The organism is Fibrobacter sp. UWH5, from assembly GCF_900142505.1.
In the GTDB taxonomy this organism is placed as follows: Bacteria; Fibrobacterota; Fibrobacteria; order Fibrobacterales; family Fibrobacteraceae; genus Fibrobacter.
On the sequence record NZ_FRBB01000013.1, the window covers coordinates 57,672 to 103,076 of the forward strand.

Below are 45,405 nucleotides of genomic sequence, written 5' to 3' on the forward strand. Positions count from 1 at the left end.
AGGCCGCTAAGGAATCTAAGGCTGCACCCAAGGCCGCCAAGGGCAAGAAATCCAAGAAGTAATCTCTCTCTGTCTTGGACGACGACGTGCCTGCGCGCCGGTGCCATGCCTGCTAAAAGTTTAAAAAGCGAGGTTCAGCCTCGCTTTTTTCGTCTGCAAAATTCGTCTGCAAAATTCGTCTGCAAAAAAATGCGAGGATTTTTTCCTCGCGTTTTACAAGTCTTGAAAAGACCTAGTCGTGAATGGAATTTTTCAGATTCTCGATCATTCTTGCAAAGCTGGGATCTGTTTCCATTTCCTTCTTGATGCTCTTGATGGCATGAACCACGGTAGAGTGGTCCTTGCCGCCGAAGCGGGAACCGATGCTCTGGAGGCTGATGGGGGAGCATTCGCGCATCAGGAACATGGCGACCTGACGAGCCTTGGAAATTTCCTTGGTTCCGCGGCCGGATTCGATAAGCTTGGATTCGGGAACTTCGTACTGGTTAGAAACGGCACGGAGAACGGCGTCCAGGCTGACGCGACGGCGGGGGTTAGGTGCGAATTCGGTAGCCACCTTCTGAGCGATATTCATGTCGATGTCGTGGCTCATGAGGCTAGACTGCAAAGTCAGCTTGATAATGGCACTTTCCAATGCACGGACGTTGCTGGCGATATGTTCTGCCAGGTAATGCAGAACTTCGTCGCTGATTTCCAGGTGGCGTTCTTCGGCCTTCTTGTGGAGAATGGCTTCGCGAGTGTCGACGTCAGGGGGCTGGATGTCCACGGTAAGGCCCCAGGCGAAACGGCTGACCAGACGGTCGGACAGGTTCTTGACTTCGGTTGCGGGAGCGTCAGAAGAAAGAACGATCTGCTTGCCGCCCTGATGCAGGGCATTGAAAATGGAGAAAAATTCGTTCTGAAGTTCGTATTTGCCGGACCAGTTCTGGATATCGTCGATCAGGAGGATATCCACTTCGTTGCGGTAGAAGTCGCTCATTTCGGTGATGCGCTGGTCGCGGAGGCACTTCATGTACTGCTGGGAGAAGTCTTCGGAAGTCAGGTAGCGGACTCGCTTTGTGGGGTCTTCTTCCAGGATGTAGTTACCGATAGACTGGAGCAGATGGGTCTTGCCCAGGCCGGAGGGGCCGTAAATGAAAAGCGGATTGTACTGGGAGCCGTCGGGGTTGCGGGCTACAGACAGGGCGGCGTTGAATGCCAGCTGGGCCTTGTCGCCAGGCACGAAGTTTTCAAAACGGAAACTGCTAGATAGGGGGATGCTAGACTTGAAAATGCTGTTGCTTTCGTCACGGACGGCGGTTACGGTAGGCTGGGGAGCCGCTTCCTGATTCTGGAATTCAAATTCCATGGGAGTTTCGTCGTGGCTGACTTCCTTCCAGGCGACGCCGATCAGTGCCTTGTAGGCGGCATAGACTGCAACATCAAGACCGTGGGGAACCGAAATGACAGCGTGACCGATGGTCTGGTTGACCAACTTGGTCTGAGCAAAATATGTCTTGAAGACTGTGTCCGAAAGCATCCCATGGAGATAGCTCAAACATCTTTCCCATTCGACTGTCATGATCTTCCTCTTCCTCGATAAGCAGCAACGCTTAATACAAATCTATCAACAATTGGCTTATAAATGTAGTAAAAATTGGATGGACTGTTGATAAGTTTGCTAAAAAATGGGAAAATTTTTATAAAAAATTGGGCTATAACTGTTTGATATTCAATAAGTTAGGCTATCGGGCCGGTGGGGGAGCCGGCTTTTTGGGGCGCTTGGCGCCGGCTTCAAGGGGTGCCCCTATGCGGAATTTTTTAAATTTGCCGTGTTATGGACATTCTTTCTAGTTTGGATTACTGGTTCTGGACCCCGATTTTTGCCTGGGTAGGCCTCTATCGTTGGTTTAATCGAATTTCTTACCCCACTTATTTTAAAAGTCAGATGCGCAAGGGCCAAAAATGGGCCTACATCCCGGCCTGGAAGGGCTATTGGGCTCTTTGCGACAAGGTTTTTACCCTGGCTGCGGCCCTGTTGTCGGCGCTTCCCGCCATTTGGATCGTAAATAGGTGGACTGATTCCCCATGGTACATGGGTTTTGCTTCTTCGCCCCTGTTTTTGGCGGTTGGCTTTGTTCTTTGCAGGGCCGCCAAGAACAAAACGGCCAAACTTTACCAGAGTGCTTACTTCCTTGAGTACCGCAAGGTGCGTTACAAGTACGAAGTCAAGGGAAACTTCAGGAACGAGGCTGACGTACAGAATCAGACTGTCTGGAGCTACACCAAGAAATTGAAGAATGCCGAGGCCCATGGTCGTCTGTGGAAGTATGTGAACGCCATGGCCAAGACTAAGAAGATTCCCCCCGACATTTACGCGGAGACCATGTATGTCTAACATTCTCGACCAGGCTGGTATGGGCGAGGCTGTGCTGACCGGTAAGGAGGCATGGGCCTATTCCGAAGACATCCTGCTGAAGGTATCCAGGACGTTCGCCCTGAACATTAATGTCTTGAAGGGTAAGCTGCACAAGAGCATCTTGCTTGCCTACCTGTATCTGCGAATTGCCGATACGGTAGAAGACGATCCTGATATGGTTGCCTCGGAAAAGGAAGTCATACTGGAAAAGTTCGCCAAGATTTTTAGATCCGCTGAACTGCGTGAAGAGGCCGTTTCTGAATTCGAGGGTTCTTTGCCGGCCAGCTGGCGTGCCCGCGCTACGGAACCTTATTTTGATCTGTGCCTGCATACCCATGTGGTGGTTCCCCTGCTCAAGGAACTGCCCGAAGTCTATGCCGCTCCGGTCCGTGATGTGACTGTTGAAATGTGCGGTGGTATGGCCAAGTTTGCCAAGCGTCAGGAAGCCGCCCTCAGCTCCGGCTGGTTCACTCTGGAATCCGTTGGCGATCTGGATGAATACTGCTACTATGTTGCAGGTATCGTCGGCAAGTTGCTGACTCACCTTTTTGCCGCAGACACCTGCCTGATTAGCGACGCCCGCAAGGCCGAAATGCAGAAGCTGGATGTTAGCTTCGGCCTGGCCCTGCAGGTTGCAAATATCGTAAAGGACTGCCGCGAAGATTCTGAACGCCGCGTGTGCTTTGTTCCCGAAGAAATCTGCCGCAGGCACGGTTTTGCCCATAGCTACGACATGTTCGTGGGCGAGGCCGGTTCCGCTCCCGCTGCAGGATCCGCAGGATCTGCCGACTTCGAAAAGCGTCGTGCTGCCGTCATGGGTGAGCTGGTGCAGAAGGCCTGGAGTCATCTGGATGATGCCATCGCCTATACCAAGCTGATTCCCAACATCAAGATGCGTACCCGCCTGTTCTGCCTGTGGCCCCTGTTCATGGCCGCCGAAAACATGAAGTTGATCGGCGACGGCTCCGCCATCTTCGCAAGCGACAAGAAGGTGAAGATTTCCCGCGATACCGTCAAGCAGATTGTGAAGTCCACCATGAAGCATTTCTACAGCGATAAGTGGATCGACCGAAAGTTTAAAGAGGTTCGAACCTAATGAAGTTCTATAACAAGTTGCCGTTCCATATTGCGGTTATCATTTTTAGTATCGTTTCTGACCAGCTTACCAAGCAGTGGGCCTTGGCCCGATTCACCAACGAAACCGGCGCTCCCAATCATGAAGTCATTAACGTGATTGGCGAACTGGCCCGATTCCAGCTGGTGTTCAATAAGGGTGCCGCCTTCAGTAGCCGCCCTCAGGACCTGATGCCCTTCTTGCCGCCCTGGCTGTTCTTCTTGCTGATTTCTGTTGTGGCTGCGGTGGTGCTGTTCTGGTTCTACAGAAGCATCGACAAACGCGACTATCTGAGCCGCCTTGGTGTGGTGATGATCATCGGTGGCGCCATCGGAAACTTTATTGACCGTATGCGCCTGCAGATGGTGGTAGACTTTATCGACTGCGATTTCCCCGACTTCATCATGACAAGATTTCCCACCTTTAACGTGGCGGATTCCTTTGTGACTGTGGGCGTCGCTCTAGTGATTCTTTCTCCGGTAATTTTACGCAAACTGCATAAACAAATTAAGGAAGAAGAAAAGGCCGCCAAGGAAGCTAAGGCTACCAAGGCGGAATAAGCCTAGTCCTTTACATTTTGCATGGACTCGAATTTGACCCAGGCTTCGGCCGGGGTCTTTTCTGTTGCTGTAGACAGTACGTTGTAGTCGACGGCGATCTTGTCGGTGTTGGTCAAGTCAAAGGCCAGGTCGTTCTTGTCTATGGTCTTGACCAGGTGACCGTTTACGAAGGCCTGTAAGTTGCCGGAATCGGTTGTCTGTACCTTGACCTGGTTGAATTCCCCGATCTTGATGAACGAGGAATCGGCCGACAATTTCAAAATGTTCTTGCCGGGGTCGTTGATGGTGAACTTTCCGTCGGCGTGGACGTCAAAGCGGTAGTCATCATAACTGTTTTTCTTGAACAGCTGAATGCCCGCATAGTTCATGTTGTCGCCTATCTTGATTTGAGCCACAAAACCGCAGGCCACAAAGCGTGTGTAGTTGGCACTGAGGATCCAGTTCCTGATACTTTTGTTTGCCTTGCCGTCGCCGCTGGTAACGTGTATCACTCCGCTTTCCATTTCGAAGTTAGGGGAACTGTCGAAAGCGAAATCGACAGAAGACACATCTTCGCTAACGAAGTTGTTTGTGGGTTCACCCTGGGAGGGAATGTCGACGGAGTTTCCGTTGGCCGATGTGGAACTTTCGCCGCTGCAAGCAATAAGGAATGCGGCCAGTAGACTTAGATACTTGCTGTTCATGACGATTCCCTTTGTGAGACTGTTACTTGATTTTGATGGCGCGGACGCTGAACTTGCAATTCTTGTTTGAAGATAGTTCGGCGAAGGTTTCGTTGTAGTAACTCAAATGTCTAAAGTATGCCTTTTCCTGGTCCTTTTCTTCGTCGGTCCAGAAGTAGGCGTAATTGTTCAGATAGTTGAAGACCTTAAGGCTGCTCTGGGATCCTGCGGGCAATGCCTTGAATCCGAATGAGTCCTGGCCGGGAATACGTGTCCCAAGCATGCCGGTTTCGCACCAGTGCTCTGTGTTGGACTTTAGGGCTGTACCTGCCTGCAGGCCCGTGCTCTTCTGACAGAAGTTTTCCAGTTCGACAAAATCTTCGCGGGTGGGGAGGCGGAAGCCTTCGGGTACGGCAAGCTTTGCCTGTTCCCAGGTGTACAGCAGGCCGTAGGTGGTCGCCTTTTCGGAACTGTTGTTGTACGGGTTGGCGCCTTCTACCACGAATGCGAGATTCTCTGCCATCCATTCCTGGTTGCCGATGATGACCGTCTTGTAGGTGCGGCCGTCACGGGGGTCGGTAAATTCACTGGAAACCTTGTTGGCTTCGCTGGCGATACGGTTGAGCTCTTCCAACTTTTCGGGCGGGAGAATGTCCTGGTTGTTGGCTCCACAATGGGGGCAGTAGTTGAAATTGAAGGAAATATCCTTATGGCATTTCTTGCAGCCCTTGATCAAGGGGAGCGCCTTTTTACAATTCATACAGAAATGAGTTGTGGCGTCAGTAATCTCGGCATAACAGTTGGGGCATAAAATCATGATTTTCTCCAGTTCTTGTGCGCTCTTCTTAAAAGCGTCTATAGAAAGGAAAATAATATGTTTTCCCCAAAAAAAATCTAACGGACTAAAATAAATAACCCATATAATTGACTTTTTGTGCCGATCACACCCAAAATGGCACCCCATCGAGACCTGCTCCTGAGCGAATCAAAAACGAAAATTCTCCGCAGGCAATTGAAAAGACGGATGCTGGAATTTATCCGCCAGGCGGACGCTTACGGTATCGACATCGTCATTTCCTTTGATATCGAGAATGCCAATGCCGATCAGCTTGAACGCACGATGAACGATCTGGAGATGATTGATGCGACCGTAGAAAACGAACCTTGCTGATTTGAATATGAAGTGGATAATCGGATCGCTGATCGCCTAGAGAAGGGGTTTGTTTGATAAATATTTTTTCTATCTTTACCCCCGTATGAAGAATGTAGATACTATTGCCGTTCTTGATTTTGGTGGCCAGTATGCCCACCTGATCGCAAATCGTGTCCGCCGCCTCGGCGTTTTCACCGAAATTCATTCCCCCAACTGCGACGTTTCCGAACTGGAAGGCGTCAAGGGAATCATCTATTCCGGTGGCCCCTCCAGCGTTTATGCAGCCGACGCTCCGGAATACAATCCCGAAATCTTGAACCTGCCGGTGCCCAAGCTGGGTATCTGCTACGGTCATCAGCTTATCGCTCAGCAGCTGGGTGGTCACGTTGAACCGGGCAAGGTAAAGGAATATGGCATTGCCGACTTGATCGTTGGCGACGAAAAGTGCCCCATCCTCAAGGACCTGCCCAAGGCTTCTCCCATGTGGATGAGCCATGGCGACCAGGTGACCAAGCTGCCCGAAGGTTACCGCATCGTGGCAAGCACCAAGGACTGCGAAATCGCAGCAGTCGCTTTCGACGAACGCAAGATTTACGGCATCCAGTTCCACCCCGAAGTGACCCACAGTAAGTTCGGCATGAAGCTTCTCGAAAACTTCATCGACATTACCGGCGCACAGAAGACCTGGAACATGCACAGCTATTTGCCCCTGATTACCGCACGTATCCAGGAACAGGTGAAGGACCGCAAGGTGTTCCTCCTGGTGTCTGGCGGTGTGGACTCTACCGTGGCATTCGTTCTCTTGAACCGTGTCCTTGGCCCCGAAAAGGTTCTTGGCCTCCACGTGGATAACGGCATGATGCGTCTGGGTGAATCCCAGAAGATCATGGACTTCCTCAAGGCCGAAGGCATGAACAACCTTCAGATCCGCGACGCCAGCGAGCACTTCCTGGCAAAATTGGCTGGCGTGACTGCGCCGGAAACCAAGCGCGGCATTATCGGTAAGGAATTCCTTGTCGTCAAGGACGAGGAAATGGCCAAGCTGAACCTTGACCCCAACCAGTGGATGATGGCCCAGGGTACCATTTACCCCGATACCATCGAATCCGGTGGCACCAAGAATGCAGACAAGATCAAGACCCACCACAACCGCGTCCAGGAAGTTCTGGACCTGATGGAAAAGGGCCTTGTGCTTGAACCCCTGGCAGACCTTTACAAGGACGAAGTTCGCGCTCTTGGCGAAGAACTGGGCATTCCCCACAATCTCGTCTGGCGTCACCCCTTCCCGGGTCCGGGTCTGGGCGTCCGTCTGCTCTGCAGCGATGGCGTCCTGAAGGATGACATGGTCAAGTTTGAAGACGTGAAGGACACTCAGGGCGGCTCCTTGGCCGACTACCTGAAGGCAAACAACATTTCTGGCCGCATGCTCCCCATCAAGAGCGTTGGCGTTCAGGGCGATGGCCGTACTTACGCACAGCCGTTCCTTCTGACTACCGCCGGCCTCAGCTGGAAGGACTGCGAAAAGTTCTCCACCGAACTGGCTAACCGCTTCAAGGCTATCAACCGCGTGATTTATCAGATCGGTACCGTGGCCGATGAAGACCCGAAGCTTGTGGAACAGTACGCTACCCGCGAGAACTTCGACACATTGCGTAAGTTCGACGACATCTGCACCACCTTCCTGCAGGAAAACAAGCTGTACGAAGAAATCTGGCAGATGCCGGTTGTGAGCGTTCCGCTGCGCACCGCAGGCAAGCCCTGCATCGTGATGCGTCCTGTGAACTCCACCGAAGCCATGACCGCCAACTTCGCAGAAATTGACCAGGGCATGCTTGCAGGTCTCTGGCGCAAGTTCGAAGCCGAAGGCGCCGGCTCCCTCTGGTACGACGTAACTCACAAGCCGCCGGGAACCATTGAGTGGGAGTAGCCCACAAGGCGAATCCAGCGAAAAAATGCTTGCATTTTTTCATTGGTGAGGTGCGCGACCAGCGCTTGAGCAAAGCGAAAGCGCAATGGGAATAATTTTTCCCCTTAAAGAGAAAGCCGCTGGATCTGATTGATCCGCGGCTTTTTTTACGAGTTCAAATTCTCGAATTTATGCCAACAGTTCGTCGGCCAGCTTTTCCATCTGGGCGATGTTATCGTCCTTCATGGCGATCTTGATGCTGACCTTGTTCTGGGCGATGGTGATGTCCTTGGCGGCATCGAACATAGTGGCCATGTTCTTGGCGGCGGCGGGGGCCCAGGAACCGTTTTCCATGAAGGCGATGGTGCGCTTCTGGTAGTTGCGTTCCAGCAGGTGGTCGATGAATTCGCGCATCTTGGGGAACACGCCGGTGTTGTAGGTGGTGGTGGCCAGAACCAGCTTGCCGTAACGGAAGGCGTTCTCGATGCATTCGTAGGTGTCTTCGCGGGCAAGGTCAGAGACGACTACCTTCTTGCAGCCCTTGGCCTTCAGGATTTCTGCCAGCTTTTCTACAGCCTGCTTGGTGTTGCCATAGACAGAGGTGTAGGCGATCATGACGCCTTCAGATTCCACGTCGTAGTTGGTCCAGATCTTGTAGTAGTTCAGGTACTCTTCTACGTTGCCCACGATGGTGGGACCGTGGAGGGCGCAAATCTTTTCTACGGAAATGTCTGAAAGCTTTGCAAGCACAGCCTGGGCGTTGGCGCCGAACTTTCCTACGATGCCGAAGTAGTAGCGGCGGGCTTCGCAGGCCCAGCCTTCCGGGTCTTCAACGTCGTTAGCGCCGAACTTGCCGAAAGCGTCTGCTGAGAACAGGACCTTTTCGCTGGATTCATAGCTCATGATGACTTCGGGCCAGTGGACGTTGGCGGCAGTAACGAAGTTCAGGGTGTGTGCGCCCAGTTCCAGCTTGGTGCCTTCGCCGGCTACAACCTGACGATCGGCAAAGTCGGTTCCAAAGAAGTTCTTCATCATGGTGAAGGCCATCTTGGAAGAGACGATCTTTGCGGCGGGATACTTTTCCATAAACAGTTTGATGTTTGCGGAATGGTCCATTTCCATGTGGTGGACCACCAGGTAAGCGGGTTGCTTGTCGCCAATGGTCTCGGCGATATTCTTAAGCCATTGTTCTCCAAAATTCTGGTCTACCGAATCCATCACGGCGATCTGTTCATCCATGATGACGTAGGAGTTGTAGGCCATGCCCAGGGGCACTTCGAACTGGCCTTCGAAAAGGTCGATTTCGTGGTCGTTGACACCAACGTACTTAACAGAGTCGGTCACTTTCATTTCGTAAGAGAACATGGTTAAACCTCCTTGTATTCTTCGGTTGTTTCAGATGCTGTAGACATGCGGCGGGCAAGTTCGATAAGGGTTTGCACGCCAAAGCCGGTGGCTCCGTATTCGGTGTACTTCCACTTCTTGGTAACGAAGGCGGTGCCTGCAATATCCCAGTGAGACCAGGCGGTGTTTTCGGGTACGAATTCCTGCAGGAAGAGGGCGGCGCTGATGGCACCGGCGTCGCTTCCGGTGTTCTTGAGGTCTGCAAACTTGTCCTTCAGGGCATCGGCGTATTCTTCTTCCAGAGGCATGCTCCAGAACTTTTCGCAGCAGGCTTCGCCGGCGTTGATGACGTTCAGGGCCAGGGCATCGTCGTTGCTGAAGAATCCGGTAACGGCATAACCCAATGCGCGGACCATGGCGCCTGTGAGGGTGGCCAGATCGATAATGTGGGTGGCTCCGATGAGGCCTGCTTCGGCCAGACCGTCAGAAAGTACAAGGCGGCCTTCGGCGTCGGTGTTGTCTACCATGACTGTCTTACCGTTCTTGGCGGTAAAGATATCGCCGGGGAGCACAGACTTGTTGCCGATGGCGTTTTCGGCCAGGCAGCAGATGGCGCTGACCTTCATGGGCAATTTCAAGGTGGCGATGGCCTGGATGGCTGCCAGAGTGGTGGCGGCACCGCTCATGTCGCTGATCATTTCGGGCATGGATTTGGGCGGTTTGAGGCAGAGGCCGCCGGTATCGAAGGTGAGACCCTTGCCAACGATGACCAGGTGGTCGGCGGAGCTGCGGGCTCCGCGCTTGCCTGCTGCAGCCTTGGTGCCGTCGTAGGTCATGGTAATCATGTGGGGTTCGTGGGAGCTACCCTTGCCAACGGTAACGTGGCCCATGAAGCCTTCCTTTTCCAGCTGCTTCATGTCGCGGACCTTGATGGAAAGGCCCGGAGTATACTTGGCGATGGTCTTGGCGCGTTCGACGAACTCGGCGGGGTAAAGGTCGCTGGCGCAAGTGTTGATCAAGTTCTTGGTCAGGGCGATGGCCTTCTGTTCGATGGCAACTTCTTCGGCGATGGCCTTGAATTCGGCAACGTGTTCGCCGGCGACGATTTCGAAGGTGACCTGGAAGTTTTCTTTCTGCTTGCTCTTGTAGGCGTCAAACTTGTAATCGGCGTAGTGGAGGCCGTGGGCGATGGCCTTGAACTGTTCGGGGGCGGCATCGGCAAGCATGATGCTCACTACGGGAATCTGGCGGGCCATGGCCTTCTTGGCCAGGCGATAGGCGGCCATGCGCAAGTGGTCCAGATTAGAGATGCCACGCTCCTTGGCGGCGTTGACGAAAATGGTGGAGGTGCCATCGATTTCCAGAAGTTCCAGGTCTTCGAAGGGGCCTTCCTGCATGCCGGCCAGAACGGATTCTACCTGCTTTTCGGCGGTTTCGGAAAGGACGTTGGAGAACTGGACGGACTGCTTGACAAAAAGAAGGGCGGACACATTGGCCTTGCCCGACGGAGTTTTAACAATATTCAATTTCATATGTCATTAATGTAGTTAAAAAATGCTATTATATTCCATGTAAGAACAGGAGGTTTTATATGAATCTTAAGTATGTTGGAATTGTGTCTGCACTGGCTCTTTCTGCAGCCTTTGCCCAGGAAACTGCTGCTCCTGCAACTGAAGCCGCTCCCGCTGCCGAAGTGGCCGCCCCTGCTGAAGTTGCCGCTCCTGCCGTAGAACCGGCTGTTGCCCCCGCCGAAGCCGCACCCGTTGCAGCCCCGGCTCCCCAGGTAGCTGAACCGGTCGCTGCCCCCGCTCCCCAGGAAGCTGAATCTGCCGATGTGGCTGTTGCCCCCAAGGCCGTCCGTGGCGAAGATGCTGCCCCCGCAGCAGAAGTTGCTGAACCCGTCGCTGCCCCTGCCGCTGAACCCGTTGCAGCTCCCGCTCCCCAGGTAGCCGAACCCGTTGCGGCCCCCGCCCCCAAGGCTGTCCGTGGCGAAGATGATGCTCCCCGTACCGTTTACTACGAAACCGTCTACACCCGCGAAGATGGTACCCCCGTGCGCACTGTCTATGTGGCTCAGCACAGGTCCTCTTCTAAGGATACCGTTTCTATGGATCAGCTGATGGGTCTTGTTCCCATGCAGTTCAAGATCGGTGCTCATGGTTCTATCGGTTCCTATTACCTGACCGGTGACAAGTGGGACGATGATGACTACTATGGCATTTCCTGGCGCGCAGGTTTGATGTCCATCATTCCCCTGAATGATTACACTATGGGTATCAAGCTGGGTGTAATCTTTGAACGCAGCAAGTCTAGCGAAACTTACGACTACTACGACAACAACAACAAGGCTGTTCCGGTAAGCTTCAACTTCGACCAGATGAAGGTGAACATTCCGGTACTCTTTACCTTCAAGGGTGCATCTTCCAACCTTTACTTCGATCTGGGTGCCCAGATTTCTATTCCGGTGAAGGATGAACTGAAGGTGTCTTACAAGAACGGTCAGGAGAAAATCAAGGAAACGACTGACTTGATGGATGAAGATTACCGCACGAACATGGACTGGAGCCTGGTCTTTGGATTCTCTGTCATGGCTCATAAGCGCCTGTCCATCGACGTGAAGGCCGATGTGGGCCTGTCTGACCTGTACGAAGGTTACAGCGAATTCCCCAGCCTGGACCTGAGCTGCTCCTCCTTCGGCATTGGTCTTACCCTCTACCCGTTCTAATAACTCGTAAAAAAGGAACGATCGCTTTATGATCTTGCCTATCCTTGCCCTGGTGGCTGGCATTGCCGTTCTGGTCTGGAGCGCCGACAAGTTTGTGGATGGCGCCGTTGGCGTTGCTGAATTCTGTGGTATGTCTACGCTCCTGATCGGTATGGTGGTGGTTGGCTTTGGTACCAGCGCCCCCGAAATGGTGGTGTCTGCCCTTTCTGCCTTGCAGGGGAATCCTGAGCTGGCCTTGGGTAACGCATATGGCAGCAACATTGCGAACATCGCTCTGATTCTGGGCGTTACCGCCCTGATAACCCCGCTGGTAGTCAAGCGCTCCGTTCTCAAGAAGGACTTGCCGATCCTTATCGGTGTGACGGCCCTGGCCATTATCCTTGTGGCCGACGGAAGCGTGACCCGCATGAACGGCATTGCCTTTTTGGCTGTGTTCTTTGCTGTCATGGGCTATAACATCGTAAGCGAGATGCGCGGCTCCAAGACCTTGAACGCAGACGCTTCTGCAAGTGCCGCGGATGATACCGACAACGGTTCTTCAAAGAGTCTGGGCAAATCCATCTTCTGGTTGCTTCTTGGCCTGGTGCTTTTGGTGGTCAGTTCCAAGATGCTGGTGTGGGGCGCCGTTGAAATCGCCCGCAGCCTTGGCATGAGCGACTTGCTCATTGGCCTTACCATCGTGGCTATTGGAACCTCTTTGCCGGAACTGGCCAGCTCCATTGCCGCCGCCCGCAAAGGCGAAGACGACCTGGCCGTAGGAAACATTATCGGCTCCAACCTGTTCAACACCCTGATGGTGGTGGGCATCGCCGCAACCCTGGACCCCATGGAAGCCGTGGAACGAGACATGGTGACCCGCGACCTTCCCCTGATGGCTGTACTCACCCTGTCGCTGCTGGTGCTGGGCTTCCGCCGCAAGGGCGATGGCCGCATTAACCGCATTGCCGGCGGTGTCTTGCTGGCCATATATGTGGGTTACCTTGGATTGCTTATTGCCCAGGCCTCTGGCGCGATTTAATTTGAAATAGGCTTCGCCTTTTTTGGGGTGAGAGTCAGAATAGAAAAGCATACTTTTAAACAAAGGGCTCCGCAACTGCGGAACCCTTTTAAAGTTTATGGAGCAATAGGAGCGTCTATAACGCTGACGTGAACTGCCTACGGAACCGCTACATCGGCGGGAAGAAGATGTAGGCGATGGCGATGGCTGCCATAACGCCCACGGCATCGGCAATCAGGGCGCAGGTCACGGCGTGGCGGGTCTTCTTGACGCCTACGGAACCGAAGTAGACTGCGATGATGTAGAAGGTGGTGTCGGCGGCTCCCTGGAACATGCAGCTTAGGCGGCCGGCGAAACTGTCGGGGCCCAAGGTCTTCATGGCGTCGATCATCATGCCGCGGGCACCGCTTCCGCTAAGGGGTTTCATGATGGCGGTGGGCAGGGCCGGAACCACATCGCTGCCGACACCGATCATGTTCAGCAGGGCGGCGATGCCGTTCATCAAGAGGTCCATGGCGCCGCTGGCACGGAACACCGCAACGCCTACAAGGATAGCTACCAGGTTGGGAATGATCATGACGGCGGTGTGGAAGCCGTCCTTGGCGCCTTCTACGAAGGCTTCGTAAGCCTGCACTTTCTTGTAGCAGGCCAGACCCAAAAAGGCCACGATAACGCCGAACAGTACGAAACCGCTAATGAACAGGCTGCTGGCGCCAATGGCTTCTGCTGTCAGGTGGCTGAAGTAGACCATGATGGCGATAACGCAGGCCGAAAGACCGCCGAGCCATGCCACCGTTACAGGGTCCTTCAGCTTCACCTTCTGGAAAAAGCTCAAGGCCACAATGCCCGCGATGGTACTGAAGAATGTAGAGAGCAGCAGGGGGAGGAATACGTCACTGGGGTTGGCCGCTCCCATCTGGGCGCGGTACGTCATGATGCTGACAGGGATCAAGGTCAACCCGCTGGCGTTCAGCACCAGGAACATGATCTGGGAGTCGCTTGCCACGGACTTGTCTTCGTTGGGGTTGATTTCCTGCAGTTCCTTCATGGCCTTAAGGCCCATGGGGGTGGCCGCATTGTCAAGGCCCAGCATGTTGGCGCTGATGTTCATGAGCATGGTGCCCACCACAGGGTGGCCCTTGGGAATCTGGGGGAACAGTCGGCTGAACAGCGGCTGCACGATCTTGGCGAGAATCTGCACGGCACCAGCCTTTTCACCAATCTTCAGAATGCCAAGCCAGAGGCTGAGAATGCCGGTGAGGCCGATGGCTATTTCGAAGGCTGTCTTGGACATGTCGAATGCGCCCAAAATGGCTTTGTTGAAAATTCCGGTGTCGCCGAAGGCCAACCATTGAACGATACAGGCGACGAATGCACCAAAAAAGAATACGAGCCAGATAACATTTAAAACCATGGGCCTAATTTTAGAAAAGATTGCACAAAAAAAATGGAACCGGTTTTCACCAGTCCCATTTTTGACGTTTAAACGATTCGATTTAAAGTAAAATACTTATTCCCAATCGTATAGGCCGGAAATTACTGCGTTTACAATCAATTCGAGTTCTGCGCAGGAGGATTCGGCAGCTTCACCACCTACGTATACAGTGGCACCTTTGATTTGGCAGGACTTGCTGCCCTTGCTGGTACACTTACCAGAACCCTTGCTTCCTTCGAATGCTTCGCAGAAGGCACCGTACTGGTTGTAGATTTCTTCAGAGGCTTCGACGCAAATGGAGAAGTCTTCACCGTTTGCACTGCAGTTGACGAAATTTGCGTTGCTTCCGCCGTCAAAATCTTCGTCACCTGCTGCAGGGACGTCTTCGGTAGGACTGCTAGGAATGGTTTCCTGGAAGTTGCCGGAGGCCTTGGACACATCACCATCACCGGAGCAGCCAACGAAGGCGGCCATGGCGGTGGCGACAGCGATTGTTACGAGAACTTTCATGACAACCTCAAATTAGAAGTGGATGAAGGCACCCAGGTTTCCTGCGAAGTTATCCAGGGAACTGGTCTGGCTAACAGAAGCTTCGAGGACGAAGTTCTTGAAGGAGAAACGAGCACCAGCGTTTGCGTATGCAGTGGAAGTTGCAAGACGAATGGTGGAATCGTCTTCGGTATGGAGGTTAGCCTTGTTTTCTTCGCCGAGACGGTCGAAGATGACCCAAGTGAAGCTTGCGCCACCGAAGAACATCCAGTTGTCGTTCAGGGTGATTTCTGCCAGCATGTTGGGGGTAGTGTAGAGACCGAATTCAGAACGGTTGTTCTTGGAGTCATCATCCTTGATTTCATCGTACATCACGATGGGGAGGTAGGTGTTGGTACCGAGGAACAGCTGAGCGTTAGCTACGCTTGCAACGGGGAATGCAAGGTTGAAGTTGGGGGTGATTGTGAATTTGGATTCCGGGTTGGTGACTTCGGTAGACTGGTTTCCGGTAGTGGTTTCTTCGGTGCTTGCATGGCGGACGAGAGAAAGACCTGCAGACCAGGCGAGGCTCTTGGCGGAAGGTGCGTTAGAAACGACGGCAGAAATTCCGATATCCCAATAGTCGCGGTCGACTTCAGTCTGATCGTTTTCGGTGTCGGTTTCATCCTGGAAGGTTTCCCAGAATGCGTGTGCGCCGAATTCCAATGCACCCAGGTTCATAGAGAAGTTCACGCCGATGTTATCGCCTGCGCCGGTGGTAGAGGCGTCAGATTCAGCGGTGCCTGCCTGAGTGGAAACTTCGTGGGAGGTGAAGGTCTTGCTCAGAGCCAAATCAACGGTAACACCGAGGCCACCAGTTGCGATACCGGCGGTGAGCATTGCGGGGCCGCCGTTGTTGGTGTACTGCATCAAGTAGGTCATGCCACCGCTAGCGAGAGAGACAACGCCTTCTCTTGCAGACGGCTGAACGTACAAGAGGGTACGGCCTGCCATCTTGTGAGGCATAGACATATCGCCATTGATGGTAGCTGCAGCAGCTTCGTTGCCTACAGCGTTATAGGCATTGGCATGCAGAACGTTGAAACCGGTTGCAGGAGCTGCGGCTGCCTGTGCGGGAGCTGCTTCTGCAGTCTTGTCCCAGGAATCTTCTACAGCGGGAGCAGCGGGTGCCGGAGCAGGTGCCGGAGCGGCTTCAGCCTGTTCTTCGGCAGCGGCGGGGGCTGCTTCTTCATATTCGTCGTCATAGTCCTGAGCGACGGCTGCGGAAACTGCAAGAGCTGCAGCAACGGAAACGAGTTTGAAATTCATATATACTCCTTAATTAGTTTGAGCTACAATTTAGCATATAATTTGCTTTTTTTCGAGGTTACGGAGAAGAAAAAAAACATTACGGGCTTTTTTGTAGCATTTATCAACAAAAAACGATTTTATTTGTGTTTTTTTACAAAACAAAAGCGGAACTCCCTAGGGAATTTCGCCTTTGTAAATTGGTCTAACGAAGTGATTACTTCTTAGGCTCAATCTTTTCCATGCCGCCCATGTACGGACGCAGCACTTCAGGAATCAACAGGGAGCCGTCCTTCTGCTGGTAGTTGTCGCAGATGCCCACCATCACGCGAGGAGTAGCAAGGCCAGAACCGTTCAAGGTGTGGATGAAGGTGTTCTTGCCGTTGATCTTGGTCTTGATGTTTGCGCGACGTGCCTGGTAGTCTTCGAAGTTGGAGCAGGAAGAAACTTCAAGCCACTTCTTTTCTACAGGGGCGTAGACTTCCAGGTCGTAGCACTTTGCTGCACCAAAGCCGAGGTCGCCCTTGCAGAGTGCCAGACGGTGGTAGGGGAGGCCCAGCTTTTCCAAAAGCATTTCGCCGAAGCGGGTCAGTTCTTCGTGATCTTCGTAGGAGTGTTCCGGATGAGCGAAGTAAACCATTTCAACCTTGTTGAACTGGTGGAGGCGCAGGAGGCCGCGGGTGTCCTTACCGTAGGAACCTGCTTCACGACGGAAGCAAGCGGAGTAGGCGCAAATACGCTTGGGAAGTTCAGATTCCGGAATGACTTCGCCAGAGTACAGGTTGGTCAGAGGAACTTCTGCGGTCGGAATGAGGAACAGGTCGTCATCCTTGTCGCAGCGGTACATGTCTTCTTCGAACTTGGGTAGCTGACCGGTGCCGCGCATGGTGTTACGGGTTACCAGGTACGGAGGAGTGAATTCTTCGAAGCCAGCCTTCTGGTGTTCGTCCAGGAAGAACTGGATGAGGGCGCGTTCCAGGCGAGAGCCGAGACCGCGGTAGACCGGGAAGCCGGAACCGGAAATCTTTGCGCCACGTTCGAAGTCGAAAATGCCAAGACGTTCGCCGAGAGTCTTGTGGTCGACGCGTGCGAAGTCATCGTTCTTGGTGTAGTAGTCGAAGGGAATGGGACCGTCCTTTTCAACCTTATTGTCGCTGGAGTCCTTACCTTCGATGGAGCGGGGAGCGATGTTGGGGACGTGCATGAGCATTTCGGTCTGCTTGTATTCCAGATCCTTCAGCTTCTTGTCCATTTCGTCGATCTTGTTGCCCAGTTCGCGGGTAGCGGCCTGAGCGGCGTCGGCATTTTCGCCCTTCTTCTTCAGTTCGCCGATGAGCTTGGACTGAGCGTTACGTTCGCTCTTGAGGCGTTCCACTTCGGTGAGGAGGGGGCGGCGTTCTTCGTCGATAGCGAGAACATCGCGCAGGCTCACGGTAGTATACTTCTTTTCGGTTTCAGCAATATAATATTCCGGATTTTCGCGGATCTTCTTAATGTCAAGCATTTTATGCCTCGGTTAGATAAAAATTTTCGGATGTAATAATAGCAATTATTTTAGGATAATTTTCTGCGTATTCCGTCCCGCTTTCACAATAAACGTTCCTTTATGGCCAATCTTTATGTCTAAAGAACCGTTTGCGTATACCTTTTTGATGTAATTCCCATTCAAATCAAAAATAGAGACGTCTCCGGTGTAGGTTTTTAAGGCCGTGGTCTCGTGCAAAATTCCTGTTTCTTCGTTGTCCGATACGTTATTTGCAGAGGAACTGCTGGAAATGTCTGCCGAATTGGAACTGTTGGCGGGTGTTTCGTTGCCGCTGGCCGGTCTGATTGATTTCGCAATAATGGCTGCCAGTTCGTATGCCCCATTGGCATTGGGGTGGACGTTGTCATCCAGCAGCCATTCCGGCTTATTGAAGGATTCGTGGAGGTCGATGAGTTGTACGCCCTTGTTGGTGGCCACTTCCTTGATCAGGGGGTTGATGACGTTCACGATAACGGAGTCTGTAATGAACCAGTCCCAGTTGTTGGCGTAGGGCTGCAGGGTGGCGTAAATGGTGGGGGCCTGGGGCTGGTGGGCGAAGGTGTCGATAAGGGCCTCGTAGTCCTTCTTCATTTCGTCCAGGAGGTCTGCCCGGGAATAGCCCTTGGAATCGTAGGCGTAGTAGTTGTACCCCGTGGAACTTCCTGCACCGTCGTGGAAATACTTGCTGTCGTTGGTTCCCAGTTCAATGACCACGATGTCGGGCTGGAATTCGTAGGCTTCCTTGAATTTGGGGGACGTCCAGTAGGATTCGTTAGATTTTTTATGGAACATCATACCGGAATGCCCGAAGTTTCCCACTTCGAAGTCATCGCCTAGCATAATCTGCAGGTTTTGCGGATATGTTTTTTCGTCCCAGTTTAAGCCGTATCCGAATGTGATGCTGTTGCCGACGCAGGCCACCTTTGTGGCGAAGGCTCCAGATGCCGTGAAAATCGAGATGGCGGCGATGGTGGTAAGTTGTCTTAAATCCATAGAAATCCTCATACGAAACAGAAAATAAAAAATGGCTGCGGTGTTGTTGAGGTTTACATCATTTTTTTATAGGTAGCAGTGATAATTTGAATGCCCACATATATATTCCAAATTGGAATGGGAATTTAAAAGGAGTGCAAAAAATGAGAATTCTTCCCCTGCTAATGATTGCCGCAACCGTTTCTTTCGCCCAGTGGGGTGGAGGCGGAAAATCCCTGAATGACTATAAGAAGGTGTCTGTTTCCGGGCGCGACATCCATGTGTACGCCCCGTCGAATCTGGCGCCGAAGAGCCCGCTGCTTCTTTCGCTGCACGGCATGGACCAGGATCCCAATTACCAGCAGGATATGACCCACTGGGAAACTGTGGCCGATACGGCTGGTTTCGTGGTGGTGTACCCTAGAGGCGGTACGGGAATGTCTACCTGGGATATCCAGGGCGATAAGGATACCAAGTGGGTGACCGAAATTATTAACCAGATGGTCAAGGATTACGATATCGATACCAAGCGCGTCTACCTTTCCGGTTTCTCTATGGGAGGTATGTTTACTTACCACGCCATGAGCAAGATTGCCGACAAGATCGCCGCTTTCGCTCCCTGTTCCGGCCCCAATGTGTATGGTGCGTCCAAGGCCATGCGCCCGGTTCCCATTTTCCACCCTCACGGAACCAATGACGATGTGTTGCAGTATAGCTCGCTGGAAGGTTTCCTGAAGAATTATCGTGACCAGTTTAACTGCCCGGCTCAGGCCGAAGTCACGGAAAACTATCCCAATAGCGAAAACCGGGCAACCCTTTACAGCTGGGGCCCCTGCGATGATGGCGTCTATATCAAGCACCTGAAACTTCAGGGCCGTGGTCATAGCCCGTCCAAGGCCGATGTTTCCGACATCTGGAATTTCGTGAAGCAATACTCCCTGGATGGCGTGGCTGAACCGATCGTGGTTCCCACCAATAGGGATACCGTTTTCAACGGAACTTTCTCTGATTCCCTGAAGTTGGCTGGTTGGTCTCTGACCGTTCATAGCGGTGACGGTACTTTCAAGTTTAACGAAGGCAAGGGCGAAATCAATGTGACCAAGGTGGGTACCAACGCCTACGACGTACAGGTGATTCAGAACGGCATGCATTACGAAAAGGGCAAGAGCTACAAGCTGACCTTTGATGCCTATGCTTCCGTCGCAAGGACTCTCGAAGTGAACCTGGAAAAGGATACGGACCCGTGGACCAGCTACCTGGGCGAAGCCGCCACCTTCGACCTTGGCACAACATCCAAGACTTATGAAATCATGTTCACCATGAACGAACCTACCGATGAAAATGGCCGTATTTCCATTAATGCTGGTCTTGCCACAGGATCTGTGTTCATCGATAATGTCAAGCTGACCGAAGTTACTTCTGACGAGGTGGGCTTGGCCAAGAACCGTCTTATGCTGTCTAGCGAAACCTCGTTCCGCGTGTACAACTTGAAAGGGGCTTTTGTATGTAAGCTCAATTCTCGCCCCGGTGAAATTCAGACTCGACTGAATTCCATGAACCTTAACAAGGGCTTGTACATTGTGAAAAACGGCGCTCTAAACAGGATATTCTCTGTAAAGTAGGTTGTTTTAACTAAATTTAAGAGCGATGAAGTATTGCCTGAAAGTCGCTCTAGCTTTTTTGTGGCTATGCACCCTGACGGTTCTGTCGGGGTGTTATAGCTTTACTGCGAGTACGCTTCCCAGTCATATCAAGACGGTGAACATCCACGAAGTAGACGATAAGACTCTGGATCCGGTGCTGGCAAACGACATCTATACCGCTGTCGTAGATATGTTCAAGAAGAATGCCGGTGGCGTTCGCGTTATCAAGTCCGAGGCCAATGCCGACTTCGAGGTGACCCTGCTGTCTTATACCAACAAGCCCATGGACTATAACAGCAACAGCGATGTGGAATCTTACCGCGTAACGATCCGCGTCGGGGTCAAGTTCTACGACAACGTCAAGGAACGAATCATCTACGAAAACAAGTCTCTGTCTGCCGAAGGAACCTACGACGTTCAGGCCAACGAAACCGAAGACCGCCACGGTCAGACAAGAGCCATCGAAAAACTCCAAGACCTGATCATCACCAACGCCCTGGCAAAGTGGTAGTCGCTCCGCGACGATTTTAAATGAGGGCTGCCCTGGCAAAGTGGTAGTCGCTCCGCGACGAATTTTTTAAATAAAGTCTTCGACTTTTACGGGGGCTTCGTTTAGGAGGGCTTCGGTCAGGGTGCTGCCTTTGTAGGTCAGCTTTAAGCTGAAGAAGGGTTCACCTCTTTCTAGAAGGGCCAGGAATATCAGGTCGCCGTCCCAGTGGGGGAGTTTCGCCACGTCGGCCTTGGGAACCCATTCCAGATTACCTTCGTCGCATTCCTTGATTTCGCCAGTCCATTGGGTGGCGGTAAAAAGGTGCATGAATTCCGTCTGGTCCATGCCATCGCTAATGAAGGTTACGATGCCGCGATACTTGGGGCGCACCAGGGTAAGCCCAGTTTCTTCCAGGGCTTCGCGCTTGATGCAGTCTTCGGGGGATTCCCACTCCTCGAACTTTCCGCCGATGCCGATCCACTTGTCCTTATTGATGTCGTTCTTCTTCTTGACGCGGTGGAGCAGCAGGTACTTGTCGTCCTGTTCGATATAGCAGAGAGTGGTGTTTATCATGGACCCAAATTTAGCTTAGTGGGTCACCTGGCGGTAATAAGCTTCCAGCTTTTCGCGGCCGTTCACGAAGCTTTGCTTGAGGCGGGGGTCAAAATGCGTACCCATGGAACCCATGATAATCTCGTTTGCATTGGAGAAAGACATGCGTTCCTTGTAGCAACGGCGACTGACCAGGGCGTCGTAAACGTCGGCCACGGCCATGATGCGGGCTTCGAAGGGAATCAGTTCCCCGGCCAGTCCATGGGGGTAGCCACTTCCGTCGAAACGTTCATGGTGGTAGTGGGCCACGTTACGGGCAATCTGCACCAGGTACGGGTCTTCGATAGAAGAAAGCAGGTTCTCTACGATGACGGCGCCCTTGGCGGCATGGGACTTCATGATGTTGTATTCTTCGTCGGTGAACTTGCCCGGCTTGCGCAAGATCATGTCGTCGATGGCGATCTTACCGATGTCATGCATAGGGGCGGCAACGATCAGAGCCTCATAGAATTTCTTGGGCAAGTTGAAACTGGGGTCTCGCTGCATCTCTTCGGTCAGGATGGCCACAACCTTGCTGGTACGCTTGATATGGCCGCCGGTATTGGAGTCGCGGCTTTCGACCATGCTGGCCATGTTCACGATCATCTGTTCCTGGATGGCGTGAATCTGGGAGGCGTTGCTCTTGGCCAACTGCTGCAGACGGTTGTTGTCGCTACCCAGCATCTGCACGTAGCGGTGGTATTCCGTATCTTCTTCGATTTTGAATAAAGTTGCGTAATCCCTGTCGGAATTGCCGGACTTCTTGACGGTGCACTTGAAGTGCCGGTCGCCGGTCTCGAATTCCTTTTCGTGGATGACGTTACCCTGGCGAATTTCGTTTGCCCATTCCTTAAAGAACTGCACGACACCGGGTTTGTTAGGCAAGGTATGGTCTACACGGCATTCCAGCAATTCGGGGAAATGGTTGTAGGCGATCTCGTTTCCGCCCAGGAATTTTTCGCTGGTAGAAATGGAAGCGTAGCCGTTGGCGTTTCCTGCTTCCAGGGAACGGAGTACGCTTTCGCTGATGTCATAGTGTTTGACACGTTCGCAGATATACAGTAACAGGAACTGGTCGAATACATAGACCGCCGGCATGATCAGCATATCGTTTTCCATGAAGCGGGCCAACAGGAAAGAAGCGATAGTGGAAGTTTCGATCAGGGCCAGGGCGAACAGGCTCTTGTAAGAGACGTTCTTCTTCTTGAAGAAGGTGTGGACGATAATGCTTACGTTTGCGACCAGGTAGACAAGGAGCATGACGTTGAACAGGTCATGACCCCAGCCGTAGTTCTGTACTACATAGTTACCCACACCGCTGGCGACTGCATAGGCAAAATCCTTATAATAGAGGTCGCTGTAGCCGATGGTGCAGACCATGCCGAAGATGGCAAAGCTGAGCAGGAACAGTACCAGCTGATAAGCCTGCTGGAAACGGACATGGCACACCTGCAAGATGGCGCAGAACAAGAAGAAGGGGAGGAATGCAGAACCTGCATAGCTCATCTTGACGGCCATAATGGCGCCGTCGGCCGTCTGAGACAAAGCCAGGAGCAAATGTCCCGCGCAGCAGATGAATAGAGCGAAGAATAACAGCGAATAAAGATGCGTGTTTCTTCCGTAGTTACGGAAATGCAGCACGTTGTTGATGGCTGCCAGAACGCACATTGTTATTAAATACCCAATAATCATACACAAAACTTCCTGAAATCAAATGTAAAAATTCAAAAACGAAAGTCCGCCTGCTTACAGAAATATGTTGCTAATATTATGTGTTGAGAAGTTTACAACACTTGGCCGCACAAACGATTGACTAGCAAACCACTTGGTTCTTGCCGTTTTTCTTGGCTTGATAGAGCAACCGGTCAGTCCTTCTAATCCACGGTCCCAATGACTCGTTGGCTATGTGCTTCGAAACACCCACAGAAATGGAAAAGTGGAAATTTTCCGTGTCGGAATGGACTTCTCGCTTCCTGATTTCTTCAAGCAAGGTCTGCATGATTCGTGGAGATACCTTGGAATTATTGCCGCTGACCAAAAATTCCTCGCCACCCCAGCGGCTGATAACGCAATCCTTGCAAATCTTTTTCATCTGGTTGGCGAGAATCATCAGAACCTGGTCGCCAACGTCGTGACCGTAGGTGTCGTTGATTTTCTTGAAGTTGTCTACATCGATCATGGCCAGCCACTGATTGGATGCCGCATTCTTATCGGCTAAAATCGGATCCAGTCTTGACATCATGTAGTATCTGTTGGCAAGCCCGGTCAGGGCGTCAAAATCAGCCTGCTTGATCAGCTTTTCTTCGGTCTTGATAATCAGTTTAGACGTTACCTGTGAGAAGCTGACCAAAAAGAAACACACCGCTCCCAGATTCATGCACAGAAACGCCAGCTTGACTGCCCCGCCGATCTGGTAGATTGGCCCTGCATAAACGGAATAGAGGGAGGAAACCATGCAGGAAATGACGATGAAAACCGAAAAGAGATTGGGCTTCGGATCGGGCTGCTTAAACTTCTTGGCCATGTACCGGATGTGGTAAATCAGGGGGATGGTGGACATGGCGTACAGCTGGAATCCGTAATCATAGCCGAGACATATGGTACAAATGAACATGTACAAGGTAAGCATGGTGTAGGTGGTCCATGTGACCTTGGTAAACTGTTTTTTGTGGATCCAGTAATAATGGAAAAAGTAGAAGCAGGCTACCGGGATGGAATAGTAGGCGAGGAACGTAGCGCCCATGAAGTAGTAAAAGGCCATCATCACGATGACCAGCACCGTAAGCACGGTGTTCACGACAAAGGCTGCCTTCTTAAGATCGTTTAGATTGGAAAGCATTAGACGACCACCTGGTTCTTGCCGTTTTCCTTGGCCTTGTACAAAAGCTTGTCGGCCCTGGTAACCCAGGTATCCAAGGTGTCGTTGGGTGTCTTATGGGTAACGCCGACCGAGATGGTAAAATGGATGTTACCGTGAGGGCTCTGTACAGAAACGCTCTCGACTTTTTTTACCAGATTTTCTAGAAGGGTCTGCGGATCTCCCTTGCCGCAAATCAAGAATTCCTCGCCGCCCCAGCGGCTGACTTCGCAGTCCTGGCAAACCTTGCGCAATGTTTCCGCCAACTTTTCAAGAACCCGGTCGCCGGTGGCGTGGCCGTACTTGTCGTTGATTTTCTTGAAGAAGTCGATGTCCAGCATGGCCACCCAGATGTTCTCGGAACTGTCGGTGAATTTGCTAGCCTGTCCGTCGGACTGTTCCTGGGATTCAAAGATTTCCTTCAGGTAGTCCTGCATCCTGTAACGGTTGGCAAGCCCGGTCAGGGCGTCAAAGTTAGCTTGCCTTCCCAGCATTATCTCAAAATCGATAATCTGGTTGATGGTGTTGCTAGAAAAGAAAATCAGGAAGTAGCACACAATGCAGATGTTCATCCCCAAAAAAATCAGGGGCGGTAGGCCGCCGATATGGTAGATGGGCCCCACCTTCACTGTGTACAGCGAAGAAATTAGGCTAGAAAGGAGGATGATGATGGAAAATCCGGCGGCCTTGGGGTCCCGCTGGTTGAATTTCTTGGAAATGTACTTCAGCTGGAAAATCAGGGGGATGGTGGACATGGTGTACAGCTGGAACCCGTAATCGTAGCCCAGGCATATGGTGCAAACGACCATGTACAAGGTGAGTAGGGCGTAGGTGCTCCAGGTGGATTCCACCATCCTGCGATTCCGGATCAGCAAGAAGTTGAAGGCGTATCCCAGGGCGATGAAGATGGAAAAGGTGACCAGGATATGGGCGCCGATGGCGTAGTAAATGACCATCATGATTAGCGTCAGGGCGATCATGAGGACGTTCATTCGGTTGGCGATTGTCTGGTTTTCTTGCAACCCTTTCTGGTTGGTGTCGGACATGATATGCATCTCCTTTCTTCTTGTAAAGAAAAGTAAATAAAAATGACGGAAAATGGAGATTTTTGGGGGCCTGCATAAAAAAAGACCCGCCAAAGACGGGTCTTTTTAACAGTCTAACTGTTAATATGTGATGTTTATCAAACGCGAATGGTTTTCTGCGTTTTTGTTAATGCACTCCGTTGCCTTCGGGGACGTCGCAGGTGACAGCCTTGCCATCGATTTCCAGTGCGATGGGGGCGGCGCCTTCGCCTGCGGTGCAGAACACTTCGCCGTTCTTGACGGAGAGAGCGATCTTGTCGAAATCCTTCAGCTTCAGTTCGCGAGGTTCGCTGGGCTGAACACCCTTGAACAATGCGCGGTCACCGGGCTTTGCGCCTTCGGGTACAGCCACCAGGCGGCACTTGTGGGATTCTGCTTCCAGGTCGCCTGCGAAGAGCATGCCTGCGCTCATGATACCGCGGAGGGGGGCCGGCTTCAGGTTTGCGAACAAGAGAATCATACGATCCTTAAGTTCGGATGCTTCGTAGCTAGCCTTCAGGCCGGAGCAAACGGTGCGGAGTTCGCCTTCGCCTGCGTCAACCTTCAGAACGTAGAGGGATGTTGCATCCGGATGGTCTGCCACTTCCACGATCTTTGCGGCGCGGAGGTCCATGGCGGCAGGAACATCGGCTGCGGTCAGGGGCTTGTTCTGCTTGGGCTTCTGCTGCTGTTGCTGCTGCTGGGGCTTCACTTCTTCTTCGATGCGGGGGAACAGGGGCTTGCCTTCACCGAAAGCTTCGCCACCCTTCATGAGACCCCAGACCAGGTCTTCAGCGCTTTCGAACTTGGTGCCCAGCATCTTGAGGCCTTCTTCAGCCTTGGTGGGGATCACCGGCCACAGCATGCAGAGGCTGAGGCGCACGGCTTCTGCGGCCACGTAAAGAACGGTAGCCAGTTCATCCTTGAGAGCCGGGTCCTTGGCCAGCTTCCAGGGAGCCTTGATTTCGAAGTAGCGGTTGATGCTACGGACCAGACTCATGATGTTTTCGATGGACTGGGAGAGGCGTGCCTGGGGCAGGTCCTGCTTAATGTCTTCGATAACCTTCTTGGCCAAGTTCATTACGTCGTTGGCGGCGTCATCCATAGTAACAGCTGCGGGCAGCTTGCCTTCGAAGTTGGTGAGAACCAGCTTGTGGACGCGGTTCAGAACGTTGCCCAGGTCGTTTGCCAAGTCGGCGTTAATGCGACGGACAAAGGAATCGTGGGTGAAGTTTGCGTCCTGGCCAACCACCATTTCGCGGGCGAGATAGTAGCGGAAGGCGTCGTCGCCATACTTTTCCATGTAGTCCATGGGCTTCACCACGTTACCGGCAGACTTACTCATCTTTTCGCCACCGTTCACCAGCCACCAGCCGTGAGCCAGAATATGCTTGGGCAGAGGAATGTCCAGGGCCATGAGCATGGTGGGCCAGTAAACACTGTGGGTGGTCAAGATGTCCTTACCGATCAGGTGGTAAGTGGCGGGCCAGATGGGGGTGCCATCGGCAAAAGTCTTGTGGAAGGCGGTGGAGGCGCTCACGTAGTTGAGCAAAGCGTCGAACCACACGTAGGTCACGTAGTCGCCGTCGAAAGGCAGAGGAATGCCCCAGCTGAGGCGTGCCTTCGGGCGGCTGATGCAAAGGTCGTTCAGCGGCTGACGGAGGAAGCCCAGGATTTCGTTACGACGGTAGTCGGGAACGATCCAGTCCGGGTTGTTGTTCAAATGGTCGATGAGCTGCTGCTGGTACTTGCTCATCTTGAAGAAGTAGTTCTTTTCCTTCAGCCATTCCACCGGGCGGTGACTAATGGGATCGCACTTGTTTTCGTCCAGTTCGTCTTCGCCGAAGAAACGTTCTTCGCCAACGGAATACCAGCCTTCGTATTCCTTGGAGTAGATTTCGCCCTTGTCCCAGAGCTTCTGGAGGCATTCCTGAACGTAAGCCTTATGTTCGGGGTAGGTGGTACGGATAAAGAAGTCGTTGCAGATGCCCATCTTCTTCCAGAGATCTTCGAAGTGATGGTAGTATTCGTCAACATGCTGCTGCGGGTCCACTTCGCGCTTGGCGGCGGCACGCTGCACCTTCTGGCCGTGTTCGTCGGTACCGGTCAAAAAGAAGGTCTGGTAGCCCAGAATCTTGTGGAAACGAGTAAGAATGTCTGCAAGGACGGTGGTGTAGGAGTGCCCGATATGGGGGGCATCATTCACATAGTAAATCGGGGTAGTAACGTAAAAGTTCTTCATATGCGCCCAAATTTAAAAAAAGACCGGGGGCGTGGCCTCGGTCCTATTATAAAATTAGCTTTTTATAGTTGCTTAACCCATTAGAAAGTCAAGTCTACGCCAATACCCACCATCTGGTTTTCACGATCGTAGTTGTTCTTGCCGTAGGCTTCCTTGTCGCCCTTCCATTCGTAGTAGAAACTGTGGAAGTAGCCCAGGTTGATCTTCATCCAGTCGGTGGCCTTGAAGGCGATACCGCCGCCGTAGCTGTTGGCATCGACGTTCATGTTCATTTCGGTCAGGTACTTGTCGCTGACTCCAATGCGTGAGAACTGGGCGCCTGCGCTAAGAGTCAAGCGGGAGATGATATCCCATTCGAAGCCCACCAGCATTTCGTTGGTGCTTTCCAGGTACTTGTCACCACCGTTTGCGTAGTTGGCGGCGGCATCAAAGAACCTGTGGTAGCCAAGTGCGCCGCGAACGCCCTGCACGAATTCGAACTGGGCGCCCAGGGAAAGGTAGCTAGGCATGTCGGCATCGGTCTTTACGCCGTCTGCATAGTTGGGGAAGGAGGCGGCCAGCTGCTTGGGCATCTTCTTGGTGTCGTTTTCAAGTTCCATGCGGGTGCGGTATTCGAACTTGGCGGCGACAGTCAGGCGCTTGTAGCGTACGTCCATGCTGAGGATCGGGGTGACGCCGTAGCCGGTCTGGTCCACGTCCATTTCGGCTTCGCCCATGCCGAGTTTGGAAAGGTCTGCCTTGACCTTGTAGTTGTTGGTGGCGTAGTTGAAGCGGGCGCCTACGTAACCTGAAATGTAGTCGTTAAAACGGTAGGCGGAACCCAGGGTCCATCCGAAGATGTAGCTGGAACCTTCAAGTTCGGCACTTCCGCCCACATCGCTCAGGAGCTTGCCCGGAGTGGCGGGATTTGCAAGGGTAAAGGCGTCAAACATGGGGAGTCCGTCATCGTAAGTGACGGTGCCGCCACCACCGGCGATGGTGAATGCGCCAGAAACGGTGACGTTGTTGTGGTGCCATGCGGCCAGGAAACTGGGCATGCTGGGCACGAAGGCTTCGCCTACATATTCCTTTTCGGCGCCGGTGGCGAAGGTGGTGTTGATGATTCGCTTCTGCCAGACGGTCTGGCTGTTCAAGGAGATGTTCCAGGTCTTCTGGAATTCGGTGGTTCCTGCCGGGTTGGTGTAGACGGCGTCCACATCGGTGGAGGCATCGCGGGCGATACCACGTACGAAATGGGCGGACTGGTTGGTGTTATGGGTGAGGCCGCCTGCAAAACTGGGGGTAATGGCGCAGGGAAGGGCCACGAGGACTGCCGCAAATAACTTGGAGGTGCGGTTCATAAGGATGTTTCCTATGGTTGAAAAGTCGTTTTTGATGGTCAAAAACTCTTGCCAAAGATAGAAGAAATAGCTGATATTAATAATATAGAATGCTTATATAAATATTACGTAAGAAACAAAACACAGTTTCCGTGAAAAAAGTAAGAAACTGGTGTCAGGGTGTAAATTCGATACAAAGTGCCCCAAAAGTTCTTTTAACCGGCTTTGGTTCATTTCCCATCAGTATCTTGAAAATCTAGTTGCTAAATTTTTCGCTCTAATTGTTTTTCTAACTTGTCCTTTCGTGGAAAAGATTAGAGAGTATATTCCCGAGGATTCAATTTTTGAGCGGCTCCTGTTGCTGCTCGTGGTAATCGTCGCCATCAAGTTTCTTGTTTGGTCCTTTCACAAGGTGATCGGTCGTATGACCAAGCGCGGGCTGGACCCGGCGGCGGTGCCCCTGGTGACGGACCTGTTCAGGTATTCCCTGTATGTAATAGGCCTTCTTGTAGGGCTGAATATTTTTGGCGTGAATACCAATGGAATTTTGGCCATGATCGGTGCCGCGAGCCTTGCCATTGGCCTTGCCCTTAAGGATACCCTGTCAAATGTGGCTTCGGGTATTTTGCTTTTGTTCCTTAACCCTTTCAAGGCTGGGGATTATATTGAATGCGGAAACGTCAAGGGAAAGATTGGTGGTATCGGGTTGTTTAATACGACCCTCAAGACGACGGATGGCCTGTATGTCTCTGCCCCGAACAGTTCCCTGTGGGGTGCTCCCATTGTGAATTTCAGCCGCAATAAGGTTCGCCGACTGGATTTGTCCGTTGGGGTCGCCTACGGCGCTTCCTTGGACGAGGTGTTTGATATTTTCCGCAAGATGGTCGCCGCAGAAGATCGTTTCCTGAAGGATCCTGCCGCCGCGATCTTTGTTGAGAATTTGGCCGACAGCAGCGTGAACGTTTCGGTACGCGTGTGGGTTCGTGCCAGTGATTTCCCGAGCCTTAAACGGGAATATCTCGAGAAGATAAAGAAATTGCTGGACGAAGGCAAGATTGAAATCCCCTTCCCCCAGCAAGTGGTTTACCTGAAACAGGATTGACTTTTACTCTAGACTACATTTCGTGGAGGTTGTAGCCTAGCATGACTCGGCCGCCGTTGTTGGCAAATCGGGAAATCTCGATGGTGATGGGATCGTTTGTGACGGTCTCGAATTCCACCATTTCGAAGGTGTTGCCGTAGGACATGGAACGGTAATATTTCTTGGAACCGTTTGCCTGGGGGACAGCAACACTCAGGTCCAGATCTTGCTGAATTCGACCGTTTGCAATCTGGTAAATGCCGGAGTTCAGCCAGGAAATGGCGAGCTTGTATTTTTTACCCTTGACCAGGTTCTTCTCGACGAACTTGATGGGTCCATTTTTGAAGAAGTCGTTGTTGTCGCCGATCCAATAGCGGGAACGGTTGCCCTTGATCATACCGCTGAAATTGGGACGGAACATGCCTACTTCAGACCCGCCTCCGTTATAGTTGTCCTTGGTGTAGCGGTTCCTGAGGATGTCGCTAAGGCCGGATGTGAGCAGCAAGGCCTTGACAACTTCGGGATGCCACTTGTAGAACGGATTCTTGGAAATCAGGTCGGTCACCATGGCTGCGGCCAGGGTGGGGGCGGCGCTGGGGTTGGCGGTAACGGCATCGTGGTCTACGAACTGGCCTGTCATAATCTGGGTCACCTTCTTATGACCGTTCAGGTACAGGTAGGTCATGGCGGAGATTTCGGGCTTGACATAGCTGTATCCGTTCTTGAAGTACGGGTTTACATCGTCGTGGGGGAGCATTTCGCCATTGTAGTATTGGTAGGGGGCTACGGAAATGGCGTTGTTGGCCAGGGCGAAGTTGTTCCTTTCGGCCATGGTTGCGAAGTCGATGGTTCTGTTATGGTAGATGAAGTCGTCCAGGATGGCGGCTTCTTCGTCATAGGTCAGCTTGTAGGCTTCGTTATCCTTGAAGATGTAGCCGAAGTAGGAATAGTCATGGACGCCGACGGCAAGGTCTTCGTTTCTGGGGCTATCGGGAAGATAGGTGTAGAAGTCCACGCTGTTGGCGCATGCGGCGTCAAAAAGGTACACGTTGGCAAAGGGCGCGATGTCCATGGCCAGGGTTACGTTGTAGGTTAGTTCCTCGGTCCTGTTGTAGCCGCGGCTCATGCTGAGGTTACATCCTGTCTTTTGCGTAAAGTTGACGTAACCGGGGAATGCCGTACCTTGGCTCATGAAGAACATTTTTGTGGCGACACCGACATAGCCGTTGTCATGGGCGTAGTTTCGAATGCCGTAGACGGAGTTCAGGCCGTTCTTGGTCATGTACATTTCGTTGTCGACCCTGTAGAAACTGCCCTGGTAATTGTACATGTCGGCACCGAATATGACGGAGTAGGGTGTGGTCTCGTAAGGGTAGATGCCCCTGTAACGGACCTTGATCTGGGGCGTATCGTAGTCCCCGACTACGGAAGTGTAGTGGTCTTCGAAGTCCTGGACCCTGGTCTTGAATTCGCTAAGGGGAATGTTGGAGCGTTCGTTGAAATCGAAACGATCCGCGTAACCGGTACTGTTGTCGTTGGTGAAGGAGGCGACGACATATCTGCCCAGGCTGGGCTCCTGTTCATTGGGGTTGTAAAGGTCTGCCATGCTGTTGTACAGGCCGCTGTATCTGGTGGCCAGTGGCGTAGCTTCCTGGACCTTCGCCTTTTTCAGGAGGACGGGCTGCTTCTGGTTTGAACCCAGGGCTCGTCCTAGGACGTCCCTTTTGAGCCGTACTGTATTTTCGGAGGCGGAGGCACACAGGGCCAACGAACCTACGACTACCATTGTTGTAAGTTTTTTCATCTTTGTTCCTTTGTTTGTTACCCTACACAAAAAGATGTGTAAAAACTAATAAATTATACAGTTGTTTCTTAACTTGTACTAAACTATACGTTGTTTTTGTTTACAACAAAGAAATAGAACTTCTGGATGGGCGCAGGATTTTTTTGGGGAAAAAGAAAAAGGCTTCTGGAGTGAACCAGAAACCTTTGAAAATACCCGGATCGCGATTCGAACGCGAGTCTGATCCTTAGGAGGGACCCGTTCTATCCAACTGAACTATCCAGGCAACAACTACGGCGGGGCCTTAGGCCTACTGCCATAAGCGCAACCAAATATAGTATAATTTTTTTGTGGGCGGGAGAAAATACTATCTTTTTGAACGTGAAGAAATCCTTTGTTGTTCTTATCGCGATTTTTGGCGTATTGCTTCTGCTGCCCTTTACTGTGCAGACGGTGGTTGATTTTTGTGGTACCTCCGATGAAGAGGCTGATTCTTCTGTTTCTGGCGGTCCGCGGCTCTTGTCCTTTGACATTTTCAAGGATACTTTTTACGGGCCTTTCAAGCGTGAAGCTTCCATGGTGGATAACGCCCGCAAGTTGAAGGCTGCCTGGCATGACGCCCGTGAGAACGTTGCTGCCGGCTCCAATGAGGGGGAACTGTCCCAGAATCTGGAACCTGTGGTAAATGCCCTTTCGGATCTTGAATCTGCGACTTTTGCGGTAAATACTTATGCGCAGCTGGACACGGCTGACGATGACTACAAATTGCTCCGCCGTGCTGACACTCTGTTGTATGTTCTGGAAGATGAACCGGAACATTTCCCGGAACTGGATTCCTGTTTGCGCGTGATTACGGAACGCTTTAGTGATTTTTCTGTATTGCGCGCCTTGGATGGTATTAGACGTTATGGTGTCTGGAAGGGAAGCTATCTCAGGGCTTTCGAAAAAACTGTGGAAAATGAAAATGCCTTGGTTCTGGCCATTCGTCCCAAGTACCAGCTGACGGTGTGGAAACTGTTCAGTGAGCCGGGCGAGAAGGTGGTCCTGGGGAATAATCCAGCAGATCTTTCTTCTGACCCGTGGCTTTATTACCGCCAGGATGTGGAATTTCTGGTTCAGCCGTCTCCGTTTGATGAACGCGCAGCCAAGTTAGACGATCCCATTAAGGCAATCCAAAAATTTAGGGACCAACTGAAGGCCAAGGGTGTGGAACTTCTGGTGGTGGTGGTTCCTGGTAAACCCTGCATCTACCCGGAACGACTGACCGGAGATAATGATATTAAGCCTGTGATGGGTGGCGGCGACTATAGAGGTCATGGCAAGACCGTTCTGGACAGCCTTACTGCCCTGGGCTTCAATACGGTAGACCTTTACACTCCCTTGTGGGCGGCCAAGGCCAACGATGGTGAACTGGGTGCCCTGTACTTGAATGACGATACCCACTGGACTCCTCGAGGCGCGGAACTGGCTGCCTGGGAAATCTACACCAAGGTTCAGAAGATGGTGGAAGATAGTCTGGTTGATGTGGGACCGGAATCTATAGAGTATGATGTTCAGGATAGTGCCGCAGACCGTATGGGTGACATCGGAGAAATGAGCGGCCTGAACAAGTTCAATGTGTTTAAGTCCCAGAAGGTGATGGGCCATGTGGTTGTCCCATTCAAGGATGATTTCCGCAATGCGAAGATCCTGATTCTCGGGGACAGTTTCAGCCGAATTTACCAGACGGATTCCCCGGTGAACGCCGGCTGGATCGCGCATTTCGCCAAGGACATGAAGCGTCCGGTGGCAAGCATTGTAAGCGATGGCGGTGCAAGTACCTTGGTCCGCGAAAAGCTGGCTCGTCGAGCTGGTGTGCTGAAGGGCAAGAAGCTCTTGATCTGGGAATTTGTGGAACGCGATCTGCGCTTTGGCGCAGAAGGCTGGAAGACGGTAGACTTTTAATCAAGGAAGTTGTGTATGGCAAGACGTGGAACTCCCACTCCGGGACAGGCAATTTTGGAAGGCATCGAATGGCTTAAGATGGACAAGGCTGAATTCGCCCGTCGCATCGGCGTGTCTATGGAAATGTTGGAAGCCCTGATTGCTGGAACCCAGCCCATTACTGCGGACCTGGCTTCTGCACTGGAATCTGTAACCGGCAGCCCCGCCGCCTACTGGAAAATGCTGGAAAGAAAATCAAAGAGCAGTGGTGAGCCATGAGTAATGAGCGGTGAGTTTAAGTAAGGCGCCTCCGGCGCGAATATTTAGCTCAAAGCTCGATGCTGATAACTCATATCTTATTTCTAAACGACTGGATCCTTCGACTACGGCCTTACAGGCCTTCGCTCAGGATGACTCCTCGTACCTCAAACCTCAAACCTCGTACCTGTCTTATGAATATTGTTGATGCTGTTTCTTATATGTGCGATTTGGCCAAGGGCCAGGCTCAGCAGTTTGATGTAATTGCTTCTACTTCCCATTCTGAAGGTCTGTCCGTTTTTCAGGGACAGGTACAGAATACAGAAATTTCTGACTCCGTCGGTCTCGGTGTCCGCGTGATCAAGGATGGCCATCCGGGTTATGCCTATACGGAACGTCTGACCAAGGAAGCGGTGGCGCAGACTTTGAAGGATGCTCTCTGTCATACTCAGTGGACGGAGTCCATCGATATCCAACTGCCCAAGCCTGTGGAAATGCCGGATGAATATCCCAACTACAACCCGGCCCTGGAATCCCTGAACTTGCAGCAGATGAAGGACTTCTGTATCGAACTAGAAAAAGAGACCTTCGCGAAGTCCAAGGAAATCGAGAACATTCCGTACCTGGGTGCGGATATGACTTCGGGTTCCTCGGTAATTGCAAATAGTGAAGGCGTGTTTTATAAGGGCAAGTCCAACTCCGCTTCTGTGGGGGCGGGTGCCGTGGCTGTCCGTGACGGTATCAAGAAGTTGGGCAATTTCGTGAAGTCGGGCCGTGACTGGAATCAGTTCAGCATCGATGAAATTGCCACAAGGGCCGCCGAATACGCTACCGAACTGTTCGGTGCCAAGAAGATCGAGGGCGGCAAGATTCCCGTGGTGTTCTCGGAAAGAGTTTCTGCCCGCATTGTGGGAATGTATTGCTCCGCTTTCGAAGCCGAAGCCATGCAGAAGGGACAGTCCCGCCTGGCCGGCATGGAAGGTCAGATGGTGGCTGGCGAAAAGTTCTCCATCGTTAACGACCCTCAGGGCGAATTGTTCCAGCACAAGTACCGCTGCGACTCCGAAGGCTGTGTGGCCAAGCGTGTGGAAGTGGTAAAGAACGGCGTGTTCAACGAAGCCCTCTACAATCTTGAGACGGCGGCCAGGGCTGGCCGCGAGACCACCGGCAATGGCGCCCGCGATTTCGGCAGCAAGATGGGGACTTCCTTTAACAACTTGCTGGTTCCCGCAGGTGAACTGACTACGGCCGGTTTGCTGAAGCTGTTCCCCAAGTGTCTGCTGGTTGTTCGCCTGGAAGGTGGCTCCGGCTGTAACGCCATTAGCGGTGAACTGTCTATGGGCGCTCACGGTTTCTGGTGCGAAAACGGCGTCATCCAGCATCCTGTAGATGGCGTGACCCTCAGCGGCAACTTCTTCGACATCATGAAGAACGTGGTGGATGTGGGTAGCGAATACCGGGACCCCTTCGGAACCTACATGGTGCCGGCATTAGCCGTAAGCGAACTCAGCGTTAGCGTTTAAAAAAAACGAGCCTGCGGGCTCGTTTTTTTAGTTATGAGTTATGAGCTGTGAGCAGTTAGCTAAAGTAAGGCGCCTTCGGCGCTATTATAATGACTCTTTGCTCAATGCTGAAAACTGATGGCTGAGTAGGGCGCTTCCGGCACGATTATCTAGCTCAAAGGAGCCGCAGGCTCCGCCCTCATCCCTCGTACCTCACACCTTTGCTTGCTTCTTCTGACGGTAGATCATTACGATCAGCCAGATGAGGCCGCTAAGGACCATGACGCTGCAAAGCGTCTGGCCGCGGCTCATGCCGAAGAGGTCGTTACGTCCAAGGTGTGCGTCAGACTTTCTGAAGAACTCGATGAAGAAGCGGAAGAGGCCGTAGCCCATCAGGTAGAGGCAGGGCATCTTGTCCTTGAGCAGCGGGATGCGCCTCAGGTTGTACAGGAGCACGAACAAGATAACACCCTCGAAGCACATTTCATAAAGCTGGCTGGGGTGGTGGAGGATAGGGTTGGCCAGTGAGCTGTCGTGGGCCAGGGGGAAGTACATGCCGATGGCGCTTGTCGTCACTTCACCGTAAAGTTCCCCGTTGATGAAGTTGCCCCAACGGCCCCAGGTATAGGCCAGGGGAGCTGCCAGGAAGCATAGGTTCAGGCCCTGCCAGACATCCATCTTGTTTCGCTTGAGACCGATAATGGTAAAGACGATGCCCAGGATGAGTCCGCCGTGGTAGCTCATGCCGGCGATACCGCTAAAGTGGTATCCCAGGGCGTCGTGGGTCATGGGCAGCAGGATTTCGGTGGGGTTGGCCAGGTAGTAGCCAGGCTTGTAGAAGATCACATAGCCCAGTCGTGCGCCCAGGATGATACCGGCGATAATCCAGGTGAACAGGCTGTCGAACTGGTCCTTGGTGTAGCCCAGCTTGTCCTTCTTGTTGATGTGCCACAGCGTAAGGTAGGCTGTGACGAAGGCGAAGATGTACATGATGCCGTACCAGCGCACCGGGAAGTTGCCAAGTTCAATGGCGGTACCGTCAAAGTAAGTGGGAATCAAGTTCCACCAAGATAAATCCATGTTGTTCTCCTATTTCTTCTTTCCGCCAGTGACGTACTGGTGGGCCCAATAATTGATTAGCATGCCGGCCACCTGGGTGGTGGGCTGGGGGCGCAAGCCCTGGTTGTCGTAAATCTGCAAAACTACGATGATGATCGCCTTGCTGGGGTCTTCCTTGCTTTCGGCGAATCCCATGAACCAGTCGTAGCGGCCCTTGGGGTCGGAACCGTCCAGGGAGCCTGTCTTGCCGCCGATGTTCAGGGCGTTATAGTTCTTGCGGGCCATGTGCCTGGTGGAGATGTTCTTGCGGGCGGTGCCGTGGGTCACGGAGCGGATCATGGCCTGACGGAGTCCGTAGTAGGTGTTTTCGCTGAACTTGTTCACGTCCAGGGCCAGGCGGGTCTTGGGGGCGTAGCCGTCGAGGTCCGGGGTGGTGGACCAGGGGATTTCAAGAGGCTTCTTCATGAGGATGGCGCGGACCTGCGCGGCGGCCTGTAGGGGCGACAGCGTGGTGGCTTCGGTGAAGCCACAGCTGGCTTCGGCTAGCCCGTAGCCAGTGTCCGGCGGCGTAAAGCTGGACCTGCCCGGAAGTCCTGCGGCGTAGTTCATGTTGTAACCCAGGTTGCGGGCGGCGGCCTTAAGCTTGCTTGCTCCCACGTTCATGCCGATGAGGGCCAGGGGCGGGTTGTAGGAATGGGCGTAGGCGTCCTGCATTTCTACGGTGGGGCCATGATAATTCTGGGGAACCCTGAGCTGGTTCTTGTAAAGATGGTGGGCGCGGCCGATGAGCGGGATCGAGGTGTTCAGGGCGTAGCGGTTGCTTTCCATGGCGGCGGCGATGGTGATTGTCTTTGCCAGGGAGGCGGCGGGGAAGGTGTTGCGGGTCAGGTAGTCCGGCTGGTTCTGGACAGCGTTGTTCTTGCGTTCGCCCCAGGCCATGATTTCGTTGCTCTTGGCGTCTACGATCAGGATGATGGCGTTTTCGGGCTTGAATCGACGGAGCAGGTTGTCGATCTTTTCGGCCATGAACACGTCTTTCTGGCTCTTGATGTGGGCGCTGTCGATGATTTCTACGGCAGGCGGGTTGGATGGGGCGATTTCTGCAGTTACCGCCATCTGTGTATTTTCGATGTCTTCGGCGGTGGGCCCTTCGAACATCTTTGCGGATTCAGACGGACCGGCTGCTTTTATCTCTTGCGCCTGATTGCCTGCGGCAACTTCTTCCTTGTTATAATCGTTAGCGGGCTCTGCCTGAGTCTCCACCTTTAACTCGGCGGCTTCCGCCCCGGAAATCTTGTCTTTATAGATACACGAACCGATGCCTGCGCAAATTCCAATGAAAACGAAGATGGCGATGGCGCGGTTCCTCATGCGGACTGCATAGGGGAGTCGGTTAGGTTCTTCGTAAGGTTTGATGGTCATTTAAACGTTCTTTACAAATATCGTTTTTCGGTAGTATTCCAGTTCGGCGATGCTTTCGCGGATGTCGTCCAGGGCCTGGTGCTTTTCCATCTTCTCGAATTCGGGGAGGTTGGGGTACCAGCGGAAGGTCAGTTCCTTGATGGAGCTGACGTCGACGTTTCGGTAGTTGAGCCATCCGGAGAGCTTGGGCATGTACTTGTAGAGGAATCGGCGGTCCTGGGTGATGGAGTTGCCGCAGAGTACGTTGCCCCGTTCCTGGGTAAAGGGCTTGATGAAGTCCAGTGTCATTTTTTCGGCGTCGGCTACGGTGATTTTCGATTTGCGGCAGCGGTCCACCAGGCCACTCTGGGTGTGGTGGCGGGTGTTCCAGGCGTCCATGCCTTCGAAGATGTTTTCGGTCTGATGAATTGCGATGACGGGGCCTTCGGCCAGGATCTTCAGGTTTCCGTCGGTCACGATGGTTGCCACTTCAAGGATTACATCCTTTTCTGGGTCCAGCCCGGACATTTCCAGGTCCATCCACACGAGGTTCGGCGCACTTTTAATTCTTACCATAGCGGGGGCAAATGTAGATTATTGTTTGTCAATGCTTTGGAAACGTTTTTAAAGGTGGCGTGGTTTTGGCGTGGTGACCGAAAATGGGGCTGCTTCAATCCTGATGTAAGATTTCTGTAAGTTTTTTATTATAATTTTTTCGCGGTCTCGCCAATGGTGTGACTTTAATCAACAAAATGAAATTTCTACATTTGGTAATAGTTAACTGACTCAAATCTTAACCTTTGGGAATATATGGAAGAAGTTGTAATCACTGGTATGGGCTGCGTTTCTGCCCTTGGTAACTCTCCCGACGTTCTTTGGGACAGCCTCCTCGCAGGTAAGTCCGGCATCACCCCGATCACTCGCTTTGATGCAACCAACTTTACCACCAAGTTCTCCGCTAGCGTGAACGAATTCGTTGCTGACGAATACTTCAGCTCTCGCGACCAGTCCCGCTACTCCCGTAGCATCCAGTATGCCGTTTACTCTGCATACAAGGCCCTGGCCGATGCAGGTGTCGATCCTGCTGCAGAAGATCCCAGCCGCGCCGGTGTGATCATCGGTTCCGGTATCGGTGGCATGAAGATTTACACCGACACTTGCGTTGCCTATGCAACTCGCGGTCCTAGCCGTGTGTCTCCGTTCTTCATTCCCATGGCTATCACCAATATGCCTGCCGGTGAAGTTTCTAACCGCATTGGCTGGATGGGCCCCTGCTTCGCAGTGACCTCCGCTTGCGCTACTTCCAACCACGCTATCGCTGCCGCCTACGACGCTATCCGTCTGGGCCGTGCCGACATCATGCTGGCTGGCGGTGCCGACGAAACCGTGAACGAAGTTGCTGTTGCCGGTTTCTGCTCCATGAAGGCACTGTCCAAGCGTAACGACGATCCGACCACCGCTTCCCGCCCGTTCGACGTTGACCGCGACGGTTTCGTTATCGGTGAAGGTGCTGGCGTGCTCGTTCTCGAAAGCCTTTCTCACGCTCAGAAGCGTGGCGCAAAGATCCTCGCCCGCGTTGCCGGTGTTGGCATGAGCGCCGACGCTCACCACATGTCCGCTCCTCGTGAAGACGGTGAAGGCGTTCGCATGGCTATCGAAATGGCTCTCCGCGATGCTAAGATTTCTGCTTCCGACGTTGGCTACGTCAACACCCACGGTACTTCTACTCCGCTGGGCGACGTTGCTGAATGCTCCGCTCTCGAAAAGGTCTTCGGTCTCCGCGACACTCTGAAGATCAACTCTTCCAAGTGCATGATCGGTCACGCTCTCGGTGCTGCCGGTGCTCTCGAAGCAATCATCACCATCAAGTCTCTCCAGAACCAGATGATCCACGCTACCACCAACGTGTTCAACCAGGACGAACGTATCCACTTTGACGTTTGCGCCAACAAGAACACTGCTCATAGCTTCAAGTACGCTATGTCCGATGGCTTCGGCTTCGGTGGCCACAACAGCGTCGTGCTCCTGGCTAAGGACTAATGAGACCGCTCGGCCTTTTGGCCCTTCGGCTCAAATCTGATTTTAGGAAACCTCTTGGCTTATGCCGAGAGGTTTTCTATTTTTGCAGCCCGATGAAAAGAGTGTTGAAATATATGCTTGCCGGTGTGCTGGCTGGAACTGGTGCGGCTCAGGCCGACAGCTTCCTTGGTCCCATGACCTGGCGAGATTCCACCTGGGATTACCGCTCCGAGGATCCTCAGGAAAATCACGAGTTCAGTGCCCTGAAGCTGACGGGCGTGGCCTCTACGACCCTGATCGCCTACGGTGCAGCCTACTGGCTTGTCTTTGACAAGGGCTGGTGGGGCGAGAACGGCAACGATTTCCACTTTGAAAACGATTTTGACTACGCCTTGAACCTGGACAAGCTGGGGCATTTTGCCTCGGGTGTGGCTCTGGGCGAATTCTTCTACGAAGGTTACCACTGGGCTGGTGTCTCGGAATTCTATTCCTACCTGTTCGCTGGTCTTTCTGCCATGTCCACCCATATCGCCATCGACATCAAGGACGGCTTCGCTCCCAGCTGGGGTTTCAGCATCTTTGACGTTCTGTCCGGGTCCCTTGGCGGTTTCTTGCCTATGGCAGAACGCTATGTTCCGCTGTTCAAGTATGTGGACCTCAAGTGGAGCTACTGGATCAATACCAAGGTTTACTACCGCCAGGACCACCAGGCTTCAGACGGCATCTTTACCGACGACTACGTGAACCAGACTTACTGGGCTAGCTTCAAGCCTTACCGCATGCTGCCCGCCGCAGCCCGCGCCTATTACCCCAGCTGGCTTGCCATTGCCGTGGGTCTCAGCATTGACGAGGGCGTCTTCATCAAGCATTACGAGGGAACGCCCCATCGCGAAGTCTACATCGCCCTGGACTACGACCTTGAAGCCTTCCGGCCCCAGAGTCGTCTGGCCCGCCAAATTGTGCGTTACTTGAACTACTTCAAGTTCCCGGCTCCCACGGTGCAGGTTTACCCCGAAGTCCACTGGTACCTGATGTACCCCATCAAGTTTTAAAAAAAAAGCGGGGCGAATTTAGTTATTTATCCTTTGCATTGCAAAATGGGGAAAGAAATATATCTTTAGTTGCATGAATAAAATTTTCGTTCCCTTTCTTTGCTTCTTCCTGCCCACTTTAGCAATATCCGTGCCTGTCACGGGTTCTTTTACGGATTCTCGAGACGGTCAGACTTACAAAACCGTCAAAATTGGCTCAAAAACGTGGATGTCCCAGAATTTGAACTTTAAGTCCGAAGGGAGTGCCTGTTACGATAACAGTGACGAAAACTGTAAAAGGTACGGCAGACTGTATGCATTTTCATCCGCTGTAAAATCCTGCCCCCGAGGCTGGCATCTGCCCGATAACGACGAATGGACCATGTTCAAACGCTTTATCGAAGATAGCGACGGAAAGGAAGAAGCATGGGTCAGCCTAAAGTCCAGGGACAAATGGGACGGCTCCGACCGTTATGGTTTCGACGTGGTTCCGGCAGGGAAGGCTACGGATGAGTTTGTAGATCTGGGTGTGTCTGCCCATTTCTGGAGCGCTACCGAAGAAGATGGTGATGCCTTTGGTTGGCATCTGGCTCCTCCGGGGGACTTTTCCAGGGATTTCGATATCAGCACCAATATGTACTCGGTGCGTTGCCTACGCGATTAGCGTGAGCGTCCTTTTTACTTGAATTTGGCTGTGTAGGTGGCCCCGGCCGATGCGTAGACAAAACGGGGATTCTGGGTGGATCCATCTTCCCATTCTACGAAGATGCCGCCGTTTCCGCTGGCTGTCAACTTCATGGGGTGACCGTTAAAGAAATTGCCTGTGTAGCTCTGGCTGGGCAGGGCGATATCATCTAGCAGCACTGTTCCCAGTCCTGTGGCGCTGATGGTCATCTTCACCAGGGATTCAAGGCCAAATTCGTTCTGGAATTCCTGGATGACCTTGCTGTCCCTGCTGCGGGACCAGGTCTTGAGGCAGGAGCCCGTATATTCAAATCCGTTGTTGCAACTGTTGGTGTACCATAACTGAGCCCTGGGGAATTTATTCATATCGCGGGTAATATCGGAAATGGGCATGGTGGATACCATCTTGTCGACAGCGGTTTCAACCTTTGCGGAATTGACAAAACTGTTGTACAGGACGGCAGCCCTGTTTATGAAGGTGCGCCTGAAGTTCTCGTTCTTGATAATGTTGTTGTACAGGTTGTGGAAGCAGAGGCTGTTGCTGGACTTGTAGCAGGATCCGCTTGTGGTTCCGCCGTTCTTGATCCATGTAAATATGTTGGTGCTCTGGCCAAAACCGCTAACGTTCCAGGTCCAGTCAAAACCGTGGTCGATGTCGAAGGCCATGAACTTCCAGGGCTGTTCTACGGAGTGCCAGGCACGAAGGTTGTTGTTGGGCCAGTCTCCGTTGTGGTAGTAGATTTCTGCCGCCATGTAGTCAACGTAGCTGGCGATGTCCAGCATGGTTCCCAGGGTGATGTAGTTGGCGTCTATGGTCAGGTCGTTATTGACGGCGTAGTTCAGCATGCTGATGTAACCTTCGCTGGTACCACCGCTGGCGCTGATATCCGTGTTCGTATGCTTGATGACGTCCACGCCCTTGGAATCGATTCCGTAGTTGGTCTCTACGAAATGTTCGTTCAACTTTTCACGCATGTCGTGAATGCCGTAATAGACTCCGTTATAGAAAACCACCACCTGGCGAGAACGCTGGTAATCCACATGGGTCCCTTCCAGCAGGCTTACGGCCATGGGGTCTTCGATGTAGTCGCTGACAAAGCGGTTGCCGTTGTTGCGGAGGTTGAATGCCTTGAACTTTTTCTTTTCGGGGCGGGTGTCAAAAAGCGGGTACTTCAGACGGCCGTCCTGGTATTCCTTGCGCATGGCGATCGAAACGGATTTCTTGATCTGGTTTCGGCTCCAGCCGCCCATGATGGAAATCCCGGCGTCAATTTCGAAATCCTTCTGGGTGGAACGGCTGCCGTTGGCGAAGTATTCGACATGTACCGGGTACTCCACGTCTTCCCAGAACTTGGCGGAGTAACAGGGGTCCGGGGAGCATTTGGGGGCCGCGACGTAACCGTTGAAATATTCCGGAGCCACGCTGATGGCCACTACGGGCATCGAAATGGTTTCGTTGATAAAGTAGGTCTGGGTTTCCTTGGCGACGATGTCGTTACCGATAAATTCGTAGCAGCGAACGGCAGTTGTAGAAGAGATGTTCTTGTTGCTTGCCTGGGCCGTGGCACTGGTGGGTTCGGAACCGTCGTAAGTGCAACGGATCACACCGCCATTCTTCGGGGTAGGGGCGGTCAGGGTAAAGGCTGAGTAGAATCCTGCCGGCGGAAGGGCTGAGGCCGGAGTCTCGGTTTTCTGCGACGAGGAGCTTGCCTGTGATGCAGATGATTTTGGGACGTCAATAGAAGAACTGCTAACCGGTTTGACGGAACTGTCAGATGAATCCGTCTTACTGTCAGAAGATTTACCGCTGGCTATCGAACTGGAGGATGTCTTGAACAGAGACATGTCTGAACTGGACCTGAAAAGGTCGGAAGGAACATCGATGTCTACCGGGTCGCCTAGAACACCGTCCTTGATGGAAACGGTAACGATTTCTTCGTAGTTTTCGCTAGAACAACTTGCGAACAGGAACGAGATAACCGCCAGTGACGGTATCAGGGAGAGAATGCTCTGGCGAAACTTTAAATGCATACATTTAATTTAATTAATCCCTCAGACAGCGGACTCCGGCTGTTGTGCCTTTATCGGCGTACGAGGGGGTAAGCGTCGTCAATTAATTATGAGGTATGAATTACGAGTTATGAGATTTAGCTACGTGGCGTAGCCGCCAAATTTTAACCTCGAAGCGAGCCCCGCGAGCGCCCTCGAACCTCGTGCCTCATCAACAATTTCTATCTTCTTTCTTTGGAGTGAACAAATGAATCGACTGTTACCTTTTGCCCTGGCCCTGTTCGCGGCAACCATGTTCTTTACCGCCTGCGGTGACGACGACAGCAGCAGCTTCGTTGAACCGGAAAAGGAATCCTCGTCTAGCGAAATCCTGAGCGGCGGCGACGGGACCAGTGACGGCAATGGAGACAAATCTAGCAGCAGTGTCTCGTCTTCGACTACGAACAGCTCTTCCTCCGCAAAATCCAGCTCGTCCACGGACTCCATGAGCAGTTCTTTGAATGGATTGATTCCGGAATCTTGCGAAGAAAAGGATGAGAATCGTATTTTGACCATTTATGATACTGGGGAGAGATATGTTTGCAAGAGTGGTCAATATGTCAAGATTGAGTCCAGCAGCTCTAGTAAAGTAAAGAAAACGTGTTCCGCAGATGAAGAGGGAACAACTCGGAGAGAGGATGGGATGCGATTTGTCTGCGAAGATGGATATTGGGTCCCAGTGGAATCATCTAGTTCGGCTGTGCCCACTAGCAGCTATTTCGACATGACGAACCAGTTTAACGAGAAGGTGTCATACGGCGAGTTCACCGACCCGCGCGACGGACACAAGTATCGTACGGTGAGCTTGTATGATGACACCTTCGAGAGAACCTATGTTATCTTTGCCGAAAACCTGAATTATGGTAAGATGGTGTCTGGCGGTACGGTGCAGGGAGACTCCACGAAGTACTGTTACGATGACGACCCGTGGTACTGCGAGAACGGCTGGGGCGGTCTCTATACCTGGAGCAATGCAATGGGCTTTCCTGCCGTATGTGACAGTGTATCCATCAGTGCGGAGGCCTGCTCGCAAAAATTTGTTTATCCCAGTGGATATGGACAACCCCAGAACTATGTCCAGCATCAGGGAATCTGCCCGGAGGGCTGGCACATTGTTAATGCTGGAGAATGGGCTCATTTAGACCAGAGAACAGGTGGCAGTGTCGCCCACTATATGGGCTCGAAGGTCGCCGGCTTCGGTAGCAACAACTACGGCCTGTCGATACTGCCTGCTGGGTATTGGTTGCGTTACGAAAATAACACCACTCTTTATAAACTTATAAAGGTACAGACGTTTTTCTGGTCGCCGCAGCAATCAAAAGATTATCCTGAAAAAGCGCATCTCATCTCAATTGATTCACAAGAAATGGCTCGTCTTAGCGAAGAGCCTAAATCAAAACGAGCGTTTTCCGTCCGCTGTGTAAAAAACTACTAACTATAACAAGATTTTAAACAAATTAATAAAGCCTTTTTGGAGAAAGGCTATAGGGGTTATGTGTCTAAATTCAACAAGAAGAACAAAAAGTCTAAGAAAAACAACCGCAATAATTACAAAATTGAGTCTCTAGAACCAAGACTCTTGATGGACGCTGCGTAAAAATGATGCTCACATATAAATTTTTTATTTTTCAAACGAGTTATGACAAGGATATTTGAATGAACCTGCTCAGAATTTTTTGCCTTGCCCTGTGCGCCATGTTGACTTTCTTCTTTACCGCCTGCGGTGACGACTCCGGGAGTGGCGCAAGCGACGAAATTTCCGTGAACTCGAGCGACGACGAAGGCCTCGACGCCGCCTCCAGCACAAGTGTCACAGCTGGCGAAGCCAATGAATCCAAGAAG

Annotated in this window: 41 protein-coding genes and 1 tRNA gene (1 of these 42 cut by a window edge); 20 read left to right on the forward strand and 22 right to left on the reverse strand. The window is 52.4% G+C overall.

The window, feature by feature from the left end; genetic code table 11:
* Window positions 1-62, forward strand: the final stretch of a protein-coding gene (locus BUB38_RS10860) for a toxin-antitoxin system YwqK family antitoxin (RefSeq protein WP_073160443.1). 1,666 nt of this gene lie to the left of the window's left edge; only the last 62 of its 1,728 coding nucleotides appear in the window; the start codon falls outside the window, past its left edge; the stop codon is at window positions 60-62.
* A gap of 170 nt (window positions 63-232) precedes the next feature.
* Here the strand turns inward: BUB38_RS10860 and dnaA are convergent, their stop codons facing one another.
* Window positions 233-1,561 (reverse strand): chromosomal replication initiator protein DnaA, encoded by a 1,329-nt coding sequence (dnaA, locus tag BUB38_RS10865; protein ID WP_073160445.1) that lies wholly within the window; start codon window positions 1,559-1,561, stop codon window positions 233-235.
* Window positions 1,562-1,816: 255 nt separating this feature from the next.
* Here dnaA and BUB38_RS10870 point away from each other — a divergent pair, with 255 nt between their 5' ends.
* The 3 genes from BUB38_RS10870 to lspA are packed head-to-tail and all read left to right on the forward strand — an operon-like array spanning window position 1,817 to window position 4,072.
* Complete coding sequence (locus tag BUB38_RS10870) at window positions 1,817-2,377, forward strand: hypothetical protein (RefSeq protein ID WP_073160447.1); 561 nt, start codon at window positions 1,817-1,819, stop codon at window positions 2,375-2,377.
* Window positions 2,370-3,494, forward strand: a complete 1,125-nt coding sequence (locus BUB38_RS10875; protein WP_073160449.1) for a squalene/phytoene synthase family protein — start codon at window positions 2,370-2,372, stop codon at window positions 3,492-3,494. Before BUB38_RS10870 ends, BUB38_RS10875 begins: the two co-directional genes overlap by 8 nt.
* Window positions 3,494-4,072, forward strand: coding sequence for a signal peptidase II (gene lspA / locus BUB38_RS10880; RefSeq protein WP_073160451.1), 579 nt, complete (start codon window positions 3,494-3,496; stop codon window positions 4,070-4,072). The genes BUB38_RS10875 and lspA overlap by 1 nt, the downstream gene beginning before the upstream one ends.
* 2 nt (window positions 4,073-4,074) lie before the next feature.
* Here the strand turns inward: lspA and BUB38_RS10885 are convergent, their stop codons facing one another.
* Together BUB38_RS10885 and BUB38_RS10890 are read right to left on the reverse strand one after the other, a co-directional pair.
* A complete protein-coding gene (locus BUB38_RS10885; protein WP_073160453.1) occupies window positions 4,075-4,755 on the reverse strand; it encodes a hypothetical protein in 681 nt (226 codons plus the stop codon).
* A 22-nt stretch (window positions 4,756-4,777) separates the two neighbouring features.
* Entirely contained in the window at window positions 4,778-5,551 is a 774-nt protein-coding gene (locus BUB38_RS10890) for an FISUMP domain-containing protein (protein WP_175547678.1), read from the reverse strand.
* A gap of 135 nt (window positions 5,552-5,686) precedes the next feature.
* Here BUB38_RS10890 and BUB38_RS16075 point away from each other — a divergent pair, with 135 nt between their 5' ends.
* Together BUB38_RS16075 and guaA are read left to right on the forward strand one after the other, a co-directional pair.
* Entirely contained in the window at window positions 5,687-5,905 is a 219-nt protein-coding gene (locus BUB38_RS16075; protein ID WP_139258415.1) for a hypothetical protein, read from the forward strand.
* Between the two features lie 85 nt (window positions 5,906-5,990).
* Entirely contained in the window at window positions 5,991-7,814 is a 1,824-nt protein-coding gene (guaA, locus tag BUB38_RS10895) for a glutamine-hydrolyzing GMP synthase (protein WP_073160525.1), read from the forward strand.
* Between the two features lie 168 nt (window positions 7,815-7,982).
* On the opposite strand, the gene BUB38_RS10900 is transcribed toward guaA, so the two are convergent.
* Window positions 7,983-9,158, reverse strand: a complete 1,176-nt coding sequence (locus BUB38_RS10900; RefSeq protein WP_217650884.1) for an FprA family A-type flavoprotein — start codon at window positions 9,156-9,158, stop codon at window positions 7,983-7,985.
* A 2-nt stretch (window positions 9,159-9,160) separates the two neighbouring features.
* Window positions 9,161-10,669, reverse strand: a complete 1,509-nt coding sequence (locus tag BUB38_RS10905; protein WP_073160457.1) for a leucyl aminopeptidase family protein — start codon at window positions 10,667-10,669, stop codon at window positions 9,161-9,163.
* A 59-nt stretch (window positions 10,670-10,728) separates the two neighbouring features.
* Between BUB38_RS10905 and BUB38_RS10910 the strand changes: the two genes are divergently transcribed.
* Both BUB38_RS10910 and BUB38_RS10915 read left to right on the forward strand, forming a co-directional pair.
* The gene (locus BUB38_RS10910) at window positions 10,729-11,862 is read left to right on the forward strand and encodes a porin family protein (protein ID WP_073160459.1); all 1,134 of its coding nucleotides are present in this window, start codon (window positions 10,729-10,731) and stop codon (window positions 11,860-11,862) included.
* Window positions 11,863-11,890: 28 nt separating this feature from the next.
* On the forward strand, window positions 11,891-12,880 hold the full coding sequence (locus tag BUB38_RS10915; protein ID WP_073160461.1) for a calcium/sodium antiporter: 990 nt from the start codon (window positions 11,891-11,893) through the stop codon (window positions 12,878-12,880).
* A gap of 148 nt (window positions 12,881-13,028) precedes the next feature.
* Here the strand turns inward: BUB38_RS10915 and BUB38_RS10920 are convergent, their stop codons facing one another.
* The 5 genes from BUB38_RS10920 to BUB38_RS10945 all read right to left on the reverse strand — a co-directional run bounded on the left by BUB38_RS10920 (window position 13,029) and on the right by BUB38_RS10945 (window position 18,588).
* Window positions 13,029-14,273: a nucleoside recognition domain-containing protein gene (locus BUB38_RS10920; protein ID WP_073160463.1), complete on the reverse strand. Its 1,245-nt coding sequence runs from the start codon at window positions 14,271-14,273 to the stop codon at window positions 13,029-13,031.
* A gap of 96 nt (window positions 14,274-14,369) precedes the next feature.
* On the reverse strand, window positions 14,370-14,804 hold the full coding sequence (locus BUB38_RS10925) for a hypothetical protein (protein ID WP_073160465.1): 435 nt from the start codon (window positions 14,802-14,804) through the stop codon (window positions 14,370-14,372).
* A 12-nt stretch (window positions 14,805-14,816) separates the two neighbouring features.
* Window positions 14,817-16,091, reverse strand: coding sequence for a hypothetical protein (locus BUB38_RS16645; RefSeq protein WP_073160467.1), 1,275 nt, complete (start codon window positions 16,089-16,091; stop codon window positions 14,817-14,819).
* A gap of 196 nt (window positions 16,092-16,287) precedes the next feature.
* Complete coding sequence (serS, locus tag BUB38_RS10940; protein WP_073160471.1) at window positions 16,288-17,574, reverse strand: serine--tRNA ligase; 1,287 nt, start codon at window positions 17,572-17,574, stop codon at window positions 16,288-16,290.
* 45 nt (window positions 17,575-17,619) lie between these two features.
* Complete coding sequence (locus BUB38_RS10945; protein WP_073160473.1) at window positions 17,620-18,588, reverse strand: GDSL-type esterase/lipase family protein; 969 nt, start codon at window positions 18,586-18,588, stop codon at window positions 17,620-17,622.
* Window positions 18,589-18,731: 143 nt separating this feature from the next.
* Between BUB38_RS10945 and BUB38_RS10950 the strand changes: the two genes are divergently transcribed.
* Together BUB38_RS10950 and BUB38_RS10955 are read left to right on the forward strand one after the other, a co-directional pair.
* Window positions 18,732-20,189, forward strand: coding sequence for a carbohydrate binding domain-containing protein (locus tag BUB38_RS10950; protein ID WP_083542117.1), 1,458 nt, complete (start codon window positions 18,732-18,734; stop codon window positions 20,187-20,189).
* A 25-nt stretch (window positions 20,190-20,214) separates the two neighbouring features.
* Window positions 20,215-20,721, forward strand: coding sequence for an LptE family protein (locus tag BUB38_RS10955; RefSeq protein WP_073160477.1), 507 nt, complete (start codon window positions 20,215-20,217; stop codon window positions 20,719-20,721).
* Between the two features lie 66 nt (window positions 20,722-20,787).
* On the opposite strand, the gene BUB38_RS10960 is transcribed toward BUB38_RS10955, so the two are convergent.
* From BUB38_RS10960 to BUB38_RS10985, 6 genes are all read right to left on the reverse strand, one after another.
* Window positions 20,788-21,273, reverse strand: a complete 486-nt coding sequence (locus BUB38_RS10960) for an NUDIX hydrolase (RefSeq protein WP_073160479.1) — start codon at window positions 21,271-21,273, stop codon at window positions 20,788-20,790.
* A 15-nt stretch (window positions 21,274-21,288) separates the two neighbouring features.
* Window positions 21,289-22,983 (reverse strand): HD domain-containing phosphohydrolase, encoded by a 1,695-nt coding sequence (locus BUB38_RS10965; RefSeq protein ID WP_073160481.1) that lies wholly within the window; start codon window positions 22,981-22,983, stop codon window positions 21,289-21,291.
* Between the two features lie 121 nt (window positions 22,984-23,104).
* On the reverse strand, window positions 23,105-24,130 hold the full coding sequence (locus BUB38_RS10970) for a GGDEF domain-containing protein (protein WP_073160483.1): 1,026 nt from the start codon (window positions 24,128-24,130) through the stop codon (window positions 23,105-23,107).
* Window positions 24,130-25,194: a GGDEF domain-containing protein gene (locus BUB38_RS10975; protein WP_170932286.1), complete on the reverse strand. Its 1,065-nt coding sequence runs from the start codon at window positions 25,192-25,194 to the stop codon at window positions 24,130-24,132. The genes BUB38_RS10970 and BUB38_RS10975 overlap by 1 nt, the downstream gene beginning before the upstream one ends.
* 166 nt (window positions 25,195-25,360) lie before the next feature.
* Window positions 25,361-27,454 carry a methionine--tRNA ligase gene (gene metG, locus BUB38_RS10980; RefSeq protein WP_073160487.1) on the reverse strand — a complete coding sequence of 698 codons (2,094 nt, stop codon included), beginning with the start codon at window positions 27,452-27,454 and terminating at the stop codon, window positions 25,361-25,363.
* An 80-nt stretch (window positions 27,455-27,534) separates the two neighbouring features.
* Window positions 27,535-28,836 carry an OmpP1/FadL family transporter gene (locus BUB38_RS10985; RefSeq protein WP_139258416.1) on the reverse strand — a complete coding sequence of 434 codons (1,302 nt, stop codon included), beginning with the start codon at window positions 28,834-28,836 and terminating at the stop codon, window positions 27,535-27,537.
* A gap of 241 nt (window positions 28,837-29,077) precedes the next feature.
* Here BUB38_RS10985 and BUB38_RS10990 point away from each other — a divergent pair, with 241 nt between their 5' ends.
* Entirely contained in the window at window positions 29,078-29,875 is a 798-nt protein-coding gene (locus BUB38_RS10990; RefSeq protein ID WP_073160491.1) for a mechanosensitive ion channel family protein, read from the forward strand.
* A gap of 13 nt (window positions 29,876-29,888) precedes the next feature.
* Here BUB38_RS10990 and BUB38_RS10995 read toward each other — a convergent pair whose 3' ends face one another.
* Window positions 29,889-31,658, reverse strand: a complete 1,770-nt coding sequence (locus BUB38_RS10995; protein WP_139258417.1) for a S8/S53 family peptidase — start codon at window positions 31,656-31,658, stop codon at window positions 29,889-29,891.
* Window positions 31,659-31,850: 192 nt separating this feature from the next.
* Window positions 31,851-31,923, reverse strand: a tRNA-Arg gene (locus BUB38_RS11000).
* Window positions 31,924-32,018: 95 nt separating this feature from the next.
* On the opposite strand from BUB38_RS11000, the gene BUB38_RS11005 reads away from it, so the two are divergent.
* The 3 genes from BUB38_RS11005 to BUB38_RS11015 all read left to right on the forward strand — a co-directional run bounded on the left by BUB38_RS11005 (window position 32,019) and on the right by BUB38_RS11015 (window position 35,341).
* Window positions 32,019-33,581 carry an alginate O-acetyltransferase AlgX-related protein gene (locus BUB38_RS11005; RefSeq protein WP_073160529.1) on the forward strand — a complete coding sequence of 521 codons (1,563 nt, stop codon included), beginning with the start codon at window positions 32,019-32,021 and terminating at the stop codon, window positions 33,579-33,581.
* Between the two features lie 15 nt (window positions 33,582-33,596).
* On the forward strand, window positions 33,597-33,839 hold the full coding sequence (locus tag BUB38_RS11010) for a helix-turn-helix transcriptional regulator (RefSeq protein ID WP_073160495.1): 243 nt from the start codon (window positions 33,597-33,599) through the stop codon (window positions 33,837-33,839).
* Between the two features lie 173 nt (window positions 33,840-34,012).
* Window positions 34,013-35,341, forward strand: coding sequence for a TldD/PmbA family protein (locus tag BUB38_RS11015; RefSeq protein ID WP_073160497.1), 1,329 nt, complete (start codon window positions 34,013-34,015; stop codon window positions 35,339-35,341).
* Window positions 35,342-35,533: 192 nt separating this feature from the next.
* On the opposite strand, the gene lgt is transcribed toward BUB38_RS11015, so the two are convergent.
* The 3 genes from lgt to orn are packed head-to-tail and all read right to left on the reverse strand — an operon-like array spanning window position 35,534 to window position 38,347.
* Window positions 35,534-36,400, reverse strand: coding sequence for a prolipoprotein diacylglyceryl transferase (lgt, locus tag BUB38_RS11020; RefSeq protein WP_073160499.1), 867 nt, complete (start codon window positions 36,398-36,400; stop codon window positions 35,534-35,536).
* Between the two features lie 9 nt (window positions 36,401-36,409).
* Window positions 36,410-37,801, reverse strand: a complete 1,392-nt coding sequence (locus BUB38_RS11025; RefSeq protein WP_073160501.1) for a penicillin-binding transpeptidase domain-containing protein — start codon at window positions 37,799-37,801, stop codon at window positions 36,410-36,412.
* Window positions 37,802-38,347 carry an oligoribonuclease gene (gene orn / locus BUB38_RS11030; RefSeq protein WP_073160531.1) on the reverse strand — a complete coding sequence of 182 codons (546 nt, stop codon included), beginning with the start codon at window positions 38,345-38,347 and terminating at the stop codon, window positions 37,802-37,804.
* A gap of 243 nt (window positions 38,348-38,590) precedes the next feature.
* On the opposite strand from orn, the gene fabF reads away from it, so the two are divergent.
* From fabF to BUB38_RS11045, 3 genes are all read left to right on the forward strand, one after another.
* Window positions 38,591-39,820, forward strand: a complete 1,230-nt coding sequence (gene fabF / locus BUB38_RS11035) for a beta-ketoacyl-ACP synthase II (protein ID WP_073160503.1) — start codon at window positions 38,591-38,593, stop codon at window positions 39,818-39,820.
* A gap of 92 nt (window positions 39,821-39,912) precedes the next feature.
* Window positions 39,913-40,851 carry a YfiM family protein gene (locus BUB38_RS11040; RefSeq protein WP_249269337.1) on the forward strand — a complete coding sequence of 313 codons (939 nt, stop codon included), beginning with the start codon at window positions 39,913-39,915 and terminating at the stop codon, window positions 40,849-40,851.
* 73 nt (window positions 40,852-40,924) lie between these two features.
* Window positions 40,925-41,494, forward strand: a complete 570-nt coding sequence (locus BUB38_RS11045) for a fibrobacter succinogenes major paralogous domain-containing protein (protein ID WP_073160505.1) — start codon at window positions 40,925-40,927, stop codon at window positions 41,492-41,494.
* Window positions 41,495-41,508: 14 nt separating this feature from the next.
* On the opposite strand, the gene BUB38_RS11050 is transcribed toward BUB38_RS11045, so the two are convergent.
* A complete protein-coding gene (locus tag BUB38_RS11050; RefSeq protein ID WP_073160507.1) occupies window positions 41,509-43,545 on the reverse strand; it encodes a CotH kinase family protein in 2,037 nt (678 codons plus the stop codon).
* A 226-nt stretch (window positions 43,546-43,771) separates the two neighbouring features.
* On the opposite strand from BUB38_RS11050, the gene BUB38_RS11060 reads away from it, so the two are divergent.
* The 3 genes from BUB38_RS11060 to BUB38_RS11065 form a co-directional block, all read left to right on the forward strand.
* On the forward strand, window positions 43,772-44,998 hold the full coding sequence (locus BUB38_RS11060) for an FISUMP domain-containing protein (RefSeq protein ID WP_083542120.1): 1,227 nt from the start codon (window positions 43,772-43,774) through the stop codon (window positions 44,996-44,998).
* Window positions 44,999-45,058: 60 nt separating this feature from the next.
* A complete protein-coding gene (locus tag BUB38_RS17040) occupies window positions 45,059-45,160 on the forward strand; it encodes an LEPR-XLL domain-containing protein (RefSeq protein ID WP_158535571.1) in 102 nt (33 codons plus the stop codon).
* Between the two features lie 59 nt (window positions 45,161-45,219).
* Window positions 45,220-45,405 (forward strand): hypothetical protein (locus BUB38_RS11065; protein WP_139258418.1); only part of this gene is annotated, 186 nt, incomplete at its 3' end.

Bases quoted from the DNA above. Each gene is read 5' to 3' on its own strand.
- guaA (WP_073160525.1), top strand. From the start codon at position 5,991: ATGAAGAATGTAGATACTATTGCCGTTCTTGATTTTGGTGGCCAGTAT.
- BUB38_RS10960 (WP_073160479.1), bottom strand. From the start codon at position 21,273: ATGATAAACACCACTCTCTGCTATATCGAACAGGACGACAAGTACCTG.
- BUB38_RS10915 (WP_073160461.1), top strand. From the start codon at position 11,891: ATGATCTTGCCTATCCTTGCCCTGGTGGCTGGCATTGCCGTTCTGGTC.
- BUB38_RS10945 (WP_073160473.1), bottom strand. From the start codon at position 18,588: ATGGATTTAAGACAACTTACCACCATCGCCGCCATCTCGATTTTCACG.
- BUB38_RS10965 (WP_073160481.1), bottom strand. From the start codon at position 22,983: ATGATTATTGGGTATTTAATAACAATGTGCGTTCTGGCAGCCATCAAC.
- BUB38_RS11050 (WP_073160507.1), bottom strand. From the start codon at position 43,545: ATGCATTTAAAGTTTCGCCAGAGCATTCTCTCCCTGATACCGTCACTG.
- BUB38_RS10885 (WP_073160453.1), bottom strand. From the start codon at position 4,755: ATGAACAGCAAGTATCTAAGTCTACTGGCCGCATTCCTTATTGCTTGC.
- BUB38_RS10875 (WP_073160449.1), top strand. From the start codon at position 2,370: ATGTCTAACATTCTCGACCAGGCTGGTATGGGCGAGGCTGTGCTGACC.
- BUB38_RS10970 (WP_073160483.1), bottom strand. From the start codon at position 24,130: ATGCTTTCCAATCTAAACGATCTTAAGAAGGCAGCCTTTGTCGTGAAC.
- BUB38_RS10925 (WP_073160465.1), bottom strand. From the start codon at position 14,804: ATGAAAGTTCTCGTAACAATCGCTGTCGCCACCGCCATGGCCGCCTTC.
- BUB38_RS16645 (WP_073160467.1), bottom strand. From the start codon at position 16,091: ATGAATTTCAAACTCGTTTCCGTTGCTGCAGCTCTTGCAGTTTCCGCA.
- BUB38_RS11015 (WP_073160497.1), top strand. From the start codon at position 34,013: ATGAATATTGTTGATGCTGTTTCTTATATGTGCGATTTGGCCAAGGGC.
- BUB38_RS10900 (WP_217650884.1), bottom strand. From the start codon at position 9,158: ATGTTCTCTTACGAAATGAAAGTGACCGACTCTGTTAAGTACGTTGGT.
- lspA (WP_073160451.1), top strand. From the start codon at position 3,494: ATGAAGTTCTATAACAAGTTGCCGTTCCATATTGCGGTTATCATTTTT.
- BUB38_RS10890 (WP_175547678.1), bottom strand. From the start codon at position 5,551: ATGATTTTATGCCCCAACTGTTATGCCGAGATTACTGACGCCACAACT.
- BUB38_RS10910 (WP_073160459.1), top strand. From the start codon at position 10,729: ATGAATCTTAAGTATGTTGGAATTGTGTCTGCACTGGCTCTTTCTGCA.
- BUB38_RS10870 (WP_073160447.1), top strand. From the start codon at position 1,817: ATGGACATTCTTTCTAGTTTGGATTACTGGTTCTGGACCCCGATTTTT.
- BUB38_RS16075 (WP_139258415.1), top strand. From the start codon at position 5,687: ATGGCACCCCATCGAGACCTGCTCCTGAGCGAATCAAAAACGAAAATT.
- BUB38_RS10905 (WP_073160457.1), bottom strand. From the start codon at position 10,669: ATGAAATTGAATATTGTTAAAACTCCGTCGGGCAAGGCCAATGTGTCC.
- BUB38_RS11040 (WP_249269337.1), top strand. From the start codon at position 39,913: ATGAAAAGAGTGTTGAAATATATGCTTGCCGGTGTGCTGGCTGGAACT.
- serS (WP_073160471.1), bottom strand. From the start codon at position 17,574: ATGCTTGACATTAAGAAGATCCGCGAAAATCCGGAATATTATATTGCT.
- BUB38_RS10920 (WP_073160463.1), bottom strand. From the start codon at position 14,273: ATGGTTTTAAATGTTATCTGGCTCGTATTCTTTTTTGGTGCATTCGTC.
- metG (WP_073160487.1), bottom strand. From the start codon at position 27,454: ATGAAGAACTTTTACGTTACTACCCCGATTTACTATGTGAATGATGCC.
- dnaA (WP_073160445.1), bottom strand. From the start codon at position 1,561: ATGACAGTCGAATGGGAAAGATGTTTGAGCTATCTCCATGGGATGCTT.
- BUB38_RS10950 (WP_083542117.1), top strand. From the start codon at position 18,732: ATGAGAATTCTTCCCCTGCTAATGATTGCCGCAACCGTTTCTTTCGCC.
- BUB38_RS11045 (WP_073160505.1), top strand. From the start codon at position 40,925: ATGAATAAAATTTTCGTTCCCTTTCTTTGCTTCTTCCTGCCCACTTTA.
- BUB38_RS11060 (WP_083542120.1), top strand. From the start codon at position 43,772: ATGAATCGACTGTTACCTTTTGCCCTGGCCCTGTTCGCGGCAACCATG.
- lgt (WP_073160499.1), bottom strand. From the start codon at position 36,400: ATGGATTTATCTTGGTGGAACTTGATTCCCACTTACTTTGACGGTACC.
- BUB38_RS11025 (WP_073160501.1), bottom strand. From the start codon at position 37,801: ATGACCATCAAACCTTACGAAGAACCTAACCGACTCCCCTATGCAGTC.
- fabF (WP_073160503.1), top strand. From the start codon at position 38,591: ATGGAAGAAGTTGTAATCACTGGTATGGGCTGCGTTTCTGCCCTTGGT.
- BUB38_RS11010 (WP_073160495.1), top strand. From the start codon at position 33,597: ATGGCAAGACGTGGAACTCCCACTCCGGGACAGGCAATTTTGGAAGGC.
- BUB38_RS10955 (WP_073160477.1), top strand. From the start codon at position 20,215: ATGAAGTATTGCCTGAAAGTCGCTCTAGCTTTTTTGTGGCTATGCACC.
- BUB38_RS10995 (WP_139258417.1), bottom strand. From the start codon at position 31,658: ATGAAAAAACTTACAACAATGGTAGTCGTAGGTTCGTTGGCCCTGTGT.
- BUB38_RS10975 (WP_170932286.1), bottom strand. From the start codon at position 25,194: ATGTCCGACACCAACCAGAAAGGGTTGCAAGAAAACCAGACAATCGCC.